Annotated in this window: 51 protein-coding genes, 1 tRNA gene and 1 pseudogene (1 of these 53 cut by a window edge); 29 read left to right on the top strand and 24 right to left on the bottom strand. The window is 51.6% G+C overall.

Annotated elements, in window-relative coordinates:
• Positions 1 to 2,174, top strand: partial view of a glycoside hydrolase family 3 N-terminal domain-containing protein gene (locus AC01YT_RS02585; protein ID WP_476672656.1) — the 3' portion only. 709 nt of this gene lie to the left of the window's left edge; 2,174 of the gene's 2,883 nt are visible here — the last part of the coding sequence; its start codon lies beyond the left edge, outside the window; its stop codon occupies positions 2,172 to 2,174.
• Here the strand turns inward: AC01YT_RS02585 and AC01YT_RS02580 are convergent.
• Positions 2,158 to 3,150, bottom strand: coding sequence for a serine/threonine-protein kinase (locus AC01YT_RS02580; RefSeq protein WP_476672655.1), 993 nt, complete (start codon positions 3,148 to 3,150; stop codon positions 2,158 to 2,160). The genes AC01YT_RS02585 and AC01YT_RS02580 overlap by 17 nt on opposite strands.
• A 129-nt stretch (positions 3,151 to 3,279) precedes the next feature.
• Between AC01YT_RS02580 and AC01YT_RS02575 the strand changes: the two genes are divergently transcribed.
• Both AC01YT_RS02575 and AC01YT_RS02570 read left to right on the top strand, forming a co-directional pair.
• Complete coding sequence (locus AC01YT_RS02575) at positions 3,280 to 3,990, top strand: FHA domain-containing protein (RefSeq protein WP_476672654.1); 711 nt, start codon at positions 3,280 to 3,282, stop codon at positions 3,988 to 3,990.
• 131 nt (positions 3,991 to 4,121) lie between these two features.
• Positions 4,122 to 4,967, top strand: a complete 846-nt coding sequence (locus AC01YT_RS02570) for a hypothetical protein (protein WP_476672653.1) — start codon at positions 4,122 to 4,124, stop codon at positions 4,965 to 4,967.
• Here AC01YT_RS02570 and AC01YT_RS02565 read toward each other — a convergent pair.
• The gene (locus tag AC01YT_RS02565) at positions 4,964 to 6,247 is read right to left on the bottom strand and encodes a glycosyltransferase (RefSeq protein WP_476672652.1); all 1,284 of its coding nucleotides are present in this window, start codon (positions 6,245 to 6,247) and stop codon (positions 4,964 to 4,966) included. The two genes, AC01YT_RS02570 and AC01YT_RS02565, sit on opposite strands and share 4 nt — an antisense overlap.
• 47 nt (positions 6,248 to 6,294) lie before the next feature.
• Between AC01YT_RS02565 and AC01YT_RS02560 the strand changes: the two genes are divergently transcribed.
• The 5 genes from AC01YT_RS02560 to AC01YT_RS02540 all read left to right on the top strand — a co-directional run bounded on the left by AC01YT_RS02560 (position 6,295) and on the right by AC01YT_RS02540 (position 11,814).
• Positions 6,295 to 6,367 (top strand) — tRNA-Thr (locus AC01YT_RS02560).
• Between the two features lie 276 nt (positions 6,368 to 6,643).
• Positions 6,644 to 8,125: a tetratricopeptide repeat protein gene (locus tag AC01YT_RS02555; protein ID WP_476672651.1), complete on the top strand. Its 1,482-nt coding sequence runs from the start codon at positions 6,644 to 6,646 to the stop codon at positions 8,123 to 8,125.
• Positions 8,031 to 8,756 (top strand): hypothetical protein, encoded by a 726-nt coding sequence (locus tag AC01YT_RS02550; RefSeq protein WP_476672650.1) that lies wholly within the window; start codon positions 8,031 to 8,033, stop codon positions 8,754 to 8,756. Before AC01YT_RS02555 ends, AC01YT_RS02550 begins: the two co-directional genes overlap by 95 nt.
• 12 nt (positions 8,757 to 8,768) lie before the next feature.
• Entirely contained in the window at positions 8,769 to 10,046 is a 1,278-nt protein-coding gene (locus AC01YT_RS02545) for a MiaB/RimO family radical SAM methylthiotransferase (protein WP_476672649.1), read from the top strand.
• 46 nt (positions 10,047 to 10,092) lie between these two features.
• Positions 10,093 to 11,814: a glycoside hydrolase family 13 protein gene (locus AC01YT_RS02540; protein WP_476672648.1), complete on the top strand. Its 1,722-nt coding sequence runs from the start codon at positions 10,093 to 10,095 to the stop codon at positions 11,812 to 11,814.
• Here the strand turns inward: AC01YT_RS02540 and lipB are convergent.
• Positions 11,809 to 12,570: a lipoyl(octanoyl) transferase LipB gene (lipB, locus tag AC01YT_RS02535; RefSeq protein ID WP_476672647.1), complete on the bottom strand. Its 762-nt coding sequence runs from the start codon at positions 12,568 to 12,570 to the stop codon at positions 11,809 to 11,811. The genes AC01YT_RS02540 and lipB overlap by 6 nt on opposite strands.
• 135 nt (positions 12,571 to 12,705) lie before the next feature.
• Here lipB and clpB point away from each other — a divergent pair, with 135 nt between their 5' ends.
• The 4 genes from clpB (at position 12,706) to AC01YT_RS02515 (ending at position 18,249) form a co-directional block, all read left to right on the top strand.
• On the top strand, positions 12,706 to 15,297 hold the full coding sequence (clpB, locus tag AC01YT_RS02530; RefSeq protein ID WP_476672646.1) for an ATP-dependent chaperone ClpB: 2,592 nt from the start codon (positions 12,706 to 12,708) through the stop codon (positions 15,295 to 15,297).
• A gap of 555 nt (positions 15,298 to 15,852) precedes the next feature.
• Positions 15,853 to 16,059 carry a hypothetical protein gene (locus AC01YT_RS02525; RefSeq protein ID WP_476672645.1) on the top strand — a complete coding sequence of 69 codons (207 nt, stop codon included), beginning with the start codon at positions 15,853 to 15,855 and terminating at the stop codon, positions 16,057 to 16,059.
• Between the two features lie 61 nt (positions 16,060 to 16,120).
• A complete protein-coding gene (locus tag AC01YT_RS02520; RefSeq protein ID WP_476672644.1) occupies positions 16,121 to 17,131 on the top strand; it encodes a carbohydrate kinase family protein in 1,011 nt (336 codons plus the stop codon).
• Positions 17,128 to 18,249 (top strand): M20/M25/M40 family metallo-hydrolase, encoded by a 1,122-nt coding sequence (locus AC01YT_RS02515; RefSeq protein ID WP_476672643.1) that lies wholly within the window; start codon positions 17,128 to 17,130, stop codon positions 18,247 to 18,249. The genes AC01YT_RS02520 and AC01YT_RS02515 overlap by 4 nt, the downstream gene beginning before the upstream one ends.
• Before the next feature lie 16 nt (positions 18,250 to 18,265).
• Here the strand turns inward: AC01YT_RS02515 and AC01YT_RS02510 are convergent, their stop codons facing one another.
• Entirely contained in the window at positions 18,266 to 20,575 is a 2,310-nt protein-coding gene (locus tag AC01YT_RS02510; RefSeq protein ID WP_476672642.1) for a transglutaminase TgpA family protein, read from the bottom strand.
• A 125-nt stretch (positions 20,576 to 20,700) separates the two neighbouring features.
• Here AC01YT_RS02510 and AC01YT_RS02505 point away from each other — a divergent pair, with 125 nt between their 5' ends.
• Both AC01YT_RS02505 and AC01YT_RS02500 read left to right on the top strand, forming a co-directional pair.
• Positions 20,701 to 21,702: a phosphatase PAP2 family protein gene (locus tag AC01YT_RS02505; protein WP_476672641.1), complete on the top strand. Its 1,002-nt coding sequence runs from the start codon at positions 20,701 to 20,703 to the stop codon at positions 21,700 to 21,702.
• Positions 21,703 to 21,705: 3 nt separating this feature from the next.
• The gene (locus AC01YT_RS02500) at positions 21,706 to 21,936 is read left to right on the top strand and encodes a YtxH domain-containing protein (protein WP_476672640.1); all 231 of its coding nucleotides are present in this window, start codon (positions 21,706 to 21,708) and stop codon (positions 21,934 to 21,936) included.
• Positions 21,937 to 21,953: 17 nt separating this feature from the next.
• On the opposite strand, the gene AC01YT_RS02495 is transcribed toward AC01YT_RS02500, so the two are convergent.
• Genes AC01YT_RS02495 through AC01YT_RS02475 form a run of 5 tightly spaced genes read right to left on the bottom strand, consistent with a single transcriptional unit; the run spans position 21,954 to position 27,690 of the window.
• Positions 21,954 to 23,963: a hypothetical protein gene (locus AC01YT_RS02495; protein WP_476672639.1), complete on the bottom strand. Its 2,010-nt coding sequence runs from the start codon at positions 23,961 to 23,963 to the stop codon at positions 21,954 to 21,956.
• Between the two features lie 17 nt (positions 23,964 to 23,980).
• Entirely contained in the window at positions 23,981 to 24,634 is a 654-nt protein-coding gene (locus tag AC01YT_RS02490) for an MBL fold metallo-hydrolase (RefSeq protein ID WP_476672638.1), read from the bottom strand.
• Between the two features lie 4 nt (positions 24,635 to 24,638).
• Positions 24,639 to 25,799 carry an MFS transporter gene (locus tag AC01YT_RS02485; protein ID WP_476672637.1) on the bottom strand — a complete coding sequence of 387 codons (1,161 nt, stop codon included), beginning with the start codon at positions 25,797 to 25,799 and terminating at the stop codon, positions 24,639 to 24,641.
• A complete protein-coding gene (locus tag AC01YT_RS02480; RefSeq protein WP_476672636.1) occupies positions 25,796 to 26,560 on the bottom strand; it encodes an alpha/beta hydrolase in 765 nt (254 codons plus the stop codon). Before AC01YT_RS02480 ends, AC01YT_RS02485 begins: the two co-directional genes overlap by 4 nt.
• Positions 26,561 to 26,580: 20 nt before the next feature.
• Complete coding sequence (locus tag AC01YT_RS02475; protein ID WP_476672635.1) at positions 26,581 to 27,690, bottom strand: M24 family metallopeptidase; 1,110 nt, start codon at positions 27,688 to 27,690, stop codon at positions 26,581 to 26,583.
• 112 nt (positions 27,691 to 27,802) lie between these two features.
• Here AC01YT_RS02475 and AC01YT_RS02470 point away from each other — a divergent pair, with 112 nt between their 5' ends.
• On the top strand, positions 27,803 to 28,732 hold the full coding sequence (locus tag AC01YT_RS02470; RefSeq protein WP_476672634.1) for an NAD-dependent epimerase/dehydratase family protein: 930 nt from the start codon (positions 27,803 to 27,805) through the stop codon (positions 28,730 to 28,732).
• Positions 28,729 to 30,180 (top strand): DUF3536 domain-containing protein, encoded by a 1,452-nt coding sequence (locus tag AC01YT_RS02465; RefSeq protein ID WP_476672633.1) that lies wholly within the window; start codon positions 28,729 to 28,731, stop codon positions 30,178 to 30,180. Before AC01YT_RS02470 ends, AC01YT_RS02465 begins: the two co-directional genes overlap by 4 nt.
• A gap of 18 nt (positions 30,181 to 30,198) precedes the next feature.
• Here the strand turns inward: AC01YT_RS02465 and mutS are convergent, their stop codons facing one another.
• Positions 30,199 to 32,778: a DNA mismatch repair protein MutS gene (gene mutS, locus AC01YT_RS02460; protein WP_476672632.1), complete on the bottom strand. Its 2,580-nt coding sequence runs from the start codon at positions 32,776 to 32,778 to the stop codon at positions 30,199 to 30,201.
• A 102-nt stretch (positions 32,779 to 32,880) separates the two neighbouring features.
• Between mutS and AC01YT_RS02455 the strand changes: the two genes are divergently transcribed.
• Positions 32,881 to 33,831: an aldo/keto reductase gene (locus AC01YT_RS02455; RefSeq protein WP_476672631.1), complete on the top strand. Its 951-nt coding sequence runs from the start codon at positions 32,881 to 32,883 to the stop codon at positions 33,829 to 33,831.
• On the opposite strand, the gene AC01YT_RS02450 is transcribed toward AC01YT_RS02455, so the two are convergent.
• Positions 33,828 to 34,628 (bottom strand): segregation and condensation protein A, encoded by an 801-nt coding sequence (locus AC01YT_RS02450; RefSeq protein ID WP_476672630.1) that lies wholly within the window; start codon positions 34,626 to 34,628, stop codon positions 33,828 to 33,830. The two genes, AC01YT_RS02455 and AC01YT_RS02450, sit on opposite strands and share 4 nt — an antisense overlap.
• An 86-nt stretch (positions 34,629 to 34,714) precedes the next feature.
• Between AC01YT_RS02450 and moaC the strand changes: the two genes are divergently transcribed.
• The 5 genes from moaC (at position 34,715) to smc (ending at position 41,465) form a co-directional block, all read left to right on the top strand.
• On the top strand, positions 34,715 to 35,197 hold the full coding sequence (gene moaC, locus AC01YT_RS02445) for a cyclic pyranopterin monophosphate synthase MoaC (protein WP_476672629.1): 483 nt from the start codon (positions 34,715 to 34,717) through the stop codon (positions 35,195 to 35,197).
• Positions 35,190 to 35,921, top strand: coding sequence for a molybdopterin converting factor subunit 1 (gene moaD / locus AC01YT_RS02440; RefSeq protein ID WP_476672628.1), 732 nt, complete (start codon positions 35,190 to 35,192; stop codon positions 35,919 to 35,921). The genes moaC and moaD overlap by 8 nt, the downstream gene beginning before the upstream one ends.
• Positions 35,922 to 35,976: 55 nt before the next feature.
• Complete coding sequence (locus tag AC01YT_RS02435) at positions 35,977 to 37,026, top strand: threonine synthase (RefSeq protein ID WP_476672627.1); 1,050 nt, start codon at positions 35,977 to 35,979, stop codon at positions 37,024 to 37,026.
• Between the two features lie 86 nt (positions 37,027 to 37,112).
• Positions 37,113 to 37,844 carry a ribonuclease III gene (gene rnc / locus AC01YT_RS02430; protein WP_476672626.1) on the top strand — a complete coding sequence of 244 codons (732 nt, stop codon included), beginning with the start codon at positions 37,113 to 37,115 and terminating at the stop codon, positions 37,842 to 37,844.
• An 18-nt stretch (positions 37,845 to 37,862) separates the two neighbouring features.
• Positions 37,863 to 41,465 (top strand): chromosome segregation protein SMC, encoded by a 3,603-nt coding sequence (gene smc, locus AC01YT_RS02425; protein WP_476672625.1) that lies wholly within the window; start codon positions 37,863 to 37,865, stop codon positions 41,463 to 41,465.
• An 80-nt stretch (positions 41,466 to 41,545) separates the two neighbouring features.
• Here smc and AC01YT_RS02420 read toward each other — a convergent pair whose 3' ends face one another.
• The 4 genes from AC01YT_RS02420 to rpsF all read right to left on the bottom strand — a co-directional run bounded on the left by AC01YT_RS02420 (position 41,546) and on the right by rpsF (position 43,992).
• Positions 41,546 to 42,868 (bottom strand): peptidylprolyl isomerase, encoded by a 1,323-nt coding sequence (locus AC01YT_RS02420; protein ID WP_476672624.1) that lies wholly within the window; start codon positions 42,866 to 42,868, stop codon positions 41,546 to 41,548.
• Positions 42,869 to 42,949: 81 nt separating this feature from the next.
• The gene (rpsR, locus tag AC01YT_RS02415; protein ID WP_315623955.1) at positions 42,950 to 43,234 is read right to left on the bottom strand and encodes a 30S ribosomal protein S18; all 285 of its coding nucleotides are present in this window, start codon (positions 43,232 to 43,234) and stop codon (positions 42,950 to 42,952) included.
• Positions 43,235 to 43,245: 11 nt separating this feature from the next.
• On the bottom strand, positions 43,246 to 43,674 hold the full coding sequence (locus tag AC01YT_RS02410; protein WP_476672623.1) for a single-stranded DNA-binding protein: 429 nt from the start codon (positions 43,672 to 43,674) through the stop codon (positions 43,246 to 43,248).
• A 33-nt stretch (positions 43,675 to 43,707) separates the two neighbouring features.
• Positions 43,708 to 43,992: a 30S ribosomal protein S6 gene (rpsF, locus tag AC01YT_RS02405; protein ID WP_476672622.1), complete on the bottom strand. Its 285-nt coding sequence runs from the start codon at positions 43,990 to 43,992 to the stop codon at positions 43,708 to 43,710.
• Between the two features lie 200 nt (positions 43,993 to 44,192).
• Here rpsF and AC01YT_RS02400 point away from each other — a divergent pair, with 200 nt between their 5' ends.
• On the top strand, positions 44,193 to 44,873 hold the full coding sequence (locus tag AC01YT_RS02400; RefSeq protein WP_476672621.1) for a TIGR00266 family protein: 681 nt from the start codon (positions 44,193 to 44,195) through the stop codon (positions 44,871 to 44,873).
• A gap of 21 nt (positions 44,874 to 44,894) precedes the next feature.
• On the opposite strand, the gene AC01YT_RS02395 is transcribed toward AC01YT_RS02400, so the two are convergent.
• Both AC01YT_RS02395 and AC01YT_RS02390 read right to left on the bottom strand, forming a co-directional pair.
• Positions 44,895 to 45,467 carry a 3'-5' exonuclease gene (locus tag AC01YT_RS02395; RefSeq protein ID WP_476672620.1) on the bottom strand — a complete coding sequence of 191 codons (573 nt, stop codon included), beginning with the start codon at positions 45,465 to 45,467 and terminating at the stop codon, positions 44,895 to 44,897.
• A gap of 5 nt (positions 45,468 to 45,472) precedes the next feature.
• A complete protein-coding gene (locus tag AC01YT_RS02390) occupies positions 45,473 to 46,309 on the bottom strand; it encodes a hypothetical protein (protein ID WP_476672619.1) in 837 nt (278 codons plus the stop codon).
• 69 nt (positions 46,310 to 46,378) lie between these two features.
• Between AC01YT_RS02390 and AC01YT_RS02385 the strand changes: the two genes are divergently transcribed.
• The 5 genes from AC01YT_RS02385 to ppgK are packed head-to-tail and all read left to right on the top strand — an operon-like array spanning position 46,379 to position 50,888.
• A complete protein-coding gene (locus AC01YT_RS02385; RefSeq protein ID WP_476672618.1) occupies positions 46,379 to 46,960 on the top strand; it encodes a pseudouridine synthase in 582 nt (193 codons plus the stop codon).
• Positions 46,961 to 46,994: 34 nt separating this feature from the next.
• Complete coding sequence (locus AC01YT_RS02380; protein WP_476672617.1) at positions 46,995 to 48,497, top strand: baseplate J/gp47 family protein; 1,503 nt, start codon at positions 46,995 to 46,997, stop codon at positions 48,495 to 48,497.
• Between the two features lie 5 nt (positions 48,498 to 48,502).
• The gene (ruvX, locus tag AC01YT_RS02375; protein WP_476672616.1) at positions 48,503 to 48,973 is read left to right on the top strand and encodes a Holliday junction resolvase RuvX; all 471 of its coding nucleotides are present in this window, start codon (positions 48,503 to 48,505) and stop codon (positions 48,971 to 48,973) included.
• Positions 48,970 to 50,109: an endolytic transglycosylase MltG gene (gene mltG / locus AC01YT_RS02370; protein ID WP_476672615.1), complete on the top strand. Its 1,140-nt coding sequence runs from the start codon at positions 48,970 to 48,972 to the stop codon at positions 50,107 to 50,109. The genes ruvX and mltG overlap by 4 nt, the downstream gene beginning before the upstream one ends.
• A gap of 35 nt (positions 50,110 to 50,144) precedes the next feature.
• Positions 50,145 to 50,888 (top strand): polyphosphate--glucose phosphotransferase, encoded by a 744-nt coding sequence (gene ppgK, locus AC01YT_RS02365; RefSeq protein WP_476672614.1) that lies wholly within the window; start codon positions 50,145 to 50,147, stop codon positions 50,886 to 50,888.
• On the opposite strand, the gene AC01YT_RS02360 is transcribed toward ppgK, so the two are convergent.
• Both AC01YT_RS02360 and AC01YT_RS02355 read right to left on the bottom strand, forming a co-directional pair.
• The gene (locus AC01YT_RS02360; protein WP_476672665.1) at positions 50,885 to 52,339 is read right to left on the bottom strand and encodes an aspartate ammonia-lyase; all 1,455 of its coding nucleotides are present in this window, start codon (positions 52,337 to 52,339) and stop codon (positions 50,885 to 50,887) included. The genes ppgK and AC01YT_RS02360 overlap by 4 nt on opposite strands.
• 297 nt (positions 52,340 to 52,636) lie before the next feature.
• Positions 52,637 to 52,846, bottom strand: a pseudogene (locus AC01YT_RS02355) (4Fe-4S dicluster domain-containing protein); the annotation flags it as partial.
• 218 nt (positions 52,847 to 53,064) lie between these two features.
• Between AC01YT_RS02355 and AC01YT_RS02350 the strand changes: the two are divergent.
• Positions 53,065 to 54,027, top strand: coding sequence for a COX15/CtaA family protein (locus AC01YT_RS02350; protein WP_476672613.1), 963 nt, complete (start codon positions 53,065 to 53,067; stop codon positions 54,025 to 54,027).
• Here AC01YT_RS02350 and AC01YT_RS02345 read toward each other — a convergent pair.
• From AC01YT_RS02345 to AC01YT_RS02325, 5 genes are all read right to left on the bottom strand, one after another.
• Complete coding sequence (locus AC01YT_RS02345) at positions 53,929 to 54,771, bottom strand: SDR family oxidoreductase (RefSeq protein WP_476672612.1); 843 nt, start codon at positions 54,769 to 54,771, stop codon at positions 53,929 to 53,931. The two genes, AC01YT_RS02350 and AC01YT_RS02345, sit on opposite strands and share 99 nt — an antisense overlap.
• A 9-nt stretch (positions 54,772 to 54,780) precedes the next feature.
• A complete protein-coding gene (locus tag AC01YT_RS02340; RefSeq protein WP_476672611.1) occupies positions 54,781 to 55,005 on the bottom strand; it encodes an FmdB family zinc ribbon protein in 225 nt (74 codons plus the stop codon).
• 44 nt (positions 55,006 to 55,049) lie between these two features.
• Entirely contained in the window at positions 55,050 to 55,721 is a 672-nt protein-coding gene (locus AC01YT_RS02335; protein WP_476672610.1) for an RNA methyltransferase, read from the bottom strand.
• A gap of 1 nt (position 55,722) precedes the next feature.
• Entirely contained in the window at positions 55,723 to 56,370 is a 648-nt protein-coding gene (locus AC01YT_RS02330) for a TIGR03936 family radical SAM-associated protein (protein ID WP_476672609.1), read from the bottom strand.
• Between the two features lie 37 nt (positions 56,371 to 56,407).
• Positions 56,408 to 57,671, bottom strand: a 1,264-nt coding sequence (locus AC01YT_RS02325) for a radical SAM protein (protein WP_476672608.1), incomplete at its 5' end; no start/stop codon positions are given.

Genomic DNA, 57,671 nt, shown 5'->3' with positions numbered 1-57,671 from the left:
GCGACCCCTACTGGGTGGGAGAAATGGGCAAAGCCTTTATCCGTGGGGTACACGCCGGGAGCAATGGGCGGATCGCAGTGATTGCCAAGCATTTTCCGGGCCAAGGGAGTTCAGACCGTTCGCCCGAAGAAGAGGTGGCAACGGTAAGGAAATCCTTAGAGCAACTTAAACAAATTGAACTGGCACCCTTTTTTGCCGTAACTCAGGCGTTACCAGGAGATCCTATTGCTCCGGATGGCGTTTTGGTTTCGCATATCCGTTATCAGGGTTTTCAAGGGAATATCCGCGCCAGCACCCGACCCATCTCGCTAGATGCCACAGCATTGGAGCAATTGCTCCACCTTGACCCAATCGGCAATTGGTATCGAGGTGGCGGATTGATCATCAGTGATAACCTCGGCAGTAATGCGGTCAAGCGCTTTTTTGATCCTACCGGTCAGAATTTTGACCCCCGCCTGGTGGCTCGCACCGCCTTTCTGGCCGGAAATGATCTGTTGTACGTGAATAATTTTGTTGGCTCGGCCGACGCGAATTCCCTTGATGCTCTGACTAAAACACTGGATTCCTTTGTTCAAAAATATCTGGAAGATGCTGCGTTTGCCGAACGCGTGGACGCCTCAGTGTTGCGCATCTTGACGTTGAAGTATCGTCTTTATCCGTCCTTCAATATTGAAGATGTGCTTCCTGAAGCGATTGCATTGAATGAGGTGGGGCGTTCGCAATCTGTTGTCTTTGAGGTAGCCCGGCAATCAGTAACGTTACTGAGCCCTGACGCTGCTGAGTTAAGCGATACCCTACCACGTCCACCGGCGCCGCGAGAGGGAATGATCTTTTTTACGGATGTACAAAATGCGCGCCAGTGTAGCACATGCCCTGAGCAGTCCATCTTTTCTGTGGATGGATTGAAAAAAGCCGTGGTGAGGTTATATGGCCCGCAGGCAGGGGGGCAGATCAATGAGGCTTACCTCTCTGCGTATTCATTTCAGGATCTCACTGCTTATCTTAATGGTGGACAGGAAATGACGGCGTTGGATAATAATCTCCGTCAGGCAGAGTGGGTTATTTTCTCGATCTTAAACCCGCGCCGTGACCATCCTGAAGCAGATGCCTTACGACGGTTGTTGACTGAACGACCCGATCTTATTCGCAATAAGCGGGTCATTGTTTTTGCCTTTAACGCACCATATTATCTCGATGCGACGGATGTTAGCAAGTTGACGGCTTACTATGGGGTTTACAGTAAAGCCTCGCCTTTTCTAGATATGGCGGCACGGGTGCTCTTTCAGGAGGTGGTGCCGGTGGGAGCCCCTCCGGTTTCAGTGCCCGGCATAGGCTATGATTTAATTACGGCTACCTCGCCGGATCCAACCCAGGTTATTCCCATCCTGGTGGAACCTGTGGGGAGCGAGGGGGCGGTATCCTCCCAGGCAACGCCACAATCGACAGAAGTTCCTGCTTTTAAGGTTGGAGATGTCATTCTGATCCGCACTGGCCTCATCTATGATCATAATCGTAACCCGGTCCCCGATGGTACCGTAGTGCGTTTTATGATCGCAGCGGGGGTAGGGGAAAAGCGGATCCAACAGCAAGTCGAAACGGTCACCAACCAGGGGGTTGCTCAAACCACCTATAAGATTGCTGAGGCGGTTCCGATTGAAATCCGCGCCGTGAGTGATCCGGCGCTATTGTCGCAAATTGTTACTATTAACATCACTAATGGCCAGGAAGCAGCGGTAACTGCGGTGTTGCCCACACCGATACCCTCTCAAACCCCCGAGACAAGGGCCACGCTTACCAATGAACTGCCCACGTCTACGCCTCAACCAGTGAGCACAGAAGACCAGGGGGTTTCAGTGGGAATGTGGTTAGTGTCTGTGTTTGTGGTTTGGGGGGTTGGCTTGGGGGTTGGAGGGTTAGCGGCTCGAGCGGTGCCTATCCGTTTAGCGTATCAGCAAGCGATGTATACGATTATTGGAGGAATGATCGCCTATCTGGCAAGTGTTGTGCTTCCCAGTGCCAAAAATGGATTTGGGCAAGCGGGAATAGTAGGGATCGTGATAGCGGTTTTGCTTGGCTGTGGTATTGGCTGGGGGTTGAGTCGGCTGTGGCAGATAACAGGGGGCTATTTGCGGTCCTGGTTAGAACGCTGGCTGGGGGTTAACGAATCAGAGTGAGAATCAAACCAAGCAGGCTTAATACAATAGCAGTATAGAGCAACACCTGTTCGGTGGGAAGGGTTAAAAAGTACCATTTAGCAGTCACCCTGGATTGCTTTGGTAATGGGCGTGAGATACTGGGACGATCACCGATCAGGCTAAGGCGAAATTCTTCTACACTTTCAGGGCGCTCGTTAGGGTGTAAACCCATTGCCCATAGAATTGCCCGTTCGGTGCGAGGGCTTATGGCTGGGTTAATCTGCCGTGGTGGGATTAATGCATCTGGGTTGAGAAAGCGTTCTTTTGCATCCGCCGGGGGGGTGTTGGTAAGCAAATGATAGAGCGTGGCGCCAAAGGCATAAATATCACTCCGGACGTCCGTATGCCCGCCATCGCCTCCATATTGTTCAAGAGGGGTATAGAGCGCAGTCCCTTGGCCTTGCAAAATGGTAATGGTTACTTCGCCAGGTGCTGCCAATTTGACCAGCCCGAAGTCCACCAGTTTAAGTAAGCCGCTCGGGGTAATTTTGAGATTACTGGGTTTAATATCACGGTGTAGGATAGGCGGGTTTTGGCTATGAAGGTAAAGAAGCGCGTCAGCTAACTGGTTGGCCCAGTTTAGAACCTCGCTTTCGGGTAGAAACTCATGTCTAGTCTTGGCTTCCAACATGATCGTGCGCAGGTCCTTTCCCGGCACATAATCCATGACCAGGTAATCACGTTCTTCAACGGAGAAAAAGTCGGACACCTTGGGAAGATTGGGATGATCCAAACGTGCCAAAACTGTTGCTTCACGAAAAAACTGCTCACGGGCTTCTTTTAGCAGATCCGGGGGCAAAGAACGATCATATTCCACTTCCTTTAGCGCACATTGGCGGCCTTCCAGGCGCAAGTCATCGGCCAGGTAAATGTTCCCCATCCCACCATGACCAATAATGCGGCGAATGCGGTAGCGATTCCGCAAAACACTCCCGGACTTTAGAGGTATAGGCATAATCGTGATTACCTGAACGACAATTCTTGGGGCTGACAATTGAATCGCGGCGTAAATGTCAGCCTAAAAAGGGTGCATCTTTCATCTTCATTTTCTGTTATATTATAACTGAGGGTTGGAGGAGCCATTGTGCGGAACTTAAAAATTGGGACAACCATGATGAAGAATGATCACGATAAGGAATTTCCATTGCTCATTGGTCAAACCGGACCGCTGAACGGCCAACGATGGGTGGTTGATCGAACCTTGACCATCGGGCGAGATGCGCGGTGTGAGGTGGTCATCCCTGACCGCCAGGTCTCGCGCTATCATGCTCGCCTTGTGCTGGTTGAGGACAATGTGATTTTGGAGGACCTGGGAAGCAAGAACGGAACATTTTGTAACGGGCGGCGAGTTGAGGATCAAGTGCGTTTGGAAGATGGCGATTTGATCCAGATTGCCTTGGTGCAACACTTTGTTTACCTTGCTTCGGATGCGACTCTCCCTTTGTTGGGGCCAATACCTTTGCAAAAAGAGACCGAGCCTACACGGCGACGCCTTTATCTGGATAAACAATCTCATCGCGTATGGGTAATGGGGCGTGAGGTTTTACCACCTCTTTCGGTACCTCAGTTTCGGCTCTTGGAAATTCTCTACGATCACCAGGGTGAGGCCGTCTCACGGCAGGAGATCATCCGGGCAGTATGGGGAGAAGAACAGTCATTGGGAGTATCGGATCAGGCGCTGGATGCCCTGGTGCGGCGTCTGAGGGATCGTCTAGCGGCTAGTGATGCCGAGTGTCCTTATTTGGTAACTGTTCGTGGTTATGGATTTCGCCTTGATAACCCGGTATATCCCTAGAAAGTTGAAAAGCAGTTGTTAAGTAGGCAGAATTGACGAGATCCATGGCGGGGATTAATATTGGGAATGGAAATGGCTATTTCGGCCAAAGATATGGATTTGATAAAGCCTAGGGATGGGGTGGAAGCGACGTGACACGAAAAAGCCGTAAGTCAGGTGGTCAGACTGCAACTGCATTGAACCAAGAAACTGTTAAATCCAAATCCACGCGCCGCACCAGTGATGCTGTAATCGTACCCGAGCCAAGGGAAGTGACCCCGGTTGTGATGGGTGTTTCGGTTTCGGAACGCTCTTTCGCCCAGCCAAGACGTTTCGTTTTAGGTACGATTGGGCGTTTTTGGGGAAACGTGACCCGAGACCTCCCCAGCAAATTTTGGGATGGTCTCATTCCAATGGCGGCATTGGTGCTGTTGACGCTAACGTTGCACATGGTTGCCGCGCCCATTCAGGGTTTTTGGGGCATTTCGGGTTTGCTGGTTTATCTGGTGGCATTGTTGGGGGTGGGAATTGTATTACTGAATCACGCTATTCTTCAGGCGCATTCCGAAATCGTACAGGGCTGGTCAGGGCTGGCCAGCGGAAGCGTGATGTGGTTTGTGATCATACTAAGCGAACGAGTTGGTGGTGCCCAAGTGCCTGGCGCAACCATTCTGTTATTGTTGGTCGTTATAGCCTTGGTCAGTACAATTCTGTGGAAGTCAGTATTTCCAATTGGGGTGAAATTCTTTGTCTTAACGGTATTTCTGGCTGCTGTGGCGCGTTTGTGGATCGGTTCGCAGCAAGCAATGGCCGGCATATGGCCCGTATTAAATCAAACGCTCGTCGTTTCAGGGTATGTTGCCCTCGGCGTCTTAGGAGCAATTGTTCTCTGGATCCTTGCCCTGAGCCGAGAACGTGTACAGCGCTTATGGGCAGCGTTGTGGGGTTGGTTTTGGGCGTTGCAGGCGCTTGCTGTGTTTTTAGGCAAATTGCTCTAAAGCGGGGCTTCGTTAGAGGCGGTCAAAGAGGTAGGGGATGAAGCGAGTATTTTTTGGTACAGACGGAGAATTTGCTTTGCGATTTTCGGCCAGGCATAGGGTTGGGCGTGCTCAATAGCCTGTTTACCCATCCGTTCACGGAGACCAGCATCTAAGATGAGTTGGATTAGGCGCTCCGCGAGTAGGGAGGGTTCATCGTTGGGAACGACAAATCCGGTCACGCCATCCCGGATCAGGAAGGGTAACCCTCCCACCTGAGAGGCAATCACCGGAGTACCGCAGGCCATGGCTTCCAGGGCTACCATGCCAAAGGATTCATAATGTGAAGGAAGAACTAACACGTCCGCAGCAGAATAGTAGTAAGGGAGAGACTCTTGAGCTTGTTTACCGAGAAATAGCACCACATCCTTGACGCCCAGCTGCTTGCTCAGGCGCTGTAAGCGAGCCATCTCCGAATCGAGTTGTTGGGAATCGGAGGATGGGTCACCGCCAATGATGGCTAGATAATGAGGACAACAGGCTAAGCGGCCGGTATCCTGAATTAAGCGCAAGGCGCGAATTAAGGTCTCAATTCCTTTAAGTGGATCAATACGCCCCACGTAAAGGATCATTCGCGCCTCAGAAGGCACACCGACGAAAGCACGTGCTTCGTCTTTGGGAATTGGGTAGAAGCGACTTAAGTCAACACCGGGTGGGATAATGGTGATCTTTCTGGAATCAGCGCGATAGAGAAATTCCAATTGTGCCTTTTCGGCAGGGGTTGCCGCTACAATATGATCTACGGTTTGGACCAAATGGGCTTCTTTTTCCAGGCGCAAGGGCGATTCGCGCTCGACCTCAGTGCGAGCAATCCGGTTTTTCATCACCCCTAGGGTGTGGAACATATGTAAGATCGGCGCCTCCCAGGTGTGCTTAAGGGACTCGGCGGCTAACCCCGACAGCCAGTAATGGCTGTGAATGAGGTGATAGTGGATGTGTTTAGCCTGGGCAAATTCGAGGATGCCTTGGACGAAATCGTCCAGGTAATTATAAAGTTCAGTCTTGGGCAGTGGTTTCTCGGGGCCGGCAGGGATATGAACAACACGATTACCGTATCCCAGGTTATGTAAGACATGGGGGACATGTTCATCTTGAGAGCGGGTAAAGACATCTACGTGGACACCCATTTGACCCAAATGGCGGGTTAGTTCGGCAACATAGACATTCATACCGCCGGTATCTTTTCCCCCCAGGGTCGCCAGGGGACAGGTATGGAAGGAAATCATAGCGATGTTCAGCATAGAAAGCCTTGTCGAATTTCTAAGTCCTGATATATAATTTTTGCCACGCCACCGTAGCTCAGCCGGCAGAGCAGCCGCTTCGTAAGCGGCGGGTCAAGGGTTCGATTCCCTTCGGTGGCTCTAATTATTTTAACGGAAAGGGATAAGTGTTAGCCCACCCGATCAAAGGGAGTGCTCTCGGTCACCAAGACCGAAAGCGGATGGGTAGGCGCCCCTGAAGCCAAATAGGCAATTATCTGCTCTACATCTGGGTTGCACAGTGGATAGTCGTGCAATTGTTCTGGTGTGACCCAGCGAGCTTGGAGCGATTCTTCATCTAAACCACGCTGGTAAGGGGTCTCTTGGCATTATTCTGAATCTCCTGTGAGATCGAATTGGGTTGATTATAATGGCATTATGAACAGCGAACGAACTCCGGGATTGTCTCTGAAACCGCTTTGGGTCAGACGGTTCTGGAAGCGCTATGCGACCTGGCTTGAAAATGCGTTTTTCCTGCTGATTTTCTTGGTTGTGATGGGAATTAATTTATGGCCTCGCCCATGGGAGACCGACCATCTTATGGGTCAAGGTCAACTGGCTCAAGCGCGGGGGGATAAGTCCCAAGCGTTATTGGCTTGGTTGCGGTTGGAGGAATATCTATCGGATCATCCCGAGATTTGGCACCGGATAGGATTGCTTGCCTATGAAACAGGGGATTATCACCTCGCTATTGAGGCTTTGACTCGGCTGGCTGACTTTACAACATTATCGCTAGATATACAGCAGAAACTGGCCGAGGCCTATTGGCAGACTGGCAATGTAGAATCTGCCATTCAGATCTGGCTTGATTTAATGGGCAATGTTCAACTTTCGGTTGGGGAGCGACATGCTCTTGTTGCGCGTTTGAGGTCTGTGGATTTGAACCTGGCCCGCGAAGGATTGCGGCGCTGGCTTGATCAGTTCCCTGTTGAGCCTCAAGCCTTATTATTGGCAGTGCGTTTTTTTGCCCTGTCTGATCCTTCTCTGGCTTTAAGATGTATGCAAACCCTTGACGCCACAGGAGAACAGACACCAACGATTGATCCATCGTTGCAGGTTGCGCTTTTGGAGTTACAACAGTATCCTGATGAAGTAGCAAGTTTGGTTCACCTTGGGCAAGCCTTAGGGCGGGGGGGAGATTGGGACTTGGCCGAAGAGGCCTTCATGCAGGTGGTCACAAGAAGGCCCGAGTACGCTGAAGGGTGGGTCTTGTTGAGCGAGGCCCGCCAGCAATTGGGCAAGGGGGGAGAGAACGAGTTGCGTATGGCTTTTAAGTTAGCCCCCAGCTCGGTGGTTGTGCGTGCAGCATGGGGATTATACTGGCGCCGCTTGGGACATCCTGAGCGTGCCCTTTACTTTTACCGGGGGTTAGCGCAGCAATTTCCACGAGAACCTCGTTGGCAAGTAGAAATGGCCGAAACGTATGCCGCATTAGGCAATATTGCCTTAGCAGTGGCATATTATGAGCGAGCGGTGGCGTTGGCACCTCAGGACGCTTATTATTGGCGACTCTACGCACGCTTTGCTTTAACCTATGGACTTGACGTGCAAACTTATGCTCTTCCTGCTGCGCAAAGGGCCCTTGAGTTGGAGCCCAGTAACCCTGAGGCACTGGACTTGATGGGGTGGATTTCGTTTTTACTAGGTGACGCTGCTCAAGGGGAACGTTTCTTGCACCAAGCACTAGCCAGGGATGCGCACTATTGGTCCGCACGGTTGCATCAGGCACAAATCTGGCTATGGCAAGAAAAATGGGAGAGCGCATATGAGGCCTTGGTACAAGTGGCTACTCAGTCTAATAACCCCGAATTGGCTGCTCAAGCCCAACGGCTGTTGGAGCGGTATTATCGCCATCGCTAGAACGGTCTTGATGCTGTTGTGGCTGGTGGGGATGGGAGGATGTGACATAACGAACAGCCTAATCCCTTCTGATTCCCAGGACCATTTATGGTTTTACGATGATTTTTCTGATCCGCAGCGCGGATGGCAGCAGTGGGAGAGTGAACAAGCCAAAATTGTTAATCAAGAGGGTGGATTACGTTTCTCAATCAATGCGCCGTATTATGATTACTGGTCTTTGGCCGGTATTCAGATTGAGGATGCTATCCTGGCTGTGGAAGCCCGAGTCGTCGGCGGGCCGCTGAATAACGACTTTGGCCTGATATGTCGTTATCAAAACCCTGGTCAGTTTTATGCATTTATCATCAGTAGCGATGGATACGCTGGAATTGCGGTCGTGGATGGGGAGGGGTATCATCTTCTAACAGGTACCACCCTGACCTACTTCGCTTCTCTGGAGCGAGATCGGGCAACTTATTTACTCCGGGCGGATTGTATAGGGCCTCGATTAACTCTCTATGTGGATCGGGAGAAACTTCTTGAAACCGAGGATCATCGGTATAATTCGGGTGATGCGGGTGTTTTTGCCGGGACATTTGACCAGGTTGGGGTTGAGGTGATATTTGATAATTTCTATGTGCTTAAGCCTTAATGGTAGGTTGATATGCGGGTGTATCTAGATACGGTAGGATGTCGTCTGAACCAAAGCGAGATTGAAAAGTTAGCCGCTGATTTTCGCGTCGGGGGGCATGAAATTGTAGCCTCTGCGGCTGAAGCGGATATTGTGGTGATCAATACCTGTGCCGTGACCGCTGAAGCCGCTTCGGATTCCCGCCAAAAAATCCGCCAGGCGGCACGGCAAGGGGCAGGTCAGATCATTGCGACCGGTTGCTGGGCGACTTTGGAACCCTCAGCCGCAGCGGCACTGCCGGGGGTAAGCCGGGTAGTGCCCAACGCCGATAAGATGCGTCTGGTCGCCGATTTAACCGGGACCCCTGTTTTTGACTTGGAACCCCTGGCAAGGGAACCGCTTCCTGGCTTGCATCGGCGGACGCGTGCCTTTATTAAAGTCCAAGATGGATGTGATAATTTTTGCACGTTCTGTATAACCCGTGTTGCCCGTGGAAAGGGGCACAGTGAGAGTATTGAGAACGTGATCCGCGACGTGCAGGCTGCCGTAGCCGGAGGCGCGAAAGAAGTGGTTCTGAGCGGCGTCCATTTGGGCTCCTGGGGATATAATCTCAATCCACCGCGCCATTTGCGCCATCTTATTGAAGCCATCCTGTCGGAGACCGATGTGCCCCGTGTGCGCCTTTCTTCCCTAGAGCCATGGGATCTGGATGAGGCGTTTTTCCGGCTGTGGGAAAATCCGCGGATGTGCCGGCATTTGCATCTTCCTCTGCAATCCGGGTGTGCGCAAACCCTGCGTCGGATGGCGCGCAAAATCACCCCAGAGGGATATGCAACGTTGCTGGAACAGGCGCGCAGGATGATTCCGGGACTTGCCGTAACCACGGATATTATCGTAGGCTTCCCGGGCGAGAGCGAGGTCGAGTTTGAGACTAGCCTTGCCTTTGTGGAAGCGATGGCTTTTGCTGGTGGCCATGTCTTTGCTTATTCACCCCGTCCCGGCACGGCAGCAGCACGCTTGCCTAATCACATACCGCCAGAGATTAAGAAAGAACGTAGTCGCCGGATGCGTGAAGTTTTAACCGAGGCCAGTCTGCGCTTTCGTCAAGCCTTCATGGGGCAAGTTGTTAATGTGCTTTGGGAGACCGTTGATGGTAAAGGCCCACAAGGGTGGCGGCTGCGTGGTTTAAGTGACAACTATATCCACGTTGAGGCGTTTGCCCCTGAACCCTGGTGGAACGAAATCAATGCAGTACAGTTGGTTGAAATCAACTCTCAGGGAATGGTGGGGAAAATTTTGAATAAGGCTTAAGTCCAGACAGCATAAAATTTAAAACATTAGTGCGAGGTGATCAATCATGACATCGCAGAATTCATGGTGGCAAGAGGCTGTTTTCTATCAAATCTATCCACGTAGTTTTGCCGACGGTAATGGAGACGGTATTGGAGACATCGAGGGGATTATCCGCTCCCTAGATTATTTGGAGTGGCTAGGTGTGGAGGCTATTTGGCTTTCTCCGCATTACCCTTCACCTCAAGTGGATTGTGGTTACGACATATCCGATTACTACGGAGTAGCACCTGAGTATGGTTCGCTGGATGATTTCAAGCGTTTGTTGCGGGAGATGAAACGCCGAAACATGCGGTTGATTCTGGATCTAGTATTAAACCACACCTCAGATCAGCACCCGTGGTTTCGGGAATCGCGTTCCTGCCGTAACAATCCACGTCGTGATTGGTACATTTGGCGGGTGGGTCGGGATGGAGAACCGCCGAATGACTGGTGCTCGACCTTTGGAGGGAGTGCCTGGACGTTTGACGCCACGACCGGCATGTATTACTACCATTTCTTTTTCAGGGAGCAGCCGGATTTGAATTGGCGCAACCCAGAGGTTAAGGCGGCGATGTTTGATGTAGTGCGTTATTGGTTAGATATGGGGGTGGATGGCTTTCGTCTGGATGCTGTGGGCACAATTTTTGAGCATCCCGATTTACCCCCACATGGAAAACCTTATGGCATTGATGACCTGTATGTCATGCTGCGAAAAGCACAAACACAAGAAGAACAATTACGAGTTCGGTTGCTGTTTGATGAATTGATGCGTTATCAGGTGGACATGCCTGAAGTGCATGATCTGATGCGTCAATTAAGGGCGGTAGTGGATGAGTACCCCGGTAAAGTGCTTGTTGGGGAGTCGGAAGAGATTGCTTTTTACGGTAATGGAAATGATGAGTTGCACCTAGTGTTTAATTTTCCGCTGATGCGCGCCCGGCAGATCACCCCTCAATGGGTGCTACAGAATCAACGTGAGCGATTGGCTCAATTGCCTTCAGGGGCATGGCCGTGTAATACGCTGGGGAATCACGATTCGTCACGCCTGCGAAGCGCGTTTGGGGATGGTGTGCATGATGAGGGACTGGTGCGGGTGCTCGCGGCTCTTGTGTTAACCCTCAAGGGGACGCCGTTTTTGTATAACGGCGAGGAAATCGGCATGGCGGATTACCTGTTCACCGAAGTCGCACGCTTTCGCGATCCATTGGCACTGCGTGCCTACGATCTTGAAGTGCGCTTACTGGGAACCCCACCTGCAGACGCTGCCTTTCATGCGGCAACGTATGGTCGCGATAAGTGCCGTACCCCAATGCAATGGCGCAATGCTCCCAACGCGGGTTTTTGCCCGAGGGATGTCGAACCCTGGTTACCGGTTAACCCTAACTATCAGGAAGGGATCAATGTGGCCGAACAGGAACATGAGCGCGATTCGTTGTTGCATTTCTACCACGATTTGCTTCAGGTGCGTCGTCGCTCGCCAGCGCTTCGCCATGGGGAATACCAGCCGCTGAGTGATGAAACGAAAGATTATTTGCTATTTCTGCGTTTAGCGCCAGAACAAACTTGTTTGGTGGGACTTAACTTTTCACCCTATTCCAAGGACATTAATTTACCCCCTGGTTTGAGTACCCTTCGTCTTTTGTTCTCCTCGAGGCATAATCAACCAACGGAGATTCATCAGCGGTTAAAGTTGGCACCTTTTGAGGTGTGGATTGGTGAGGTGAACGATCTTCCCACTCTATTATGAGCCATGAGTGACGGTTAGGCTTTGCAATAAAGGCCGACCGTCCATGAGCAGGGAAGGCTCAAAGTTGAATATACGGGTGAAGATGGGGGTAATAACCGCAGCTGCTTCAATCACGGTTGGAGGGGTGGCGATCAATTCGGCCAGGCTGGTCATCTGCACCCCCTCGAGCCCGCACGGGACAATACCGTTCCAATATTCCATGTTAGGTGTAATGTTCAGAGCGAACCCATGACGAGAGATTCCGAAGCGATCTACTTTCACGCCAATGGAAGCAATTTTTGCAGGCAGATTTGACCCTCCAGGCAGGGATAGATTGACCCAAACTCCGGTTAACCCCTCGCGGCGAAAGGCGTTGACACCATAGGTATCTAAAAAAGCGATCAAGACGTCTTCCAAACAACGCAGATAGCCAATAAAATCGGTCTGGGGGAGACGGTCCCCCTCCCATCCGGTTTGAGCGAGAGGGAGGATCGGATAACCCACGAGTTGACCGGGACCGTGATAAGTTACATCTCCACCGCGGTCCACGTCGCGAAGGATAACTTGGCGACGGGCGCATTCCACATCATCCCAAAGGATGTGAGCGCGGGAACCGCGCCTGCCGATGGTGAAAACATGGGGATGTTCCAGGAGTAAAAGCGTTGCCGGGCGTAAACCCTGGCGAACCTCATCGGCGATTTGATTTTGCAGAGTCCAGGCCAGATCGTAATCTAAGCGTCCTAACCAATAAATGTCAAGGGGTACTTGTCTGTTCATCGCATCTGTTTGCACTTATGCGGGCATATAAATTTTTAATGTGGCTCTAATATATTTATTACAGAGCCGGGTTATATCTAAACACGACGTATGAACTAATTTTAGCGGTAAATTTGAAAAAGAAGGAGGTTTCCAATGAATTTGGAACGTTATACGCAAAAAGCGCAAGAAGCCCTTTTTCAGGCTCAGCAATTAGCACGTGACTTGAATCACCAAGCCATTGAGCCGGCGCACCTATTGCTGGCTTTGGTACAGCAACAGGATGGAATCATCCCTGCCATCATTACCAAAGTGGCAGGAAGCGTCATTGGATTACGGGATTCGGTACGGGCTGATTTAGAACGCCGTCCAAAAGTCTATGGGACAACAACACAGGTGGGGATTTCGCAAGCCCTGGCCGATGTTTTAGCTGCCGCCGAACGCTACGCTAAGGGCATGCAGGATGAATATGTGTCTACCGAACACCTGTTACTCGGCTTAGCCGATAGCCTGGAAGGGAAACGGTTAGCCCAATTTGGGTTAACCAAGGAGGCGATTCTAAAGGCACTGGCCGAAATTCGCGGCACGCAGCGGGTCACTTCACCCACGCCCGAAGAAACCTATCAGGCGTTAGAGAAATATGGTCGAGATCTGACGGCAATGGCGCGCCAGGGCAAGCTAGATCCGGTCATTGGTCGCGATGAGGAAATCCGTCGCGTTATTCAAATCTTATCGCGGCGTACCAAGAACAATCCGGCTCTGATCGGGGATCCTGGCGTGGGTAAGACAGCCATTGTCGAGGGACTGGCTCAGCGCATTGTCAAGGGTGATGTGCCCGAGGGCCTTAAGCACAAGCGCATCATCCAATTGGATATGGGGGCGTTGATTGCGGGCGCCAAATATCGCGGTGAGTTTGAAGAGCGCCTTAAGGCGGTCTTGCAGGAAATCACTGCGGCTGCAGGCGAGATCATCCTGTTTGTGGATGAAATGCACACAGTTGTAGGTGCCGGTGCGGCAGAGGGCGCCATGGATGCTAGTAATATGCTCAAGCCCATGCTGGCACGGGGCGAGTTGCATATGATCGGTGCCACCACGGTGGATGAATATCGCAAATACGTGGAGAAAGATCCCGCTCTCGAGCGCCGCTTCCAGCCCGTATATGTTGCCGAGCCCTCGGTGGAGGATACCATCAGCATCCTGCGCGGGTTGAAGGAACGCTATGAAGTCCACCATGGTGTACGGATTACCGATGCCGCGGTGATCGCGGCGGCTACACTCTCTCATCGCTATATTCCGGACCGTCGCTTGCCGGATAAAGCGATTGATCTGATTGATGAAGCCGCTGCGCGGTTGCGCACCGAAATTGATTCCAAGCCGCAAGCGCTGGATGACGTGGATCGCCAGATCATGCAATTGGAGATCGAGCGACAGGCTTTACAAAAAGAGCAGGATAAAGCCTCGCGTGAACGCCTAGAAAAAATTGAGGAGGAACTCAAAGAACTCAAAGAGCAATCGCGCCAGTTGCATGAGCGCTGGCAAGCGGAAAAGCAAGCCATTGCACAACTCCGGGCGATAAAAGAACGAATTGAGCAAACTCGAATCGAGATCGAAGATGCCGAACGGCGTGCAGATCTTGAGAAGGTTGCCCGCTTGCGCTATGGCACCTTGCGAGAGTTAGAGGCGCAACTCAGTCAAGCCGAAGAGCAACTGCGCCGCTTGCAAAGCGAAGGGGCGCTCTTGAAAGAAGAGGTGGATGCTGAGGAAATCGCCGAGGTTGTCTCGCGCTGGACGGGCATCCCGGTAGCGCGGTTGATGGAAGGCGAGACCCAAAAATTGCTTCATCTGGAAGATCGCCTGCATGAGCGCGTGGTGGATCAAGAAGAGGCAGTGCGCAGCGTGGCAAACGCCGTGCGCCGTGCGCGGGCCGGTTTACAGGACCCGAATCGTCCTATTGGTTCGTTCATCTTCCTGGGCCCGACTGGTGTGGGCAAGACCGAACTGGCGCGAGCGTTGGCCGAACTACTCTTCGATGATGAGCGCGCAATGATTCGTATAGACATGAGTGAGTATCAGGAGAAGCACACCGTCTCACGCCTGATCGGTGCTCCGCCGGGCTATGTAGGTTACGAAGAAGGTGGGCAGTTGACTGAAGCAGTGCGACGACGACCGTTCAGTGTGATCCTGTTTGATGAGATCGAAAAGGCGCACCACGAGGTCTTCAATGTACTGCTTCAGGTACTGGATGATGGTCGTCTGACCGACGGGCAAGGCCGAACTGTGGATTTCCGCAATACGGTGATCATCATGACCAGCAACTTAGGAAGTGAACTGTGGCTTAATCGTCACGGAGTGGTGACTCGCGATGAAGTGACGCGAGTGTTGCAGGCTTACTTCCGTCCTGAATTCTTGAACCGAATTGACGAGATTTTGGTGTTCAAGCCGCTGACCCGTGAGCACCTGATACAGATTGTCAACATCCAGTTACGACGACTGGAGAAGTTGATCCAAGAGCGCGGTTACCGATTGGAGGTGACCGATGCGGCGCGCCAATATCTAGCCGATGTTGGGTATGACCCGGACTTTGGTGCTCGACCGCTCAAACGGGCGATTCAGCGCGAGTTGCAGGATCCTCTGGCATTAAAGATTTTGGCAGGTGAGTTCAAAGAAGGTGATACCATCCGGGTGGATCGAGGTCCCGAGGGGCTAACCTTCCAGGCAGTCGTTGCCGGTGAAGCTGTTGCGGTCTAAGCCTAGGGTTTTATCAGACCCCAGAGACGTCTAAGCGTCTCTGGGGTCTTTGCATTTCTCAGGGAAATGCATGCTAAAATAAACGTATGGCACATCTGCAAGAGCGTTATCCCTCAACCTTTCGATATCGGCATCGAAAGCAGGTGATGGCTCAGATTTACCTTCCGCTTGTTTTAGCCACACTCTTGCTTTTCATCATCCCAACGATGGGTCTCATCCTTACGCCGAAGCCATTGGGAGTAGGAAGCGGGCAATGGGCCGCTATTGCCTTAATCTGGTTGCTGGCACCTTTTATTGTACTCATCATGTTAGGATTGGTGATTACCGTTGCTTTGATTTTTCTGATATATCGCTTGACGGTTAAACTTCCTACCTGGACCCAAAAAGTAAGGATGTGGATGGAACAAGTGGAAATTTTGGTTTTGAGTTGGTGCAATCGGTGGGTCCAACCTATAGTTCAAGCTCATACCATTTTCGCTATGCTACAGCGGGCCATAACTCTCTTAAGGCACCCATCTGAAATGATGAGATTTAAATTAAATCAGGAGAGCAAGGATGATGGAACCGTGGAAACGTAATGCTCTGATCGTGGGGGCGGTAGTGGGGTTACTTTCTGGCCTTATTGCAGCTTATTTATGGATTCAACGGGCGGAACAATCCCAATCCCAGGTTAAACTCACCGCTCAGGATGGTGTCAAAGTTGGCATCAGCGTTCTTAGTGTATTAAAGCAAATCGCGGAACTAGGGGGAGGACGGCGTTAGGTTTATGGGGGATTGGGAAGAGCATAACATAGGGCGATATGAAGAGGGGAAAACGAGCAAAATGGAATCGCATTATCTGCGCTATGTAATTGCAGGGCGCCTTCAACGTGATTTTATTCTCCCGCTGGAAGGAAAACCTTCTCTAGATGTGCCGGGGGGAAGTGCTCTGTATGCGGCAGTGGGGGTCTTAATCTGGGACAAGGACATTGGGCTTATTAGTCGGGTAGGTGAGGATTATCCCCAAGAATGGTTGGATGAGTTTACCGAACGCGGTCTTGATGTTCAAGGGGTTCGCATCTTGCCGCAAGCACTTGATTTGCGGCGGGTGATTTGTAGTGCTGATGAGGGTGAGGGGGGTTCTAATCCAGTGCGCTGGTTTGCACAACGCGGTATCCCGATCCCTAAAGCTTTGCTGGGTTATTCTCCGTCCACCGAAGGTCATAATCATCATGAAGAGCCAACGCCGTTGACTTTGCGCCTGAACGATATTCCTCAAAGTTATTTGGAGGCTACCGCGGCTCATCTTGCACCCATGGATTATCTAAGCCACTCGCTGCTTCCTTCGGCATTGCGGAAGGGTAACATCACAACCATAACACTGGATCCAGGGAGTGAGTATATGCATCCAACGTTATGGGAACGCATCCCCTCTTTGATCCGTGATCTTACTGCTTTTCTGGTGGCAGAGGATGATTTGAGACGGTTGTTTCAAGGACGGAGTACTGACTTGTGGGAAATGGCTGAGGGGATTGCGGCTTATGGTTGTGATTTTGTCGTGGTTAAACGCGGTGAAGTTGGTCAGTATCTCTATGATCGTGTGAGTCAGACGCGTTGGATCATTCCTGCCTACCCCGCACGGGTGGTGGATCCAACCGGGGCAGGGGATGCGTTCTGCGGGGGGTTCCTGGCTGGGTATCGCCAAACGTATGATCCGTTGGAAGCCGTCCTGTTTGGAAATATCTCTGCCTCGCTGGTTATCGAAGGAAGTGGCCCATTTTATGCCCTGGATGCGCTACCCGGTCTGGCACGTGCCCGTCTTGATGTGCTGCGGGATGCGGTCAGTGTGCTGTGAAAGAACTGGTTTGTCCCGATTTGATTAAGGCGATGTGCGCTTATGTGCTTGAACAGGCCCGGGCGCTTCAGGCCATTCCGGCCCCGTCACTGGCCGAAACCCGGCGGGCAAATTACCTCAAACAACAGTTTGCACAATTGGGGCTTGCAGTTGAGCAAGATGATGTTGGCAATGTGCTGGCCTATTTGGCGGGAGGAAAAGAAGCCCCGTTAATTCTGACCGCCCACCTGGATTCGGTGATCTCAGAAACTCGCTTACTTCTCTTGCGGGAGGCTGAGAGGCGGTTCATCGGCCCCGGCATCGGGGATAATGCGTTGGGTTTAGCTACGTTGTTGGGCCTGGGGCGCTTTTGGAAGGAGTTGGACTTAAATCTGCCCGGAAACGTATGTTTGGTAGCCACAGTGGGTGAGGAAGGGCATGGGGACTTAAGGGGCATGAAAACCATTGTGCAACGTTTTGGTCCTCAGCCAGTGGCTTACATTATTCTCGAAGGCATTGGCTTAGGACGAATCGTGCATCGGGCATTGGCGGTGCGCCGTTTTCGCGTGCGTGTTCAAACTCCCGGAGGGCATCCCTGGGTTCAGCGAGAAGCAACGTCAGCTATTCATCTCTTGATTTCTCTGGCACACGAGATTTTGCAATTGCGGTTGCCCGCCACACCGCGCACTATATTGAATATCGGGGTGATCCAAGGGGGTGTTTCCGTGAACACTCGAGCACCTGAAGCCTGGATGGATATTGAGTTACGCAGCGAAGCCGCCAGGTCTTTAGAGCATCTTGAAGCCGAAATACAGAGATTAATCCATTCCTACCGCGGGTGGAACAAAACTACAAAAATTGATTTCTTACCCATGGGAAACCGTCCAGCGGGCGAGATCCCGCCTGTTCATCCTCTCGTGCAAAAAGCGGTACACTGTCTTTCTTCGTTAGGCATTGAGGCGACTCTGGAGCAGGCCTCTACAGATGCCAATGCTCCGCTAAGCCAGGGGTACCCGGCGATCTGTTTGGGCCTGGCGCGTGGTGGGCGTGCGCATACTGAGGACGAATTTATTGAAGTTGAAAGTGTCTCACTGGGGTTACAGCAGGTGTTATGCTTGATCCAAAAGGTGTGGGATTAAATGTCGAGCTGGCTAATTAGGGATGGCTTGATTCCGGGGCATCGGGGTGCGTTTTGAATCTAAAGCGGTAGCGTATGGCTTCGCGCCAAAGATCTTTTAGGGTGTGGCGTGCCGTGGTTAAGTCCGAAACATAAGGGCTGTAGATGGCCTTTTCATATTCGGACAGGAAGCGCATGGCTGGTGCTTCTAACCAAGGATAACGCTTTACCAACACTCGAACTCGTTCCTCGGCGGTCATACCGGGTTGAGCCACCGAATGAAATATATGGCTGATCAATTCGAATTGAAGGAATAACCGCTCCATAGGGGTCAATCGAACATAATTCGCCCAAAAACGCAGCCACCCTGGTGCATGCCGCCCACGGTTGAGCCATTGCTGTTCGAGATAAACCGGGAGCGAACGTTCGGGGGTGGTGCGCACGGTCTGCGCCAGGCGAAGCGCGGCATAAACTAACCCAAGCACGCCGAGACCAAGTAAGAGAAATGGCCATAAACGTCGGATGAAGGCCACAAGAGGTGGAGATGGGGTTAGAGTGTTATTCCCGTCAATCTCTGCCTCTTCAAGGCGGTTGAATTGCTCGGCAAATTCGCGGATATTGGGAGCAACCGGGTTAGCAACTGGCGGTGGAAGTGTTTCTTCTAATGAGGTTCCAGAAGGACGAACAATTTGAGGTTGGGCTGACGTGGGCTCGAATTCAACCCATCCTATGCCGGGAAAATAAACTTCAGGCCAGGCATGGCTATGTTTCTGGCGCACTATAAATTGGGTGTTTGTTGGATCGGGTTCACCTTGAGCGTAGCCAACGGCAAGGCGGGCTGGAATACCCAGGGAACGAACTAACAATACCTCAGCGGTCGCATAATAATTGCAAAAACCGCGTTTCAAATCGAATAAGAACCATAGAATAGGGTCGCGGTCCCGGGGTGGGGTCGGAATTGTAGCGGAATAAACATTATTCTCACGCAGGTAGCGGGTAATGGCCATCACCTGATCGTAAGGATTATCCATGTCACCCACGATCATGCCCGCTAGTTTTGAAAGCGAATATGGGGTTGGAACATCGAGATAGCGCTCGCGAATCCAGTCCGGATAGTCGCGCCCGGCAGCACGTAGGTCGGCTTCGGTGGGATTGGCAACCAATGATTGAACTGTGTAGCGTTCGCCGGGGTTGAGCAGTGGCTCTACCTTGATCGCCAAGGTTTCTAAAGGTGGTGCTTCTGGTAGCGGGCGCTGGTCCATAAGTGCGGTAACAGGGCGATCTATCGTTAAAGGAATAGCAGGGGCAAGAAGAGTCTCAAGATGGTGCTGAACCTTAATGGAAAATTCAATCATTGTTCGGTCGCGATAGAGGTTTGGAGACGTGAGAAACTCGCCGGCTTCAAAAGGCTCTTCTTCTTCGAATGTGTTTCTCCAAATTCCGTTACGATACTCATCATACGTATAGGCTCGCCAGTAATAGACAGCCCCTTCGGGACGGGGTTGGCTTGCTTGGGCGGTGAAAACCACATCCTCAGATACCGAAACCCCCGTACCCAGGCTCAGATTTGAAGAATAGACTTGCACGGTAATAACGGCTGGTCCCCGGAGTGGTGCAAAAAGGTTTTCCATCCGCTTGCGCAGAGAGATCCAGGATGATCGCAACCACTTGGATCCTTCCGGGGCTTCGATTACCGAAGCTGTTAGGTTGGCGCCATTCCAAGCAAGGAGCACCATGGCTACGGCGAGCCCTAAGGCCCACTTGCCCAGGTTGAACTCTGTTTCCATGTCCACGGCAGTGGCGTTACGCTCCCATTGTGTAGCGTTGCGTTGGTAGTACAAAAGTGTCAGCAAGAGTAGGCTCAAAACGATATAGGTGGCTAAGGCGGTTCCTTTTTGACCTAGGGTAGGGTGGTAGATATCCACGACGACAATAGATATGCCGCCAATAAGAAGGGGCAGCCAGGGGCGACCATACCGCGTTTGCAAGTAACCGGCGCTTAAGCTGATGGTCCAAAAGAGCAAGAGCATGCTTGCGACAAATAGCAGAGGGTCAGTTACCGGGCGATTGGTGAGAAATTGTTGGGTTGCCCAATAGAGGCGGGCATATAGGATTGTCAAGCGCTCGTTCCATGATGTCGCATCGGTGATCAACAATCCCAACTGCCAAGGGATGAAAAAGGCAGTATAGGCGATGGCAATCCATGTGGCAAGGCGGCGAGAAAAGCGGCTATATCCTATAGCCAGCCCTAGGATTCCGCCTGCAAGTGCGGCCTGGGGTATTTTTTCGAGATGTTCGGTCCAGCCGGTACCTCCCATGTGAGACGCGGCTGTGATTAGTATTGCCAATAGACAAACTCCGCTTGGAAAGGAAAACCACCGTTGGTTCGTATTGTCCATAATTTGAGTGTACAATATTTAGAGTACGTTCGTCAATTACCTAGGAAGAAAATCCCACCAGAGGTATCCAGATTATGAACCAAGTCACTTGGGTGGTCGCTTTCCAAAGTTTAGGAACATGGCTGAACCCCTGGATGACATTTTTTTCGACCCTAGGCACTGAGCAGTTTTATTTGCTGGTCATGCCCCTGATTTTCTGGTGTGTGGATGCCGGTATTGGGCTGCGATTCGCGTTGTTATTGCTACTGAGTGGAGCGTTTAATACGTATTTCAAATTTTTATTTCATGCGCCGCGACCTTTTTGGGTGGATCCCCGCGTTCAAGCCTTGGCTGTGGAGACTTCCTTTGGTATTCCCTCAGGACATGCGCAAAACGCTGCCTGCCTGTGGGGATTCGGGACGACGCTGATCAAGTCCAAAAGTTTGAAGTGGCTCATGAGCCTAGTCATTATTTTGATCGGACTTTCACGCGTATATTTAGGGGTTCACTTTGTGGGGGATGTGATTGTGGGGTGGTTAATCGGCGCTGTTTTATTGGTTGGGTTCCTGTGGCTTGAACCGCGCATTTTGCGTTGGTGGCAAAGATTAAGGTTAAGTACCCAATTATTCTGGGTCGTGTTGTCTTCGGGATTAATTTTGGTGTTGGGATGGAGCATAACTATTGTTTATCGGTCTTGGGTGATACCCTCCGAGTGGGTGGCTGTAGCACAAAGCAAGATCGGATTAATCCGCCTCGAACCTTTTTCGCTTTCTGGCCTGGTGACCGTTGCCGGGACATGGTTAGGGGCATTAGGGGGATGGATTATCTTCAACCATCACTGGCAAGGTTACCCCATAGGCGGCACGGTGATCCAGCGCGCCCTCCGTTATGTTCTGGGAATTGCGGGAATAGGGCTGTTTTACGTTGGGCTGGGCCTGATTTTTGATCAATTTCTGGCCAGTCTGGGTGTGAGCGAGGGGAGCTTTATCGCAATGGGTTTGCGGTACTTGAGATATGTCATAATAGGAGCATGGGTTACCGCAGGGGCTCCATGGGTATTTAAGGTCTTGGGTTTATATAGCAGCAAAGGAGGATAAGCCATGCGCCAAATTGGACGTTTCTTAATGGGCCTATTGATCGGCTGGTTTGTGGGTAGTCTTGTCGGTTTACTTCTGGCGCCGGAACCAGGCTTAAACACACAGCAGCGAATCGTCCAGGCTTATCAAAAGTTTCTGAGCGATATTCGCGAGGCGGCTAGTACACGCCGACGTGAGCTAGAACAGGAATTAGAACGATTGCGCAAAGGGGGGAGCACCCAAAGCACACCCTAAAGGGGCTCCCCAAAATCTCAATGCTGTTCCACCGATAAGCGATAAGCAGCGGGTTGGCGCGTGAAGCGAGTGGTGCCGCTGATGACCAAGGTGGCCGTTTCGCGTTCATTCAAGGTGAATTCAAAGGTTGCTCTTTGGTGCTCATCCGTAGTAAGAGGTTGAAGAATGGTCCTTTGACCTTGCCGAATCAGGGTAAGGCGAAAGGTTTGAGGCAATCGGTTCTGAATCCGCACAAACCCCTCGGCTTGCCATCCGCCATCATCGCGTTCAAAATCGCTGAAGTAACCAATAGCGGGGATAGCAATATCATCGAGCAAGAAGCCCTCGCCGTTGACCGCGGCATCGGTCACATACTCAAAGCGCAAGGTGACTCGTTTACCGGCAAATGGGGTTAAATCCACCTTCTCCTGGATATATCCCTGGCTTTTTCCGTTATAGCCACAGCCATAGGAATTGCCTGATGGATCATCAGTAGTACATGAGGGGGTGGTCAGAATCCGCCACTCTTCACCGTTTTCGGAAGCGAGCAAATACACGTAATCGTAATCCTTCTCAAGGTCATACCAGGTCCAGTACGTCAGGGTAATGGGGCCCTGCACGCTGGTAAAGTCAAAAGTTTGGGTCAGGGTCATATCGGATTCATCGCCCTTGTTCGACCAAAATGCATAATGGCCGGAGTGGGCTCCAACAGGTAGAACGCCGACTTCCTGATTGCCTTCAAAGCGCAGGCGCAAGCGTCCCGGACAGGTGATTTGGATGTAGTCAGCACCATATTGGTTAACGGTACCGGTTATTTCTTCGGGAGCGCACTGTTGGAGAGTCTCGGTGGGGGTGAAAATAGGCGGGGTTTCGTACCGATAATAGGTAAATCGCCCATCCCCTAAGGAGGGATTTTGTAAGTAATTGGTTATGGTCCAATCTACGAAGACGTCGTCTGCTGTATAGGGTTGACCGGTTATTGGATCAAGCGCTCCCAGTTCGGTAAGTACCGCATCTAAACTATCCATGCCGTTATCAGGATGGGCAACCAAAGCCTGGGTGGCGCGTTCACCGAAGCGGTCTAAAAAGTAAGCCACAAATAAGAAAGACGCGCCGTAATGGGGCGTTGTGGCATCCGGATCATTAGGCCAATCGTTAAGTTGGAGATCAGGATCTTGGGCAAAGAGGTAGTCAAATCCACCGGGATCATAACCGTTCAAGAAAGCTGCCAGTTCTGAAAACCCCTCATTGAGCCAGGATTCTTCGTTGCGATCGCGGTACCAGTGAATCATGTGCTGGAATTCGTGCGCCAACACCCCGTGGGTATACGGATCATCCAATGGGGTATTATCAGCGTTGACAATAAACATTTCGTGTGCGTTGGAATATTCCTGGGCTAGTGGGTGGACCGAATCCGATGATGAAAAATAGGCGGCAACAGAATTGCCCAGGTTGGAGGCATAGAGTATATAGATGTGTGGGTCATTATCTATCCCTGGGTTCCATTCACTCCCGAAAAACTCGCGCGTTGTGGGGTAGATATGATCGCAAAATGTTTCGGCCAGGTCTTGTAAATCTGATTCGCGGTACTCAATACCTTCTTCGATCCAAAAATAGGCGCAGTTGGCCACATAGGCAAGATGAGCCGTGATACTGAAATTTTGGTTGGTATCTACATTGGCAACCCAAAATTGTTCACGATCTCCTTGGCGATAGGGCTTGGCTGGCTGGACGGAAGGGATAAAACGCTTGCCTTCCAGGCGGCGAGCCAAGTCATTCAGGTTACGGTTGGGTACGATGGTGTTACGCAGACGTTCAAGAGTTTCAGATGCGCCATCGAGATTAAAATTGGCCAACGTTGGGTGTGGGGTGATGGTGTTACGTGCTGGTGGCGGTGTTTCATAGTGGATAATTGGCGTGGGAGTGTACGAGGAGGAGGGCGAAAGGAACAAAAGGGCACTCCCTGCACCTATAGCAATCAGGCTCAGGCAACAGCATGACACAACGAGTAAAATGGCAATGATGATCCAACCGGGGATTCGATTCATAGGATCCTCCAATACCTCTAAATTGAATTCTTGGATACGTTTTTACCAAGCCAAGGGTTGTTATAGCGTTCCTCGCCGACAGACGTTGCAGGGCCATGTCCGGGGAATAAGCGGGTTTGATTGGGGAGTGAAAAGATGTGGTGAGTAATGCTATGGGTAAGCTGATCAAAATCACCGCCTGGCAAGTCGGTGCGGCCAATACCGTGATAAAAGATCAAATCGCCACAAAAGGCAAGTTCCATCGTGGGGATATAAAAGATCACGTGTCCTGGTGAGTGCCCAGGCGTGTGAAGCACTTGAATCAGGGTGCTACCCAGTTGGAGCGTTTGCTTATGGTCAAAATTCAGGCTGGGGGTAACCTGCATGGTTAGGGTCCAACCGAACCAAGGTGCACCGCCTTGGGCTTGCCAGAGGGGAAAGTCATCGGGATGAAGGCCAATCATGAGGTCAGGGATCTGATCGGAAAGGGTTTGAACGCCGGCGATGTGATCAAAGTGGGCATGAGTGATCCAGATTTGCGATAAGTGAAGGTTTTCTTGTTGTAGAACCACAAAAATTTTTTCGCATTCGAAAGAGGGATCAATGATAACCGCTTCGCGTGTAGTGGGTTCGATCAATAGATAAGTGTTATTACCAAGTGGTCCTAAGGTGAATTCACGAATCGATAACATGGGTTTAATCCTCCCCCTGATTAGTTACCAGCGTTGGGGCGGGACGATAGCGTTCAGTAGCACCTAAACGATGACTGATAAAGAGTGTGCCGATTCCCAGCATTAGCGCAACCCAGTAAACTGAGAGAGGAGAACGTTGGTAAAGCCATCCGGCCAACCCAGCGCTAACCATAATCCCCAATGCATTAACGGTTTCGATCAAGCCAAAAGCGGAACCCACTTGCCAATCATTTATCAGAGAACGTGCCCAGGCTAAGATCATAGCCCGATAAAACCTGAAACCTCCCAAGAGGAAGTAACCCACACCAAACCACCAGGGGGAGCGACCCAACCAAATTAAGAGCACGAAAAGCATACCAGTTGTCAATCCGACATTAGCCCCTGACATGGGTTGGAGGTGACCAAAGAGCAGGGCTAAAACCGTTGTTCCCAGGCTACAAAGGCTTCCGAAAAGGCCTATCTGTTCCATGGTAACGTGATGGTAAGCGGTTAGAAAATTGGGTGTAAGGGGCTGGGCAAGGTATAAGGCGAAGATCCCAAGTGCATTAAACCCTAATAAGGCAAGAAAGTGACGGTTTAGGGGCAGGTTGCGCAGCGAGGCGGGCATTGGTGCTGGTTGGGTGGGTACAATAGGACGAACGAAAAGAACCAGCAAGGTTGAAATTACAAAGGTGACAAAGCCCAATAAATATATATGGCGTAGTCCCCAGCTCTGTGCTATGAATCCACCGACCATGGGTCCAAGCGCGGCACCTAGGGTAAAACTGGCCGAAGCCACACTCAGCGCCCGGGCTGGCGTCCAAGTGCCGCGTGCGGCAGTGATATATGTGTTCATCGGTGCCAATACGGATGAGGTAAGGCCGTAGATGACCAAGCCGGTTACGAAGCCGGTTAGGGTGTGGGCAGAAGCCATGAGCGCAGCGGCAAGCGTGCCTATGATCCATGAAAACCACATCAGTGGGCGCGGCCCAAATCGGTCTGTTAGATAACCGGCGGGAAGTTGTGTGAGCGCCATGGCGAGTCCCCAAGCGCCTAAAATTCCCCCGATGGCTACCGGTGTGGCGCCAAGCGTTTCCATATAGAGGGTTTGAAAAAACGTGAAAGCTCCCTCGCCAATTCCCCAAGCAAATAAAGAAATGACCACCAAAGCCAAATCACGCGTCATGAGGATGTCCCAACAACCGAAAAAGTTTTTAGGAAGGCAGCAATTTCGTGGAAAACAATGGGGTGATCAGTGTCGCAGGTGATGACATGACCGCTGTTTTCGAGCCAGATGAGTTTCTTCTCGGGGGTCTCAAGATGCTCATAGATGCGAATAGCGTTTTCGGGAGAAACTGCACGATCTTGTCGTGAATGAATGAGCAGTACCGGTATGCGAATAAGGGGAAGTTCCTGGCGCATTTTTGCAAGCAAGCTCATTAGCTGTTCAATACCAGCGGTAGGATAAGCAGGATATTCGCGATGACCTTTAGCCAGGGCAGGATTATGCCAATCCGGCGTACCTTTGGGCACCGTGGGAAGAAGATGCTTCAGCCATCGAATAAAGCGCAGGCGCCAATCGTGCGGAAGGTCATAGGGTGTTGAAAGGCCTACAGTACCGTGGAGCGGATAGTTTGCGGCAGCCAGCAGTGCCAGCACGCCGCCCATTGAAAGCCCGATGGCAAAAACTTGATCGTAGTTGGCGTGGAGCAAGGCTAGACCATCCTCGACGCTGGCTAGCCAGTCCTCCCAGCGACAACGCATCAAATCTTCTAGACGTGTTGCATGTCCCGCCAAACGAATACCCAGAACGGTGTAATTGAGATCGGCCAGGTATTCCCCCAATTTTCGCATTTCCTTGGGGGTGCCAGTGAATCCATGGATCAGCAAACAGGCCGTGCGACCACGGGGGAAAAAGAAGGGTTGAGCCTCGGACATCAGGACCATAGAGACGTCTTCCTTTGCAGTTATGCAAGGAGATTTATTAGGTCGCGTGGAAAGTCGGTGAGGGTTAAACAACCCTCCTCGGTTACTACGACGTTATCCTCGATGCGTATTCCTCCCAAACCGGGGAAGTAAAGCCCGGGTTCAATGGTGAAAACCATGCCAGGGGCTAGAGCCAAGGTGCTTTCGGCATATATATAGGGGGGCTCGTGGGCTTCTAGCCCAATGCCGTGACCGGTGCGGTGGGTGAAAAAGTCTCCGTATCCGGCTCGCGTGATAACACCCCGTGCCGTACGGTCAACTTCGCCAGCAGGGATGCCGGAGCGGACGCTTGAACGGGTGGTTTGATTCGCCTTGAGGACAATTTCGTGGGCAATTTTGAGATCAGGGGGAATTTCTCCCAGAGCAAAAACCCGAGTCAGGTCGGCGCAATACCCATTCCAGGTAGCTCCCCAGTCAATCAATACGATATCCCCGGGTTGGAGAATACGTTCCCCGGGCACAGCATGGGGATTGGCGGAATTGGGTCCGCTGGCAACAATGGGATCAAAAGGCAGATTGGGATCAGAACCGGCGTGCAAGAGTTGAATGTGCAGTTCGCCGGCAATATCGCGTTCGGTCACCCCTGGGCGAATGATCGGCAGGGTTGCCTGAAGAGCGTTTTGTGCAACTTCGACCGCCTTGCGTAGATAAGAGATTTCAGCCTGGGTTTTGCGAATGCGAAGATCGGCTAGCAGGTTTTCTGCGGAGACAAAGGTAGCGGCGGGCAGTGCGGTATGAAGTAAGTCGAGTTCAAGGAATCGCATGCGGGTGGGTTCAACCCCAATGCGGCAGGGTTTCCCTACTAAGGGTTGAACGGCTTGCTTGAAGGCTATTTCCCATTGGGTAGGGTCGTCTGGATAGGGGAAAGGTTGAAGGGGTAAAGCGCTGTCTTTCAAGTTGGACATTTCAAAGGCCGGCAAAATCAAGCGAGGTGGTTCCCCTGGTGTGAGGAGCAAGGCCATAGGGCGTTCGAAAAGGTGCATTTTGAGACCAGTGAGATAAAAAAAGTTAGGCCCTGGCACGATAACCAGAGCATCCAGACCAGCGGAATGAAGACGTTGGTATAAGTCGGTCATGATTGTGGTTATCACAGTTAAGACCTCCCAGGCCGATTATAACGCAAACCTCGTCCTTCTCTTTGAGAAGGGATACAGGTGTCCGCCTTAAGATATTAGGACATTCAGAGTTATAATAATACTGAATATGATCCTGGTGACGGGTGCAACGGGGTTCGTCGGTCAGGCGTTGGTGCGACATTTGGTGTCACGACGGCGTCCGTTGCGTTTGCTTTTAAGGCCAGGGGGCAAACCTTTCCGTCTGCCCAAGGGAGTTGTGATAGACGTCGCGGTTTGTGATTTGGGAGACGAACGGGCATTGGCGGCTGCGCTGCGAGGGGTGACACATGTGGTGCATTTGATTGGCGCCGAACGAGAAAGCAGTCGGGCATCATTTGAACGCGTGGATGTTCGGGCAACGCGCGCCCTGGCTGAAGCAGCCGCCAAAGCCAAAGTGCAACGTTTTGTGTATCTTAGCCATTTGGGGGCAGATCGGGCATCGGCTTTTCCCCTACTTAAAGCCAAGGGGATCGCTGAAGCCCTAATCATGAACAGTGGTGTGCCATTTACCATTATCCGTTCGGCAGTAGCTTATGGTCCAGGCGATCAGTTTGTCACTGGGTTAGCCACTCTTTTACGACGAACGCCGGGGATTTTTTTGATGCCTGGCGATGGTTCGATGTTGATGCAACCCATTTGGATTGGTGATCTCGTGGAAGCCCTGGATATAGCCTTGACATATCCTCCTTTGGAGAATCAAGTAGTCTCGATAGGCGGTCCCGAGTACCTTTCACTGCGTCAGATGGTGGATGTGCTTATGACAGCCCTGCATTTAAAGCGTTGGATCATCCATATGCCATTGGGAAATCTTAAAATACTGGCTTTGATCCTGGATCAATGGCGTGGTTTTCCGATGCCCATTTACTGGTTGGATTATTTGTCCACAGATCGTACCGCCTCCCTGGAAAACCTTCCGCGGATCTTTGGTATCATCCCGGCTCGTTTTCACCAACAAATTGGATTCTTGAGTGGGTTAAAGAACTCCTCCCCAGGACGATTAGGAGTACAGGAAGCATGACAACCCTTCAAGCGTTCTGTATTCATGGGCATTTTTACCAACCCCCTCGTGAGGATCCTATTACCGGAGAAGTCCCAGAAGAGAGCGGAGCAGCACCATTTCGTAATTGGAACGAACGCATTCATGCCCATTGTTATCGGCCCAATGCTGAATTGGGTAATTTCGGGCGAATCTCGTTTGATTTTGGTCCGACTCTACTTAATTGGATGAGCAGTTATGACCCGATCACGCTGGCGAAAATCGTATCACAAGAGCGCTGGCACTATCGGCAGCGAGGGGTGGGCAATGGATTAGCCCAGCCGTATTTTCATGTCATTTTGCCCCTATTACCGTGGCATGATCGAAAGACCCAAATTCTATGGGGATTGCGGGCGTTTGAACGTCGCTTTGGTCATACCGCCAGCGGAATATGGCTACCTGAGACAGCCGTGGATGAGGATACACTGGCTTTGTGTGCGGAATTAGGGGTTCAATTCACCATTTTAGCTCCCTGGCAAGCCGCAGACTCCGGTTTGGACGTAACTCAGCCTTATTGGTGGGAAGGCTCCAAGCAGCGCCTTGCTCTTTTCTTCTATCATCCTGATTTGAGTATGCGGGTTAGTTTTGATCCCGAGTCAACCTCGAATGCGGATCGTTTTCGTACTTTGGTGATGGAAGCCGCTGCTTACGGAGAGGGTCACGAGCGTTTGATCCTGATCGCCTCCGACGGTGAGGTATATGGCCATCACCAGCCCTTCCGGGATCATTTTTTGGCCCATTTGACCGAGACACAGGACGGCCTCTTGAAAAGGACCTATTTGGGAGAATGGTTAAAGGATCATCCACCCCGGCACAAGGTTGTCATACGATCGGCTACGTCATGGAGCTGTGGTCATCACCTTGCCCGATGGTCTCAAGGTTGCGATTGTACGCCCCAGAGTGAGTGGAAAGCCCCGTTTTGGGAAGCATTACACCGTTTAGGTGAGCAGCTAGATGGCTTATACATGCAAGTCTTAAGGCGCTATCTTCACCATCCCTGGGTGTTGGTTTGGCGCTACATTGACGTGTTGCTCGGACGCATTTCCCTAAGTGACTTGTTCTTTCAATTGAGTGGAGAGGTCCCCAAGGAACGGGTGTTACGTCAGGTGGATTATCTACTGCGAGCACAACTCAACAAACAGCGCATGTACACCTCATGTGGTTGGTTTTTTGAGGATTTTGGCCGCCCCGAACCCCAAATCAATGTGCGTTATGCGGCGCAGGCTGTATGGTGGAATACCCTGGCTACCGGTGTTGATTTATTTACTGAAACGGCGAATGCGTTGGCACGGGTGCGGAGTAATACGACATCTCTGAATGCTGCCGATGTTTTTACCACCCATTATGCTTATGCAGCACAGGCGCCGTTTCCGTTAGTTGAATTCTACCAGCCAGCTCGGTCAGTCACTGTTCGCCTGACTAACCATTGATGAATGTTCCCCTTACACTCATTTTGAGTCTAAATATTTTTTCTGCCACTCATAGAGTTTGTTGAGGGCTTCTAAGGGGGTGAGTACGTTCAGATCGAGGCTTTTCAGTTCTTCGAGTAAGGGGTTGGTCTCAGGGAAGAGGGTTAATTGCTGAGGGAGAGCAGGATTGAAAGATACCGCTCGTCCTGATGTGCGTTCCAGTTGTTCTAGAATTTCGCTGGCGCGTTGAATCACTGGGCGGGGTAAGCCGGCCAATTGAGCCACATGAATACCATAAGAACGATCTGCTCCCCCAGGGACGATCTTGTGCAAGAAAATTACACGGTTTTCAGCCTCGGTTACGGCCACATTGTAATTGCGCACACCGGGGAGGAGATCAGCTAATTGAGTTAACTCGTGGTAGTGGGTGGCAAAGAGCGTTCTTGGACGTAGCCGCGGATGATTATGTAAGTACTCGATGACAGCCCAAGCAATAGAAAGCCCATCGTAGGTAGAGGTACCACGTCCGATCTCATCCAGGATCAATAAACTGCGTTGGGTGGCATGGTTGAGGATGTTGGCCGTTTCGGTCATTTCCACCATAAATGTGGATTGACCGGCAAAAATTTCATCCTGGGCGCCTATGCGGGTAAAAATGCGATCCACACACCCGATGTGGGCGGAGGCGGCAGGGACAAAGGAACCAATCTGCGCCATCAGCACAATCAGGGCAACCTGGCGCAGAAAGGTAGACTTGCCGCTCATATTTGGACCGGTGATGATACGGATGACCTCACCCTCTTCAAAAACGCAATCATTGGGCACAAACCGTTCACCCTTAAGCATTTTTTCCACCACCGGATGGCGCCCCTCACGAATATCCAGTGTCAGGTCATCGGTAATTTCGGGGCGGGTATAGCCATTTAGTGCGGCGGCCTCTGCCAGGGCGGCATAAACGTCCAATTCAGCCAAAGTCTGAGCAGTCTCCAAGAGATGCTGACTGACGGCTATGACTTCTTGGCACAATTCTTTGAAAAGGCGAGTTTCGATCTCACGGATACGGTCTTCAGCATTTAGGATGAGAGCCTCATATTCTTTCATCTCCGGGGTGATAAACCGCTCCGCGTTGACCAGAGTTTGCTTGCGGATGTATTCTGGAGGCGCTTGCGAGGCAAGAGCGCGTGAAATCTCAATGTAATACCCAAATACTTTGTTGTAACCTACCTTGAGTGTTTTAATGCCAGTACGTTCGCGTTCGGCAGACTCTAGATTGGCAATCCAATCGCGCGCATGTTGAGAGGCTTGGATGATCTGATCTAATTCCGCCGAATATCCGGGGCGAAAAATGCCAGTGGTTTGAAGGGTCGCGGGTGGTTCATCAACCAAAGCCTCTTCTAATCTCTCATACAAGGCGGATTCTAAGTGAAGATGATCGAACACCATCTGGAGGGGTACAGGCAGCGCTCCCTCAAAAAGGCTATGTACTGCGGGCAGTCCACGCAAGATACTGCGCAAATTTGCTAAATCCCGTGGTCCAGCATGACCGGCAACGACACGATTGGTAAGCCGCTCCAGATCGCCCAAACCCTTTAATCGAGATCGCAATTCGGCGCGCAACATGCCCTGGGTGAAGAAAAAGGCAACGATGTCCTGGCGCTGGCGAATGGCTTCAGGGTTGATGAGAGGTTTACTTAGCCATTGGCGGAGTAAGCGCCGGCCCATGGGGGTAATGGTGTAGTCCAATACACTCAATAGTGACCCTTGGGTTTCGCCCTGGCGCATTGTTTCAGTGAGTTCTAAACTGCGCCGGGTATTGGCATCTAAAAGCATAAAATCTGAGGAAGTGTAAGTAGAAAGGCTAGTGAGCAGTTTTAGGGCATTGGGTTGGGTTTCTTGCAGGTATTGAAGAATAGCGCCGGCGGCACCGATGGCCAGAGGCTTTTTGGTGAGACCGTAGCCATCTAGCACAGCGACCCCGAAGTGATTCTTCAATACTTCCTGACAGCGTGCGGTTTCAAAGCGCCACGCAGGGAGTAGCGTAAGGTGATTGGGGATGATCTCACCGAAAGTGGCCTGGTGTTCAGGCAACAAGGTCTCAGCCGGTTGGATGCGGGTAAGTTCGGCGCGAAGCAGGGTTTCTAAATGCTCACCGCTCAACTCGGTGGCGCGGAATTCGCCCGTGGTAATATCTACATATGCGATACCGGCAGCGTTGTCCTGAGCAATGAGTGCGGCAAGGTAGTTATTGTAATCGGTTTTAAGTAAGGTGGGCTCAACGACTGTGCCCGGGGTTACCACCCGCACGACTTGGCGTGGAAATAAGCCGCGAGTGGGCTGATCGCCCACTTGCTCACAAATCGCAACGTGATAACCTTTTTCAATCAAACGGGAGAGGTAATTTTCAACGGCGTGATAGGGGATGCCAGCCATGGGCACGCGTACCCCTTTGGCCACATTTCGTGAGGTAAGCACGATATCGAGTTCGCGGGCCGTGATTTCAGCATCCTCATCGAAGGTCTCGTAAAAATCACCCAGGCGGAAGAATAAAATAGCGTGTGGGTATTGGCGCTTTATTTCGAGGTACTGCTGACGAATGGGTGAGACGTCCTCTTGGCTCATGGTTATCATTCTATGAACTTCAAAGGTTTTCGGCAAGGGTGCGAGGAAAGATTGCCTATATAATTCGTAATGAATTTACCATTCAACATGTAAGGAGGCACTATGACGGATGGTATCTATTCTCGGCATCCGGTTTTTGAAGGGGTTGAAATGGGTGTAGGCACGTGGGCATGGGGAGATCGTTTGGTGTGGGGATTTGGGCGTGGATATTCGCGGGAGGACTTGCAAGAAACCTTCCATTTTTGCGTTGAATCGGGTTTGACTTTTTTTGATACGGCAGAAGTTTATGGTCAGGGGTTGTCTGAGCGATTGCTGGGGGAATTTGTGGCTGGATTGGAACGTCCGGTACGTATTGCAACCAAATTTATGCCCTATCCGTGGCGCTTGAGTCGAAGGGATTTGCTGCGTGCGCTTCAGCATAGCCTGCAGCGCCTGCGGCGAGAGCAGGTTGATCTCTATCAGATCCATTGGCCATTACCACCGGTGCGAATTGAGGTTTGGATGGAAGCCATGATCGAAGCTGTTCAGCGCGGGTGGACGCTGGCGGTGGGCGTTTCTAATTACAATTACGATCAAATGATGCGTGCTTATGAAGTACTAACCCGCCATGGTATCCCTTTGGCCTCGAATCAGGTGGAATATCATTTACTGGATCGAAGCGTCGAGCAGAATAAGGTTATGCAAGCATGCCGAGATTTGGGGATCACATTGATTGCGTACAGTCCATTGGCAATGGGAGTGTTGACTGGCAAATACACGCCGGAAAACCCACCTCAAGGTTTTCGAGGACGGCGCTATAATCGCCAATACTTGAAGAGAACTCAACCCTTGTTGCAGGCGTTACGAGACATTGGGGTTGCCCATGGTGGGCGTACGCCGGCACAGGTAGCGCTAAATTGGGTCATTTGTAAGGGGGCGTTGCCAATCCCCGGGGTAAAAAATCGGGCTCAGGCTGAGCAGAATTTAGGGGCATTGGGGTGGCGACTTTCAGATGAAGAGGTGGCAAAATTAGACGAAATTAGCAAACGGGTAACGCGCGCTGGCTCAGTTTAATCCTCGAATTCCAAGGTCAGAGACTGCTCGTCAGGGAGTTCGCCCGTTGCCTCTACTTCGATCTCGGCAAAGAGCGTGGGTTGATGGGCGATAACCAGGCGCTGTTTGACGAGTTCCAGCATAGCCAGGAATGTGACCACAACCTCGGTGCGGGTGGTTCGTTGCCCTAGAAGATAACGGAACGTGATGCGGGGGATTTGGCGCAGTGTTTGCAGTAAATGGGAAATTTTCTGACGAATCGTGATCCGAGGAAGCGTGACCGCTTTCTCAAGCGCCTCGGGAGAGGTGCGCCGGATCAGGGCATTGCGTGCGGCAAGGATCAGTTCTTCAAGAGAAAGATCTTCCAGGTGGGGTTTAAGATTGAGATGACGAAGTAAAGGGGGAACACCCCGGGTATAGGTGCGTAGGTTTTGATTCTCGCGCTGGTGTAAATATTCAGCGGCTTCTTTGAATCGTTTGTAGCGCTTTAATTGTTCCACCAGGTCGTCTTCATTGGCGGGTTCTTCTTCGGGAACTTGGCTAACTTCCTGATTTGAGGGAGAACGCGGAAGAAGTGCTGCTGATTTGATTTGGAGTAACCGGGTTGCAATCACTAAGAAGGCTGAGACCTCTTCGGGATCATGATTCTCGAGGTGTTTGAGGTGTTCAAGGTATTGATCGGTGACTTGGGCTAGTGAGAGACGGGTGATATCAAGTTCGGCTCGCTCGATAAGATACAGCAAGAGATCAAGTGGTCCTTGGAATACATCGGTGATAACCGTGTAGGACGCAACAGGATGGATCACGGAAGCGGTCATAGCAGGTGGGATTATAGCATTTTATGAGGGGTAAGAATGATGCTCAGGCCTTTCTGTCTCTCCGTTAACAAGTATAATTAGAGCGTATGAATGATAAATCGCTAACGCACCTGGATGAACAGGGACGGGCGAGGATGGTGGATGTTTCGGCTAAGCCCGAAACGTTGCGCATTGCCATAGCCAAAGGAGAGGTGAGGCTAAAACCTGAAACTTTGGATTTAATCCGACAAGGATTGATGAAAAAAGGGGATGTGCTCACCGTGGCGCAAATTGCAGGGATCATGGCGGCTAAACGGACCGCGGATTTGATCCCGCTCTGCCATCCTCTTCCGCTTCATCAGGTGGAAGTTACCTTGACTCTGGAAGATGCGCTTCCCGGTGTTGTGATAACGGCATCAGCGCGCACAACGGCTAAGACCGGTGTAGAAATGGAAGCGTTGATGGCTGTTGCAGTCAGTGCTTTAACCGTTTACGATATGGTAAAGGCGGTCGAGAAAACCGCTCAAATTACTAATATCCGTTTGGTTGAAAAACACGGTGGGCAAAGTGGCGATGTCATCCATGAGTGATTCTCGGACAGAAGGAACATCTCTAATTCGCCTAAAGATACTTCTCTTTGCCCATTTACGTGAGATTGTTGGCACTAATCACCTGGTCCTGAATCTTCCTCGAGGATCGCGAGTACGGGACTTAAGGCAAATTCTCAAATCTCGCTTTCCAGAACTGGGGCAACGATTGGAAAACGCCATCGTAGCAGTAGACCAGGTTTTTGCCAGTGATGAGGATATCTTAGACGATGAAGCCGAAGTAGCCCTCTTTCCGCCGGTGAGCGGCGGCGCAGGGCCAACGATTGTAGCAGTATTGGATACCGCTTTGGATTTGGATGCATTGGTTGCTCAAATTGTCCAACCCAGCACCGGGGCTGTCTGCGTTTTCACGGGAATCGTGCGTGCAGAGACTCAACGTGGTGAGCCACATCAGACGGTTGCCCTGGAATATGAAGCCTATATTCCCATGGCTGAAGCCAAAATGCGCCAGATCGCGGATGAAATACGGCAGCGTTGGCCTGAAGTGCAAGGGATTGCGATGATACAGCGTATTGGGCGCCTTGAAGCTGGTAGCCCGACCGTGGCTATTGCATGTGCCGCCGCACACCGTGATTTGGGAGTATTTGAAGCTGCGCGTTACGGCATTGACCGCTTGAAAGAGATTGTCCCGGTGTGGAAGAAAGAGATTGGCCCACAGGGTGAAACCTGGGTGGAAGGGCATTACCATCCCAGGCGGGGGGAATAGTGAGATGGGGTGCGTTGTATGTACCCTTTGCGGTGTTCCGTATCCCGATGAGGGCGTGCCTTATCGTTGCCCGCAATGCGACGGTGTTTATGATTATGATTCACCGCCAATCTTTAATCCCCACGATTTGCGCCACGATCTCCCGGGCCTTTGGCAATATTGGTCAACCCTAGCTTTACCTTCCACGGCTGAGGTGCTTTGGCTAGGAGAAGGGAAAACTCCTTTGGTGCCCCTGCCTTATGCTGGGAACAAAGTATATCTTAAACTGGAGTCCCTGAACCCTAGTGGCTCGTACAAAGATCGCGGCAGCGCTGTTCTGGTCAGTTGGTTATTGGCGCGAGGCGTGAAGGAGGCCGTAGAGGATTCTTCCGGTAACGCAGGGGCTTCGTTTGCGGCTTATGCGGCACGGGCGGGTTTACGGGCGGTGGTTTATGTGCCGGAAAGCGCCTCTGGCCCGAAACGATTACAGATTGAACGCTATGGAGCAACCTTGGTGCGAGTCCCGGGCCCACGGTCGGCGGCGGCGCAGGCGGTACTAGAAGCCGTTCAGCAGGGAGCAGTTTATGCCAGTCATGCGTATTTACCGTTTGGCTTGCCCGGAATCGCTACCATTGCCTATGAGGTGTGGGAACAATTGGGACGACGGGTACCAGGAACGGTTATTACTCCGGTGGGACATGGTGGCCTCTTAATTGGGATCGTGCGGGGGTTTCAGTCGCTTAAGCAATGCGGCGTGATCTCTCAAACCCCATATTTTGTGGGTGTGCAAGCCGCGGCGTGCGCGCCAGTGGTGAGCGCGTTTCAAAATCGGGGAGGCGTGCACGAGTTGACAGTGGAAGAGCGTCCAACCCTGGCAGAAGGTGTTCGAGTGCGCCAACCGGTGCGTTTGGAGGCCCTATTACGAGAAATTTCCCCCGATTGTGGTACCTTTGTGGCGATTGAAGAGCCTGAAATTGAACAGGCGTTCATTACTTTGGCGCATCAGGGCGTGTATGTGGAACCAACGAGTGCGCTGGTTTGGGCTGCGCTAGAGCGGCTGCATGTGAGGTTACCGGAACCGATTGTTCTTGTGATAACCGGTTCAGGGTTGAAATATGGCCCTTGAAATTACCGGAACCGGAGGAACGCAAATTGCTTACCTCTGTAGGGTGAGGGGATTGCGCTTCTTGGGTTCCTGGCAGGAGGTTAAACGTGGGCAACGAAACACCTGTAGAGAAGGTCGAATCTCCTCAGGAACTTGCGAATCGCCTGGGACTAAAGTTTAAGGATTGGCTGCTTCTAAGCCGTGCACTTACTCATCGCTCTTATCTCAATGAGCATCCCGAGGCTATTGAGGATAATGAGCGCTTGGAGTTTTTAGGGGATGCGGTGTTGGATTTTCTGGTGGCGGTATGGTTATATCATCGCTATCCGGAAATGCCCGAGGGTGATCTAACTCGGATGCGGTCAGCGCTAGTGCATACCGAGCAACTGGCCGAGTTCGCACGGCGGATTGACCTGGGTCGAGCACTACGACTTGGGCGCGGCGAAGCCCAAGCCGGAGGGCGGGACCGCCCTTCATTGCTTTGTGACACATTTGAAGCCTTAATTGGAGCCCTCTATCTGGATCAAGGCCTTGAAGCCGTTGAAGAGTTTCTAACCCCGTTTTTGGAAGAAGCCGCTGAAGACGTGTTATTGCATTACCGCGTGGAAGATCCCAAGAGCCTGTTACAGGAATGGGCACAGTCCCAGGGGTTGGCTGCTCCGCGCTATATCACCCGCAACGTGTATGGCCCGGAACATGCCAAAGTGTTTGAGGTCGAGGTCTTGATCAATGGCAAAGTGTGTGGGTGGGGGAGCGGATCGAGCAAGCATGCGGCAACGAAATCGGCGGCCCGCGATGCTATCCGACGCCTGGGCATTGTCCCAGAGACTATGCTGTGAAAGGGTGAGGTGCCGCATATGGCAAGTCGGCTAAAGTCCCTGGAATTGCAGGGGTATAAAACGTTTGCCTCGCGCATTCTATTTGAATTTCCTGGGCGTATTACCGCTATTGTAGGACCAAATGGCTCGGGAAAATCAAACATCGCAGATGCAATTCGGTGGGTATTAGGCGAACAATCCTTCTCACTACTGCGGGCGCGCAAGACTGAAGACATGATCTTTTCCGGCTCGGAGCACCGACCGCGAGCCGGAATGGCATTGGCGACCATTGTATTTGATAATGAGGACCAGTGGCTACCCCTTGAATTTAATGAGGTGAGCATCACGCGGCGTGCCTACCGTGATGGTCAGAATGAATATCTGCTAAACGGTCAACGGGTGCGCCTCAAAGAGATCACAGAATTACTCTCACGAGCCGGCCTTTCCGAGCAAACTTATACCATCATTGGTCAGGGATTAATTGATGCAGCGCTCTCATTACGCCCAGAAGAGCGGCGGCGCTTCTTTGAAGAAGCCGCTGGAGTTGGGCTCTACCGCATCCGCCGTGAAGAGGCGTTAAATCGGTTGGATGCCACTCGGCGTAACCTTGAACGGGTGCAGGATATCCTAACCGAACTAGAGCCACGAGTGAAGAGCCTTGAGCGGCAAGCTCAGCGTGCCCAAGAATACGAACGCATTTCAGCCGACTTGAAACTTCTCTTACGAGAATGGTATGGCTATCATTGGTATCAGGGCCAACAACGGGTTGTTCATTCTCGAGCGGCAGTGAGAAAGTTGGAGCAACATCTGGCCGATCAACGCGCCCGGCTGGAGGGACTAGAGATTCGGCTTAAGGAAATACGCGATAGCCTGACCGATGTGGTTAGCCAAATTGAAGCGCTGAAAGAGCAAAAGCAGAATCTGGAGCGCGAGAAAGCGCGGGTAGAACGTCAAATGGCTGTTCTGGAAGAACGCCAGGTAGCTTTGGAAGCACAACAACAAAACGCGCGTGTGGAACGCGAACGCTTAGAAACAGAACGTACCGAAATTCAGGTCCAGATTGCCACATTGGAACGTGAACGTGACCAGGTGCAGGTCGAGATAGAGGGTGCTCAGCGCGAAATTGGCACCTTGACTCAGCAATTGGAAACCCGGTTGTCAGAAGAGCAGGCGTTGGTTGCCCGGAAGTCCGAACTCCAAGCCGCAATACAGAACCTCGAAAAACGTCATATGGCTTACGGGGTCGAGCGTGAATCGCATCAGCGGCGGCTAAGAGAATTGGACGAGCAAATGAGACGCGCCAGCCGCCAAAAAGAGGAACTAGTGCGCGTCCTTGAGGAGGCTAAAAATCAACTGACTCAAAAAAGACAAGCCATGGAAGCCCTAGAAGCGAGAGTTCAGCAACTTTCATCTGAGTTAGGAATACTTTCTCAGCAATTGGAAGCAAATCGTGAACGGTTGAGACAACTTCAAAAGGAACAAGATGCTGTTGAGGCTGCCATCCTTAAAGCGCAAGCTGAATTATCGGTGATTGAGCAAGCTGAGGCTACCCTTGAGGGTTTCAGCCAAGGCACACAGGCTGTTCTTCAGGCGATACACAATGGACAACTTACGGTGCGAGTGCAGCGCTTGAGTCAGGTTTTGAGCGTTTCTCCTGAATACGAGCGCGCCATTGCGGCGGCATTAGGCGACCGGATTGAAGGGTTGGTTTTAGAAAACCCGCTCTCCCTAGAAGATCTTTTGTCCTTTCTGGAAGGGGATGACCGCGGACGGGCTGTTTTTTTGATGAATCAACATGGCCACCACAAGCCCGAGTCTCTGGCTCTTCAGGATGAAGCCTGCTTAGGCCGGGCGGTTGATTTTGTGCAGGCCCCGGGGGAGATTCAAGTAATAGTCCAAGCACTATTGGGCAACATATGGGTCGTTCGTCATCGCAAAGATGCTCAGCGGTTGTTGACTCAATTGTCCCCAGGGGAGCGATTGGTGACATTGCAGGGAGAAATTTTTGGTGCTGATGGTGTGATTGTTGCGGGTTTGGATCGGCGGGTCAGTCTGGTGACTCGTCGCCGTCGCCAACAAGAACTTAAGGAAACGCTACGTCGTTTAGGGCAGAAGTTAGAGAAATTGCGCGGCGAAAAGCAGGCAATTGAAATTGAACTGGCGCGATTAGAAAATGAACGTATAGGGAAAGAACGCGAGTACAAGCGTCAGCGGGGAGATTTGGAACAACGGCGACGCGAACAGGATGGATTACTTGGGCGCCTCCGGCGCCAAGAAGAGGAATTGAACCGGATCGAAGAGTCGTTCCACCACAATGAGGCGCAGCGGAAGGTTATTGAGCAGCAAATAGAGACCCTAGTAGAGCACACTCAAGCCACCCAAACCAAATTAGAAACTCTGCGTGACCAATTGAAACACGTGAGCGAGGCGATGGATGCCTTGGCGGTTGGCACGATCAGGGAGCAAATTGCACATTGGCGCTCGGTAGAACGGATGGCGTCGCAGCGCTTAAGCTACCTGACGCAACGTTTAGGTGACTACCAACATAATTTACAACGCGCGGAGGCACGCCTAAAAGACTTAGATGAGAAAACCATACAATTCCAAAGTATGCTCTCTGGTTTGGACCAGGAGATGAGCGTTCTGCGCCAGCAGCATCAGGAGTTGGCACAAGCCGAAACGAAATTAAGCGAAGGCTTTTTGCCGTTAGAGGCTGAGCAACACCGCTTGAAGGTTGAGCAAGAACAAGTGATGGGAGAATGGCGTGCCCAACAACAGCAACTGGCGTTTCTGGAAAAGCAGTATCAGCAGGCACAGCTGGAGTATATGCGAGATGAAGAAGCCTTAGCTGTGCTCCAACGGCGCATTGAAGAGGATTTAGGACTGGTGTCATTCACTTATATCGAAACTGTTGCTGGGCAAGAGCCGTTACCGCTAAATGGTTTAGTAGCAGAACTACCAGCACGGCAGCAGTTACCGCCAGAGATTGAAGAAAGCATCTCCCGCTACCGCAGTCAGTTGAAACGAATTGGGAATATCTCACCGGATCTACTCAAAGAATATCAGGAACTAAAAGCGCGTTACGATTATTTGCACACGCAAATGGAAGATTTAAAACAAGCCGAAAGCGATTTGCGCGAGATTATTGCTGAGTTGGATGGACTGATCAAGGAAGCGTTTGCACGCACGTTTAAAGCGGTAGCAGCGGAGTTTCAACAAAATTTTGTGCGGTTGTTCGGTGGTGGAGAGGCGAGGCTGTACCTAGAGGATGAATCTCGCCCCGGTGAAGCGGGGATTGAGATCGAAGTACGTTTGCCGGGGAGACGAGAGCAAGGCTTGGCGCTGCTCTCGGGTGGCGAGCGTAGTTTGACTTCAGTTGCCTTGGTGTTTTCGCTGTTGAAAGTTGCACCGCCACCGTTCTGCATTTTAGACGAAGTTGACGCCATGCTTGATGAGGCCAATGTGGGTCGCTTTTGTGAGATGCTCAAAGAATTGAGTCAGACAACCCAATTTATTATCATTACCCACAATCGTAACACTGTACAAACTGCCGATGTGATCTATGGTGTCACCATGGGCAAGGATATGACCAGCCAGGTGATCTCATTGAAATTAGAGAACCTGGCCGAGATTTTGGTTTAGAGCCGTTGAATCGCGACACGAGATAGCACAAAAGAACCCCCGTAATCGTTCGGGGGTTCTTTTGTGGATATTATCCCTGATTAGTTGCCGGCAATGCCGGGCGGCAATGTGGGCTCGGCCGGTAATTTGCCTTGCCAAACGTTATCGTAACGCTCAACTTTAAGTTCGGGCTTCTTGCGGTCAAGCCATTCTTGATATTTTTGGTTCAGCAACTGCTGACGGCGGTCGGCAGAGATTGGGCGCACCTCATGTCCCAAAAGTTGGATGATGTGCCACCCAAATTCTGTTTTCACCGGTTGGCTGATTTGCCCGATCTCGGTGAGCGCAAAGGCGGCATCTTCGAAGGCTTTGGTCATCTCACCTTTTCCAAACCAGCCTAGGTCGCCGCCGCGATCTTTGTTGCTGGTATCTTGCGAGACCTCTGCCGCAAGTTTGACCCAATCCTCACCTGCCGCGAGGCGTTTGAGGACGTTTTGGGCTTCTTCTTCCGTCTTAACCAAGATATGGCGTGCCCATACTTGTTCTTCTTCGTAAGGGATTTCAGTATCCAGTTTCTTCATTAGCTTATCACGCAGTAGAAAGGCCTTAAAAAACGCTCGTAGATCGGCTTCCTCCAGACCAGTTTCCGCCTTTAACCTCTCCAAATACTGATTGTAATTGGTGCGAAAACCTTCTTCGGTCAGTGGTGTGGGTGTGGGAAGAGGTGTTTCGGTGGGGGTTGGTGTCACATTCGGGTCCTGGGTGGGGGTCGGTGTTGCCGTAGGCCAGGGCGTTGGGGTCGGCCCAGTGGTGGGAGTGCTAGTGGTGGTAGGAGTAGCCGTAGGAGGAACAAGCGTGCGCTGAATGGGATTTAAGGTTGCTGTGGCATAGGGTGTGCTGGTTGGGGCGGGTGTTGGTGTCCCCTCGGGATAGTAGCCGAAAGCCTCTTGAATCGCGCGTGTCACTTCCTCCTCACTTACGCTAATGCCCAACGTGGCGGCTTCATGCTCGAGGATGCGGGCCTCGATTAGGGCGTCTAAGGCTTTGGAGCCCAAAGAGTTGGAATCATTGAGTTGGGCAACGCTTTGTTGAATTTGGGCCTCAAAATAGGCTTGAGAGGCAGGGTCAAAGTTAAAAAGCTGCTTGTACTGTGCCAGGGTAGTGATGCTCTGAATCAGTTGATAGCGTTCAAACCGGACCCGTTTTTGCAATTCTGACAGCGTAATGGGGGTACCTGCTACCCGGGCTACTGGCCGTTGCTGTTGTAAGACAAATTGGTCTAGTAGGCCGTAAGCAATTACCAGGACCACTAGGGCAATAATCCCCACAGTACCCCAGAGGACTAGGCGCCGATTGCGTAGTTCACGCTCAACGCGGCTTTGTTGCTTGCGAGAGATTGCTTTTGTTTTGGGTTTCTTTGCCATGATAACGCCTCGAAAGTGGCATACACAAAATAAAGGGCATGAGCGGTTGGCTACATGCCCCTATCTTGCGTTAGTGATGGCTTAGAGTAAGCCTTCACTCAAATCTTTGGCTACAAAGGGGAGCAAAGCGAGGTGACGTGCCCGCTTTATCTCACGCGCCAGCAGGCGCTGGTGCTTGGCGCAGGTTCCGGTTTGCCGTCGTGGTCGGATCTTGCCCTCCTCAGTGAGAAAACGGCGAAGCAAATCTACCTGCTTATAATCAATGACAGTATTCTTGTCAGCGCAGAATTGGCAGATTTTTGGACGAGCAGCATAGCGACGTGGAGCCGCTACCTGTTCGTGTTCGGTTAATTCAACGTCAGTCATGCTTCAAACTCCTAGAAAGGGTATTCGTCTTCATCCAAATCTTCATCTGAGCGTTGAGAATCTTGTAGCGTCTCGGCGAAGTGATTATTGTTAGAGAGAGGCTCGCGGCGTTCGCCCAGGATCATCATCTCATTGGCCACAATTTCCACCGAAGTATGCTTGTTCCCTTCGCTGTCTTCCCAGCGGCGTGTTTGCAAACGTCCCTCAACATAAACTTGTTGACCTTTGCTAAGGTACTGCTTACAAATTTCGGCTAGATTTCCCCACGTCACCACGTTGAACCACTCGGTTTCGGTATGACGTTCGCCATTGGACGTATTCCAGGTGCGCGTTGTGGCGATGGTAAACGTGGTAACCGGTCGTCCAGAGGGGGTATAGCGCATCTCCGGATCGCGCCCCAGATGGCCAATTAACATGACTTTGTTTAAGCCCCGACTCATTTTCACACTCCGCTGAGGTTGCCCTAACAGAAATTATCCTCGATTGACAATTAAAAACCGCATGATGGGCTCTAGATAGCGCAAGTTGCGCTCGAGTTCGGCGCTGAAGGCAGGGGGCATTTGCATTTCGAAGAGAACATAATGACCTTCATGGCGCTTGCGGATGGGATAAGCCAAATGGCGTTTGCCCCACAAATCCACTTTGCTTACGGTACCCCCTGCTTCATTTATCCATCCCTTGACCTTCTCGATCACTCCTTGTAAAGCTGCGTCATCCAACTCGGGTTGGACCACAAAAACTAATTCGTAAGTGCGCATAAAAAGATGTTCCTCCTTCTTTCCTTGGGTTTGCCCTCCACCTTGAGGTGAAGGGTGGAAAGCAGTTTTGAGGTCTGCTTTGGCGAGCCCAAGTTTACTACGAAACCTGGGATTCGCAAAGGGTTTTAACGCCATAGGAAGCGGCGTGTGCTAGAATAGTCGAAGTTTTTACGTTCAATATTGATACCAGGAGGAGACTAATGGAAATTGAGATCTTATATCGTCCTTCATATTCTTTGGCGCGGGTTAAATTGGCGGCTAATGAAGCCTTGTTGGCTGAAACCGGCGCCATGGTGGGTATGTCGGCTGGGGTTCAACTGGAGACCAAAATGAAAGGGGGATTTCTGAAGTCCTTGAGCCGTTCTGTATTAGGGGGTGAATCGTTTTTTGTTAATACCTTCAGGGCCCCGTCTCAGGGAGGTGAGATTTTATTAGCGCCGACGTTGCCCGGGGACGTTTTTCTTTTGGAGTTGGAGAACGAGACCTATCTGGTTCAATCGGGGTCATTTATGGCATCCAGCGAAGGCATACAGACCGATACCAAGTGGTCGGGGGCGCGTACGTTCTTCGGTGGCGAAGGATTGATCATGTTACGATGCAGTGGCAACGGAAAGCTTCTGCTTTCAAGTTATGGCGCGATTCACGAACTTGATCTTAAGGCAGGAGAGACCTATACCGTAGACACGGGACACTTAGTGGCTTTCAAGGAACAAATTGGCTTTCGGGTTCGCACGGTAGGAGGACTTAAGTCTACTCTTTTCGGGGGAGAGGGCCTGGTGGTTGATCTGACCGGACCGGGCAAGGTCTTATTGCAAACGCGCAGTGAGGGTGCATTTTTGGATTGGCTGATCCCCAAGATCCCCAAACGTTCGTCGGATTAAGGTCTCAATGACCATTTGCGTTCAATAGGGCAAACCGGCAATGGCATGCAGCACTGCTCGCGCCAGTTGGGCATCGTCGAGGGCACGGTGGCTGTTGGGAAGCGGGATGCCAAGAAAGCGTCCCGCTTCCTCAAGTTTGAAGTAACGATAAGCGCGACGATTAGGGTCCCATTCGCCGCGGAAATCCGCAAAGATTTGCATAATATCCAGAGTAGTGATGGGTTCTTGCCACTTAAAACCGTAACGGGTGAGGGACTGTTCCATCATGCGCCGGTCGAAATCGGCGTTATAGGCTGCAATCAGACGCCCCTTAAGAAGGGGACGGATAGAGTTCCATACGATTGGCCAGGGTGGTGCTGTTTTCACTTCGTCGTCGTGAATACCATGCACGGCAATGACTTCGGGTGGGATAGGGCGCGAAGGGCGAACAAGAGACTGAAATAAGGGGCGCCCATCATGTTCGATGATGGCGACCTCGATAATCTCGGCGTTTTTGTCCAAGCCGGTAGTTTCGGTGTCCAAATATAACGGCCGTTTTTCGATTTGTTGGCGTGCAAATTCCCGGATTTGATTGCGAAAGTACCCAATATCCATATTATTCAAGGGAGATTCCAATAAGAGATTTCTTCGAGATAGATCGTGAAACCAGGGGTATCGTGAGCAGCAATGACTGCGCCGGTGTATCCCTCGGAGGTGAATTGATCATCATTGATTTCGTCCAGCAGGACACCATTTGCATAAAGGCGATATGTGCTACCTTCCAACCAAACACCCAAACGATTGGTTTGATCTGGTCCGGTTTTGATCACTTGTTGGTCGTCACGACGTTCAAGGAGATCAACGTATTTTTCACCATCCCAATAACCAAACCCGTAGTGTCCATCACACGTGATTGTGAACCAGTAACCGCGGATAAAGTCAGGCGAACGCACAATCAGACCATATGTATCTTGTCCCGCACAGTTACCGGTTCGGAAAAGCCCTTCTATGTAACCATCTTGTAGCTTTCGTCCGCCAGTGCGCCAACCATGGTACCCTGTCGCATATTTGCTGGTCAGGATCATGGCTCCGTTCTGGATACGGATCAGGGTATTATCATCCTCGTAAACTTTACCCTCTAAACCGAAGGAACGTCCATTGTCAAGAGTTTCGGTATAGATGGGATCTCCCAATTGTAAACGTGGATCTCCCGAAGACTCAGCACGGGGTGTTGGAGAGGGTTCCGTTGTGGGGGTTGCAGTAAGAAGAGGTAAAATCTGTGTAGGCTGGGGTGTGATACTAGGAATAGGGGTGGGTTGTAAGGCGTATTGGGTTAGCGTTTGAGCCACATTGGTTCCGATGAGATCAGGAGTTGCCCTTAATGTGCTGACCGGCAAATTGCAGGCCAAAGCCGTTAGCAGTATCAGACCAAAAAATAATCGCATTACTCTGGGCACAAGGATCTCCTCGGTTTGGGTTCATACGAATTATAGTCTAAAATTGTGACCAGTTGCGCGAGAAAAGCCATGATGACCCCAACAAACATCGTTGTCGCTTTTTATAAACCTTATGGGGTGTTGAGTGCTTTTACCGACCCTGAGGGCCGCCCAACCCTTAAGAACTACATTTCACTGCCTGACATCTATCCGGTGGGACGATTGGACTTTGATAGTGAGGGTTTACTGCTGCTCACCAATGACGGAGGTCTGATTCATCGTCTCACGCATCCCCAGCATCATGTGCCGAAGACCTATCTGGTTCAAGTGGAAGGTGTAATTAGCCCTGAGGCCGTTGCAGCCTTGCAGCGAGGGGTGGTAATCAAAGGACGCAGAACGCGACGTTGTCAGGTTGTTGTTATTCCGGAGCCATCGCTGCCACCGCGTGAGAAGCCTGTCACCCCTCATGGTCCAACCAGTTGGCTACGGATCGTCCTATTTGAAGGGATGAAGCGGCAAATTCGCCATATGACGGCAGCGGTAGGGTATCCGACATTGCGTATTGTGCGCATAGCCATTGGGCCGATTAATCTGGAAGGGCTTCTACCGGGACAGTGGCGTTTTCTTTCCCCGCTGGAAATTGAGCGGTTGCAGGAGGCTTCTCGCTGGTAGTTGCGTCGGCTGGGATTGTATATAATAACCCCATATGAAGACCCAAGTGATTCGGGTTGAGCCCTTCGATGATGTGTTATCGGTGGGGGACAAGATGGCCTGGACCCAGGCCCAGCGAATAATTTTGATTTTTCCCTCTCGACGAGCACCACGCTTTAGTCAGCTGGACTGGGTGCGTTTGGAACGACGTGCGCGAGCTTTGGGGGCTCAACTTGCTGTGGTATCTCGTCGTTCAGATATAGCCCACCTGTGTTTGGAAGCGGGAATACCTGTGTTTCGTAGTGTCGAGGCGGCCCATAAAGAACGCTGGCGCCGTTTGAACACTGTACTTCGGCCATCTCGTTTGGCTTCTCAGCTTCAAACATTGAAACACCAACGGCAAGATCTTCGGACCGCGCTCGTTTCAAGGGTTCCCCAACCAATGCCTTGGGGGCTGAGGTTGGTTGTCTTTTTGTTCGGTTTTGTGGCCGTGTTGGTCTTAATGGGCCTGCTCGTACCCAGCGCTACGCTTGAGATTGAACTGCCAAAGCGTTTACAGATAGCCGAAATACCGGTTCGTCTTTCTCCCCAGGTGCAGATTGTACAGGTGCAGGGCGTACTCCCCTGTCGCGAAGTGAACACCGAGATTGAATCCCAGCATGACGAGATCGCCAGTGATTCGGCCAGCTGGCCCGATACCTATGCACGCGCCGAGGTGGTGCTTGAGAACCTGACCGGAGTCTCTCAAATCATTCCTAAGGGCACGATATTCGTAGCTCCTGAGCCCGAACCGGTACGTTTTGAGGCTCTGGAGAGTGCTGTACTCCCAGCGGGTGTGGGACAGACAACTACGCTTGCGGTAACGGCTGTGACTTCGGGGAGCAAAGGAAACGTGCCGGCTGGGGCGATACGTGAGGTTGAAGGCGCATTGGGAACGACCGTGCGGGTATATAACGCTGAACCTGCACAAGGTGGCTCGGATCGGATAGTAACTGTAGTTAGTCAGAAGGATGTAGAACGTGCCCGGCAACGATTATTGGATATTCAATATCGAGAAGCCACCAGTGAATTACAGGCACGTATCAGCCCAGAGGAGGAGTTGATTTCGTCCACAATACAATTACAAAAAGTCCTGGAGGAGAAAACGTTTCCGGCTATAGGTGAACCTGCGTCAATCTTTAAAACGGTGGTCAGGGGTCGGTATTCTGGGTGTGCAGTTAAGAAAAGCGATGTACAAGTGTTTGTGCGCACCATTCTCGATGCTCGCACGCCTCCAGGCTATCAGGCTTTAAACAAAGATGTGCAGGTTGAGTGGTTGGGGCAGGGATCAATCGAAAGCCGTGAATTTTCCTTAATCCTTAAAGCCAATCGGTGGTTGATCCCCGCTACGCAAGTTGATATTATGACCCACACTCTGGTTGGTCAGCCGATTATGCGGGCTGAGACCGTTTTAGGTGCATTATGGAAGGGTGTAAAGGTTGAAACAATTCGGTTATTTCCCTCGTGGTGGGGGCGGTTTCCATTTCTTCCGTGGCGCATCCATATTTCTCTGAAATAAAATATATGCGAGTTTTATGTGTTGATCCAGGCGAAAAACGCATCGGTTTGGCAGTGAGTGATCCCAGCGGCACCATTGCCCGACCGCTCACCATCCTAGAACATCGTTCTCGGGAGGTGGATGCTCGAGAGATTGTGAATCTAGCGGAATCGTTGGGGGTTGGACTGATTGTTGTCGGTGTGCCTTATACATGGAATGGTACAATTGGGCCAGCTGCTCGTCGTGCTTTGCGCTTGGCCGACGCAATCCGAGCGGTTGGTTCCATTGCGGTGATGACCTGGGATGAAAGTGGCAGTTCTCAGCGTGCCCAAGCCCTGTTGCAAGAAATGCATGCTTCGCGCAAAAAGCGGCGTGAGCCCCTAGATCACCGCGCGGCGGCAATTATTTTGCAGGATTTTTTAGATATTCAAGCCGATTTGAAAACAAAACCGCCGCATAAACCTGAGACGGAAGATGATGAGAGCCAAAAAGCATGACGTCACGTAAAAAACGGACTGCTCGAGTAGGACTTTTTATCTTTCTCTTACTGAGTTGTTTGGGGGGACTCCTCGCGTTTGTGGTATTGGTGGATATACCCAACCGCGTGGCGGAACGGTTTGGGCCGCCGGCGGAAGAGTTATCGTTGCCTGAGCGTTTGTACTATGCCTGGGCATTGTTCCTGAATGAAAGCAAACTCCATGCCCCCTCGGGTGTTGAGGATGACAAGGTCATTTTCACTATTGGAAATGACGAGCCAACTTCGGTGATCATTCAACGTCTTAAGCAATCCCGATTGATTCAAGACGAAGAGGCGTTTAGGATCCTATTGGTCTATTCCGGGTTGGATAGAGGGATCCAGGCCGGGCAGTATGAACTTTCGCCGACAATGGATGGTATCCAGGTAGCCCACGCACTTCAAAAAGGGGGACGGGTCGAGATAACCGTCACCATTCTACCGGGCTGGCGCGCTGAAGAGATCGCCCAGGCATTACGACTTTCGGGTTTGTTGGAGAGTGAATCCCAGTTCCTGAAGATCGTGCGTCAGCCACCCGCGTGGGAGGTGCTTAAGACCTTGGATTATCCGGGAAGTTTGGAGGGCTTTCTTATGCCGGGCACCTATATATTTCGGCGTGGTATGGCGGTTGAGCAAATTATCGCTCAGATGGTGGAGCGGTTTGCTCAGACGCTCACGCCCGAGATTCGCGAAGGCTTTGCCCGACAGGGGCTGAGCCTTTACCAAGGGGTTATTTTGGCCTCCATTGTGGAAAGGGAGGGGATTGTCAAAGAAGAATATCCTCTGATCGCGTCGGTTTTTCTCAATCGTTTACACGCTGGCATGAAGTTGGACAGTGATCCCACAGTGCAGTATGCTCTCGGTTACGATGCGCAGTTTAACACCTGGTGGAAAAACCCACTTAAATCTGAAGACTTCAAGATAAATTCCCCCTATAATACCTATATCAATACCAGATTACCTCCAACACCGATTTGTAATCCCGGTTTGGAGGCGTTACAGGCGGTAGCCAATCCGGCACAAACCTCTTATTATTATTTCAGAGCGCAGTGTGATCAATCCGGACGACACGTTTTTTCTGAGACGTACGAGCAACACTTGTCTGAGGCTTGTCCTTGATAAGCTTGTTTTATTAAAAATTGGGAGGTATAAGGATGAAAACGGCAATGGGGATTGATATTGGAGGAAGTGGGATCAAAGGTGCCATTGTGGATATCGAGAGCGGCAAATTGATCAGCGAACGAGTGCGTTTGCCCACCCCGGAGAACTCAAAACCTGATGCTGTAGCGAAAGTGGTCAATGACTTGGTACGCGCATTGGGATGGGATGGAGTGATTGGCTGTGGGTTTCCGGCAGTTGTTCATCATGGAGTCGCATTGACGGCAGCGAATGTGCACAAGGATTGGATTGGTACCGACGTTAATCGGTTGATAAGTGAGGCTACCGGCTGTCCCACATTTACCCTTAATGATGCTGACGCCGCTGGGATTGCCGAAATGCGCTTTGGTGTGGGACGTGAGAATGCACGCGGTGTTGTCATTATGCTGACGTTAGGCACAGGGATTGGCTCGGCAATCTTTACGGATGGGCATCTGGTGCCTAATACCGAGTTTGGTCATCTTAAGATTCGAGGCAAGGATGCGGAATGGCGGGCCTCCGATGCGGCGCGCAAACGTAAGAAGCTAACCTGGAAAAAGTATGCTAAACGCTTGCAAGAATATCTGAACGAGATGGAAAACCTATTCTGGCCTGACTTGTTTATCGTTGGGGGCGGGCTGAGCAAACAAGCAGAAAAGTTTCTGCCGCTACTCTCTCTGCGAACACGTATTGTGCCCGCCCAACTCCAGAATCTCGCCGGAATTATTGGCGCCGCGATTTATGCAGGCGAGGCGGCTTAACCTCCGCCACCTCCGCCCCCAAACAACCCTCCCTCGGTCAGTCGTCTCAAATCACGAAATACAGCGCGGATATCCTCTTCGGTCAGCGGCTGTCCGGTGTCTTTATGGCGGAGTTCTCCCAGACGTGCTTTTTCCAGGGCTATCTCTTGAATGGTCGCATTGCGGCTTAAGGCCTCTTTAACCAATGCCGCACCAGCCATGTAACCGATTAATGGGTTCAACGCGGTAACCAAAATTGGGTTGCGTGCCAGCCATCCTTCGGCTTTTTCTCGGTTGGCTTGAATGCCAATCACGCATTTGCGGGTAAATGCGCGAACGGCGCCAATCATAACGTGCATCATTTCAAAGAGATCATGTGCAATGATGGGCATCATGACGTTGAGTTCAAGTTGTCCGGCCTGAGAAGCAAGGGCTACCGCGGTGTCTAGGCCAATGATGTGATACATGGCCATATTAAGCATCTCGGCTAATACCGGGTTAACTTTACCCGGCATAATTGAGGATCCGGGTTGCACTGGGGGTAGGCGGATTTCGTCCAGGCCAGTTGTGGGGCCTGAGGAGAGGAGGCGAATGTCGTTGGCGATGCGAGTAAGGGTTAAGGCTAGAGTACGCAAAGCCGAAGAAAAGTCGGCCATGTCAGCCATGGACTGCATAGATTCGAAAAGGTTATCCGACGTGTAGAGCCTCAGACCGCTAATTTCTGACAAGCAAGCGACCATACGCGGGTGGTATTCGGGATGGGCATTGAGCCCGGTGCCGGTGGCAGTCCCCCCAATGCCAAGGCGACGTAATCCTTCCGCTGCGCGTTCGATCCGTTCACGGTCACGTTCGACGGCGCGAGCATAAGCACCAAATTCTTGCCCCAGGCGCACTGGAACGGCATCTTGCAAATGGGTCCGCCCCGATTTGACGATATCGTCAAAGGCAACGGCCTTTTCACGTAACGCCTGAGTGAGTTCGTCAATGGTTTGGAGCAATTCGTCCAAGCGCCATAAGCAACCCAAGCGTATAGCGGTGGGAATGGTGTCATTGGTAGATTGCGACATATTAACGTGATCGTTAGGGTGCACACGGTATTCTCCCAGTTTTCCCCCCAGGATCAGGGTTGCACGGTTGGCTATGACCTCATTGGTATTCATGTTGTGGCTGGTACCGGCGCCGGCCTGAAAGGGATCAACCACAAACTGTTCATCCCAATGGCCTTCCATCACCTCAGTAGCGGCTTGAACAATGGCTTGGGCTCGTGTCGGATCAAGCAATCCCAAGGTGCTGTTAACGTCTGCTGCGGCGCGCTTGATTAACCCCATGGACCAGATGAAGGCCCGATAAGGTCTGCGCCCGGAGATGGGAAAATTCTCTACAGCGCGTTGAGTCTGGGCACCGTAGAGGGCTTGGGCAGGCACACGCACCTCGCCTAAAGAGTCGCGTTCAACCCGGTATTCTTCGCTCATAGCAGACAAAGGAAACCTCCTTGGTGTGGATTGGGTAGAGAATAAAAGAGGAAGCCGCTAGACGACTTCCTCTTTTGGCAGGATATGTTGGTGTTATTTCTCAAGTGCGCTGTAACCCGGTCCCTCTTTGAAGTAAGCGTAATTCTTAGCGATGTCCGGAGTCAGGTCAACCGTTTCGCCGGGTTTCAGAGTGCGGGTGGCTTCTAAGTGTACTGGCTCGCCGAAATGATTTACGCCGTCATAGACCTCGGTGAAACCGGGGGTGCCCACCGGCATCGAGAGCCGCTCACCACCCTTGGCAACGTAGGCGGAAGGCACCTCATCTTCCGGGAAGATAGCGGCATACGGGCATTCCGGGACACACGCACCGCAATCAATGCAAGTATCAGGATCAATATAGTACCATGGCCACTGCTCGACCGGTTTCCCGGGAACAATGCAGTCAACTGGACACACCGTGGTGCAGCCAGCGTCACGCAGGCATAGGCTGGTGATTATATGGGTCATGCGCTCCTCCTTTCTTGGGAATAGAAGTGGATCCTACTGAGTGAAATCGGACAATCCACAGCCTCTCTTGTCCGTTTTGTGAATTGTCCAACCCCAAAACGATTTTAGCCATCGCCAAAGATGGTGTCAAGCAGGAAAAAGTGGTGATTTTATGGGGTGAGTAGATCAAGTTTGTGATATATTATCTAGCGCATTAATACTTGATAGGCAGATTGAGGATGAAGACTTTTCAACGCTTTACCTGGGTAGTTTTAGGGTACAACGTTTTGGTTATTCTTTGGGGTGCATATGTGCGAGCAACTGGTTCAGGGGCAGGGTGTGGATCACATTGGCCGTTATGCAATGGTGAAGTTCTACCGCGCGCGCCTCAGATTGAAACCCTCATTGAATTTACCCATCGCGTTACCAGTGGATTGACATTATTGCTGGTGCTTGGGCTAGTAGCCCTGGCCATAAAAACTTATTCTCGCTCTCATCCAGCGCGGTGGATGAGTTATGCCGCCCTGTTTTTTATGCTCACTGAAGCACTCATTGGTGCAGGGTTGGTGTTGTTTGAATTAGTCGCTCAAAACACCTCCCTTGAACGTGCCTGGGCAATGTCTTTGCACTTGCTCAATACGCTGCTTTTGTTGGCCGCTCTAACCTTGACGGCCTGGTTTTCGCGTTGGCTAGAAGGGCAGGGATGGGATTGGAATCCATCTAATCTAGGGTTATTCCTTGGCGCTTGGTTGGGCATGGGACTTCTGGGAGTCAGCGGGGCGATCACCGCCCTAGGGGATACGCTTTTCCCGGTATCCAGCCTGCGTGAGGGATTGGCGCAGGACGTTTCACCGGTGGCACATGTATTCGTGCGGTTACGGGTATTCCACCCATTCATTGCTCTCGTCGTTGGGCTCTATATTATTGGAGTCGTTTTGCGGGTAAAAGGGAAAGAAAAAAGTTCTGGACCTTGGGGGATAACTCTCATTGCCCTCATCTTTCTCCAGTGGGCAATTGGGGTGATTAACGTCGTGTTGTTAGCCCCGGTTGCCATCCAACTTTTGCATTTATTGATTACAGATTTGATTTGGATTGCCTTAGTCTTAACTTCGGTCCAGGTTCTGATCCGCCCGCGTCTTTTGGAGGGCGTTTCGTACCATAGCGTCCAAAATGGGGTTAACCCCCGCCCCCAACAGTCTTGATAACAGGTAGATCACCTTGGTTTCGAAGCCGGGCAGGATTACATAGGCGCCACGGCGGATGCCGCGAAGAATCTCTTGGGCTACCACATCCGGTGAAAGGACTCCAGCGCTGCCAGCAAGCGCCCGGGTAACCTCCGGTTTGAATTGATTCTCATAGGCGAGTTGCGGGGTATCGGTATCTGGAGGAAACACCAGCGAGACATCAATCCCCCGGGGTTTAAGTTCCATGCGCAAGGCATCGCTGAAACCACGCACGGCAAACTTCGAGGCGCCGTAGGCGGTGTATCCATAGATGTTCAGAAACCCAGCCACTGAAGAGATGTTAACAACGTGCCCACTTCCCCGCTCCAACATGGCCGGCACCAGGGCTTTGGTCACATAGACTGTGCCCAAGTAGTTTACTACAATCATCTGATCAAACACGTCCAGCGGCAGATCTTCAAATCGCCCCGGGCGCGCAACGCCGGCAGAATTCACTAACAGATCCGGCGGACCAAGTTGTTCAAGTAGGGTTTGCAATACAGTGGTTACTTGAGGCGCATTGGCGACATCGGCACGCCAGAGACTAACTTCGCCCTGGGGAAAGGAGGCGAGAAGTCTTGCCCGGGCTTGGTCTAGTTTTTGCGCATCTCGGGCGAGCAGGGCAACACGAGCGCCTTCAGCCAACAGGCGGTGAGCTAGCGCCAGCCCAATACCGCTGGAACCCCCAGTAATCAAAGCCAGACGACCGTTAAAGGTTTGCATGGTTGCAGTTTAGTGATGACCACATGAGGCGCATGAACCGCCCGCACACGAGGCACAGCCTGTGGTTGACGTGATGGATCGGCCTTCGCTGGCGGCAAAGAACACCGAAACGGTGCGATAGGTATTGGGGCTTAAGCAGGATTTGCAATGGATGGGCTGATCGGCCTCTTTCATCGGGCGCATGCTTTCAAAGCGCGCTCCACAATCTTTACAGATATACTCGTAGATTGGCATAGGGATTTTTCCTTTTTCAGCGAAATAGTCTCGGCGTAAGGATTTTATTCGTGGGTTAGAGCTTCGTCAATGTCTATATTGACCGCGGTTTGTGCCAGATAGCGCAACAAATAAGCGACAATACCAAAGGCAACGGCAACATTTAAAGAGCGCTTGTAGCCTTGCATAGGAATCCAAAGCAGCACATCGCATAATGCCTGAAGTTCAGGGTCTATTCCAGCCACTTCGTTGCCGACCACGATCGTCCAGGGCGAGGTGCTGGGCAGATTCCCAATCTTAAAAAGGGAGTGCGCGTTTGAGGCGGTTTCTACACCGATCAAATAATGCCCTTCGCGCTTGAGGTGCTGAGCGAGTAGAATACTATTGGGATTGTAGGACCAGGGGAGATTTTCTTCTGCTCCCAGGGCTGTTTTTCTCACCCCAGGATGGGTGGGGAGTGGGGTGATGCCACACAGGTAAAGATGTCGAATCCCACAGGCATCGGCAGTGCGGAAAATCGAGCCCACGTTGTAGGCACTGCGGAGATTATCCAGTATGGCAGAGTGGAGAGGTGTTTTGATATCCAGCATCGGTAAAGCAGGAGCCGATTCTTGGGAGGGAAAAATTGCTCGGGTCTCAGCCCCACAACGTGGGCAGGATATCATCTGTCCTGTTTCCCATTCTGCGGGGAAGCGGAAAGTGCATGAAGATGACTGGCATTCAAAATAACGCCACATTTTAGGTGTTTACTCCATGTAGTCGAGTGCGGATAATGCGCACGGCAAACGGATCGTAGCCCAATGCCGCGACCACTTCCTCCGGACGTCCGGTAGCACCCTCGCGGGTGGCAAGGCGCATATAAAGCCCAAGACGGTTAGCAGTGGTATCGGTCCGTATCTCCATAAATTCTATGAGTGGACGGAGATCATAGGCTTTTCCGCGACGTTCGCGCTGGATTGAGGGTGCATTAAGCAGTTGGGCTACACGATGATCAAGTTCATCAGGGTCGAGCGGGTCGAGAAACCAGACTTCATAGTCAGCACTGACAATTTGGGAAACCAGTGCAGGCGCCTCCAGTGCAATTTCGGTCACAGAGAGTATCTCAATTCCGGGCTGGGGCGTGGCTCGTAGATGCGCTTGAACTTCTTCAGCTGAGAGATCGGATTCTGCTTCTAACCACACATCAATGATCTCGTTAGCCCCGAGATAACCCAAGGGGAGGGGCTGAGCCTGTTGCAGGCGAGGTTGAGGGGTAAATCCATGGCTGTAGGCTAACGGGAGATCCGCGCGCCGCAGATAGCGTTCCCAGACTTTCTGTAGGTCCAGGCTACTGACGTAGCGCAAGGGTTGTGTTTTGGCATAATGAATACGGAAACGTTGTATCACAGGTTGGGAGCAACCTCTCATCACAGAAGGAATTTTTTTAAGCCCGTGCATGCACGGGAACTTCGGGGCATTTCCAGTGCTGTCCTGGATATTTACGACGCAGTTCTTTATAGGTAGGTAGAATACCGCAAGCATAGCACTGCCGCCGACAATCGAGACGCAGGATACCTTGCAGGCTATTTAAGTACTCCTGCTGAAGGTAGGCCTTGCGTACACCGGGGCTGATATGATCCCATGGGAAAACTTCATCCAGGGAGGGTTGACGATGGGTATAAAAGGCAGGATCTAAATTGGCCATTTGAAAGGCCGTCATCCATTTTTCGTAATCAAAGTGATCATGCCAGGCATCGAATTTTGCCCCCAAACTCCAGGCATTGTAAATAACTTCGGCCAAGCGGCGGTCTCCACGGGAGAGCCAGGCTTCTAAGAGTGTTTCACGAGGGTCAGTCCAGTTGATTTTTATTCCGGTTCCCTTCAAGGCGTCGAGAAGGGTATGCTGCTTGGTCTTAATTTGCTCGGGGGTGTCGCAAGGCAGCCACTGGAAGGGGGTGTGGGGTTTGGGGACGAACGTGCTAACCCCGAGATGAAGCGAAGCGCGATGTCCGATAATGCGACGCCCCTCGGCTAAAACTTGCCGACTTACTTCGGCAATGGCTTTTACATCCTCCAGAGTTTCGGTCGGGTGTCCGATCATGAAATAAAGTTTGATCTTCGACCATCCGTGCTGAAAAATAGCGCGAGCCGTTTCGAGCAGTTGATCGGTTTCGATGGGCTTATTAATTACTGCCCGCATGCGATCCGTAGCGGCCTCTGGTGCCAGAGTGAAACTACTACTTTGACGCTTGCCCTTTAGGCGCTCCATAAGTTCGACCGAGACCGTTTCAATGCGCAACGAGGGCAGGGAGACGACCAGGTGCTGACGAGTAGCTTCCTGACTAACGCGTTCAACCAAGTGGGTGATCTGACTATAGTCTGAGGAGGATAGCGAAAGCAAGGCTACTTCCTCATAACCAGTGTTCTTAAGTGCTTTTTGGATCGTGGTGAGGATTTCATCCACACTGCGCTCGCGCACCGGGCGGGTAACCATACCGGCATGGCAAAACCGACATCCTCGCGTACAGCCGCGCATAATTTCAATGGCGATACGATTGTGAACGACATCTATTGAAGGAACGATGGGCCGTGTGGGTGGTGGAGGCAAGCGGCCCAGGATGCGCTTGTGAATTACGGGGGGCGCGGCTTCGGTTAGGCGTTCCATCAGGCGTAGGGTGCCATCAGCGTGGTAGTGAGGGCGGTAAAAT

It is taken from the genome of Thermanaerothrix sp. (assembly GCF_056331585.1).
Note: the sequence above shows the minus strand (reverse complement) of the source record. Positions and strands in the feature narration are given on the sequence as shown.

Excerpts from the sequence above, each read along its gene's own strand:
- AC01YT_RS02580 (WP_476672655.1), bottom strand. The coding sequence starts at position 3,150 with ATGCCTATACCTCTAAAGTCCGGGAGTGTTTTGCGGAATCGCTACCGC.
- AC01YT_RS02565 (WP_476672652.1), bottom strand. The coding sequence starts at position 6,247 with ATGCTGAACATCGCTATGATTTCCTTCCATACCTGTCCCCTGGCGACC.
- AC01YT_RS02555 (WP_476672651.1), top strand. The coding sequence starts at position 6,644 with ATGAACAGCGAACGAACTCCGGGATTGTCTCTGAAACCGCTTTGGGTC.
- AC01YT_RS02550 (WP_476672650.1), top strand. The coding sequence starts at position 8,031 with ATGAGGCCTTGGTACAAGTGGCTACTCAGTCTAATAACCCCGAATTGG.
- AC01YT_RS02545 (WP_476672649.1), top strand. The coding sequence starts at position 8,769 with ATGCGGGTGTATCTAGATACGGTAGGATGTCGTCTGAACCAAAGCGAG.
- AC01YT_RS02540 (WP_476672648.1), top strand. The coding sequence starts at position 10,093 with ATGACATCGCAGAATTCATGGTGGCAAGAGGCTGTTTTCTATCAAATC.
- lipB (WP_476672647.1), bottom strand. The coding sequence starts at position 12,570 with ATGAACAGACAAGTACCCCTTGACATTTATTGGTTAGGACGCTTAGAT.
- clpB (WP_476672646.1), top strand. The coding sequence starts at position 12,706 with ATGAATTTGGAACGTTATACGCAAAAAGCGCAAGAAGCCCTTTTTCAG.
- AC01YT_RS02525 (WP_476672645.1), top strand. The coding sequence starts at position 15,853 with ATGATGGAACCGTGGAAACGTAATGCTCTGATCGTGGGGGCGGTAGTG.
- AC01YT_RS02520 (WP_476672644.1), top strand. The coding sequence starts at position 16,121 with ATGGAATCGCATTATCTGCGCTATGTAATTGCAGGGCGCCTTCAACGT.
- AC01YT_RS02505 (WP_476672641.1), top strand. The coding sequence starts at position 20,701 with ATGAACCAAGTCACTTGGGTGGTCGCTTTCCAAAGTTTAGGAACATGG.
- AC01YT_RS02500 (WP_476672640.1), top strand. The coding sequence starts at position 21,706 with ATGCGCCAAATTGGACGTTTCTTAATGGGCCTATTGATCGGCTGGTTT.
- AC01YT_RS02495 (WP_476672639.1), bottom strand. The coding sequence starts at position 23,963 with ATGAATCGAATCCCCGGTTGGATCATCATTGCCATTTTACTCGTTGTG.
- AC01YT_RS02490 (WP_476672638.1), bottom strand. The coding sequence starts at position 24,634 with ATGTTATCGATTCGTGAATTCACCTTAGGACCACTTGGTAATAACACT.
- AC01YT_RS02485 (WP_476672637.1), bottom strand. The coding sequence starts at position 25,799 with ATGACGCGTGATTTGGCTTTGGTGGTCATTTCTTTATTTGCTTGGGGA.
- AC01YT_RS02480 (WP_476672636.1), bottom strand. The coding sequence starts at position 26,560 with ATGGTCCTGATGTCCGAGGCTCAACCCTTCTTTTTCCCCCGTGGTCGC.
- AC01YT_RS02470 (WP_476672634.1), top strand. The coding sequence starts at position 27,803 with ATGATCCTGGTGACGGGTGCAACGGGGTTCGTCGGTCAGGCGTTGGTG.
- AC01YT_RS02465 (WP_476672633.1), top strand. The coding sequence starts at position 28,729 with ATGACAACCCTTCAAGCGTTCTGTATTCATGGGCATTTTTACCAACCC.
- mutS (WP_476672632.1), bottom strand. The coding sequence starts at position 32,778 with ATGAGCCAAGAGGACGTCTCACCCATTCGTCAGCAGTACCTCGAAATA.
- AC01YT_RS02455 (WP_476672631.1), top strand. The coding sequence starts at position 32,881 with ATGACGGATGGTATCTATTCTCGGCATCCGGTTTTTGAAGGGGTTGAA.
- AC01YT_RS02450 (WP_476672630.1), bottom strand. The coding sequence starts at position 34,628 with ATGACCGCTTCCGTGATCCATCCTGTTGCGTCCTACACGGTTATCACC.
- moaC (WP_476672629.1), top strand. The coding sequence starts at position 34,715 with ATGAATGATAAATCGCTAACGCACCTGGATGAACAGGGACGGGCGAGG.
- moaD (WP_476672628.1), top strand. The coding sequence starts at position 35,190 with ATGAGTGATTCTCGGACAGAAGGAACATCTCTAATTCGCCTAAAGATA.
- smc (WP_476672625.1), top strand. The coding sequence starts at position 37,863 with ATGGCAAGTCGGCTAAAGTCCCTGGAATTGCAGGGGTATAAAACGTTT.
- AC01YT_RS02420 (WP_476672624.1), bottom strand. The coding sequence starts at position 42,868 with ATGGCAAAGAAACCCAAAACAAAAGCAATCTCTCGCAAGCAACAAAGC.
- rpsR (WP_315623955.1), bottom strand. The coding sequence starts at position 43,234 with ATGACTGACGTTGAATTAACCGAACACGAACAGGTAGCGGCTCCACGT.
- AC01YT_RS02410 (WP_476672623.1), bottom strand. The coding sequence starts at position 43,674 with ATGAGTCGGGGCTTAAACAAAGTCATGTTAATTGGCCATCTGGGGCGC.
- rpsF (WP_476672622.1), bottom strand. The coding sequence starts at position 43,992 with ATGCGCACTTACGAATTAGTTTTTGTGGTCCAACCCGAGTTGGATGAC.
- AC01YT_RS02400 (WP_476672621.1), top strand. The coding sequence starts at position 44,193 with ATGGAAATTGAGATCTTATATCGTCCTTCATATTCTTTGGCGCGGGTT.
- AC01YT_RS02395 (WP_476672620.1), bottom strand. The coding sequence starts at position 45,467 with ATGGATATTGGGTACTTTCGCAATCAAATCCGGGAATTTGCACGCCAA.
- AC01YT_RS02385 (WP_476672618.1), top strand. The coding sequence starts at position 46,379 with ATGATGACCCCAACAAACATCGTTGTCGCTTTTTATAAACCTTATGGG.
- AC01YT_RS02380 (WP_476672617.1), top strand. The coding sequence starts at position 46,995 with ATGAAGACCCAAGTGATTCGGGTTGAGCCCTTCGATGATGTGTTATCG.
- ruvX (WP_476672616.1), top strand. The coding sequence starts at position 48,503 with ATGCGAGTTTTATGTGTTGATCCAGGCGAAAAACGCATCGGTTTGGCA.
- mltG (WP_476672615.1), top strand. The coding sequence starts at position 48,970 with ATGACGTCACGTAAAAAACGGACTGCTCGAGTAGGACTTTTTATCTTT.
- ppgK (WP_476672614.1), top strand. The coding sequence starts at position 50,145 with ATGAAAACGGCAATGGGGATTGATATTGGAGGAAGTGGGATCAAAGGT.
- AC01YT_RS02360 (WP_476672665.1), bottom strand. The coding sequence starts at position 52,339 with ATGAGCGAAGAATACCGGGTTGAACGCGACTCTTTAGGCGAGGTGCGT.
- AC01YT_RS02350 (WP_476672613.1), top strand. The coding sequence starts at position 53,065 with ATGAAGACTTTTCAACGCTTTACCTGGGTAGTTTTAGGGTACAACGTT.
- AC01YT_RS02345 (WP_476672612.1), bottom strand. The coding sequence starts at position 54,771 with ATGCAAACCTTTAACGGTCGTCTGGCTTTGATTACTGGGGGTTCCAGC.
- AC01YT_RS02340 (WP_476672611.1), bottom strand. The coding sequence starts at position 55,005 with ATGCCAATCTACGAGTATATCTGTAAAGATTGTGGAGCGCGCTTTGAA.
- AC01YT_RS02335 (WP_476672610.1), bottom strand. The coding sequence starts at position 55,721 with ATGTGGCGTTATTTTGAATGCCAGTCATCTTCATGCACTTTCCGCTTC.